Genomic DNA, 55,294 nt, shown 5'->3' on the forward strand with positions numbered 1-55,294 from the left:
TGCGGCGGATGACGGCGTTGGACACGGATGGAACCTTCCGACGGGGACAAAGAACGGTCGCGGCATGCCCAGGGCATGCGTGAGCCACTCACGCGGTGGAGAGGGGTTCGTCCGCGGCGGGTGAAACACCCGTGCCGCCCGGCGACTCATCCAGTTCTACCGACGACGTGGCGCCCTGGCAAAGACCCCGCCTACTAGCCCACCTCGCAGCCGGGGCCGAGCGGCCACCCGCTGTCGCGATCAACGTCCGCGCAGGTGGGGGCGGGGGTGAGGAGGCCGGCGGGGGTGCTTCGCGGTCCACTACCGTCGTTCGTATGTGACCTGGGTCCTGTGGGGCGCCTCACCGCCCAGCGCCCCGAATGTCACCCTCCGGCACCGTTCGTACCCCTTTCGAGGGCAGGTGCGCGGCCTGTGACGGGCCCGAATCGAAGGAGACGGGCGCGTCGAAAGCGGCTTTCCGAGTCGCACGCCGCAGCGCCTTCAGCAGCGTGGACCCCAGCGTCAGCGTCAGGACGACCGTCAGCGCCGCCCGGCCCAGGTCCCAGCCCACCGAGGTCGCCAGACAGTACGCGACGAACCGCGCCAGATTCGCGGGGACAGGATCGCCCGGGTGGAACGAGATGCCCTGGCCCATGCCCTGCAGGAGCACCCAGCCCTGCAGGTTCATGACCGTGCCGTACGCGAACGAGCCCACGAAGCCGTACGCCGCCAGCATCAGCAGCTCCGCCCGGCCGCGTAGCCTCCCCCAAGCTCTCGGCTTCGCTCCGGCAGGGGGGACTCCCATCGGCCCCGGCAGCAGCCCGGCCCCCAGCGAGAACCAGCCCATGGCCAGCATCTGGAACGGCATCCACGGCCCGACCCCGCCCGTCAGCAGCGCGGAGGCGAACATCGTCACCGAGCCCAGCACGAAACCGAAACCGGGACCGAGGACGCGGCCGCTGAGCACCATCAGGAAGAACATCGGCTCCAGCCCCGCCGTACCCGCGCCCAGCGGCCGCAGCGCCGCCCCGACGGCGGCGAGCACACCGAGCATCGCCACCGCCTTGGCGTCCATGCCGTTGTCGGCGATCGTCGCGACGACCACGGCCACCAGGAGGGGGAGGAGCGCGGCGAACAGCCAGGGGGCGTCCTGGGAATGGGCGAGCCCCGACTGCTGGTCGGCGAGGAGCGGCCAGCCGAAGGCCGCGATGCCGATGAGAGTGACGAGGGCCAGGGCGGCGGCGGCCCGGGGACCGATGCGGACGGGGTGGGCGGGGCGGACGGGGCGGGCGGGGCGGTTCACCGGGTGTCCGTCGCGTCGAGGGCCGCGGCGACCTGACTCACCGTGAGCCAGTGGCCCGGGGCCAGGATCTTCGCCACCTGCGGAGCGAAGGCCGGCGAGGACACGACGACCTCGGCGGTCGGGCCGTCCGCGACGACCTCCCCGCCGGCCAGGATCACCACACGGTCGGCCAGCTCGGCGGCGAGCTCCACATCGTGGGTGGCGAGGACGATGGCGTGGCCGTCGGCGGCCAGGCCGCGGAGGATCTCGATCAGACGGGCCTTGGCGGCGTAGTCCAGGCCGCGGGTGGGCTCGTCGAGGAGCAGCAGGGCCGGGCGGCCGGTGAGGACCAGCGCCAGGGCCAGGGCCAGGCGCTGGCCCTCGGACAGATCACGGGGGTGGGTGTCGTCGGGGACGTCCGGGAGCAGCGCCGAGACGAGGGCACGGCAGGTACCGGGGGCCGCGGCCGCGTCGGAGTCGGCGGCGGCGCACTCGGCGGCGACGGTGTCGGCGTAGAGGAGGTCGCGGGGCTCCTGCGGGACGAGGCCGACGCGGCGGACCATCTCGGGCGGGCTCGTGCGGTGGGGGGTGCGGCCGCCGACGGTCACCTCGCCGGTGGTGGGCGCGAGCGTGCCGACGAGGGTGGCGAGGAGGGTGGACTTGCCGGCGCCGTTGCGGCCCATGAGGGCGATGGTCTCACCGGGCGCCACGGTGAGGTTGATGTCGCGGAGCACGTCCGTGCGGGTGCGGCGGACGCCTAGGTCTCGGGTGTGGGCCGGGTCCCCTGCCGGTCCCGCTGCGCTCGGGCTCGGCGTGCCCCGGCGCAGGAGCCGCGCGAGCAGTCCGGCCGCGCCGCCGTTGCCGGGGCTCCGCCCCGCGCCCCGCGCCTCAAACGCCGGCGGGGCTGGGTTGTGCGGCGGGGCTGGATGGTGCGGCGAGGCTGGATGGTGCGGCGAGGTGGGAGCTGAGAGACGGGTACGCAGCGGCGCGGCCAGACGGCGGGCGTTGCGGACTGAGAGGGGGAGGGGGGACCAGCCGGCGAGGCGGCCCAGGGAGACCACCGGGGGGTGGACCGGGGAGACGGCCATGATCTCCGCCGGGGGCCCCAGGACGGGCGCCGCCCCGGGGGACGGCAGGAGCAGCACCTGGTCGGCGTACTGGACCACCCGCTCCAGCCGGTGCTCCGCCATCAGGACGGTGGTGCCGAGGTCGTGGACCAGGCGCTGGAGGACCGCCAGGACCTCCTCCGCCGCCGCCGGGTCCAGCGCGGACGTGGGCTCGTCCAGGACCAGGACCCGAGGGTGCGGGGTCAGGACCGAGCCGATCGCGACCCGCTGCTGCTGGCCGCCGGAGAGCGTGGCGATGGGCCGGTCACGGAGTTCGTTGAGGCCGAGGAGGTCCAGGGTCTCCTCCACCCGGCGGCGCATCACCGCAGGTGGCAGGCCCAGGGACTCCATGCCGTAGGCGAGCTCGTCCTCCACCGTGTCCGTCACGAAGTGGGCCAGCGGGTCCTGCCCGACCGTGCCGACCACGTCCGCCAGCTCCCGCGGCTTGTGCGTGCGCGTGTCACGGCCCGCGACCGTGACCCGGCCCCCGAGCCTGCCGCCCGTGAAATGGGGGACCAGCCCGGACACGGCCCCCAGCAGGGTGGACTTGCCGACCCCCGAGGGGCCGACCAGGAGGGTCAGCTCGCCTTCCGGGATCACCAGGTCGACGCCCTGGAGGGAAGGCCCGGCCGCGCCCTCGTAGGTGACCGACACCTGCTCGAAGCGGATCACAGCGACGCCTCCTTGGGCGGTACGGGTGCCACGAACGCGGGCAGCAGGCCGATCAGGATCGCCGCCGCCGGCCACAGCGGCAGCGCGGGCGTCACCAGCGGGACCACGCCCGGGTGCAGCGCGGCCGGGTCGACGGTGCCCGCGCGGATGAGGAGCGCGGCGACGGCCGCGCCCGAACCGGCCACCAGCCAGGCGCGCGGCCCCCAGCGGTCGGGCCGGTAGCGGGTGCGCACCGACCGGCGTCCGCCGAGGCGCAGGCCCGCGAGGGCCAGGGCGGCGCCGATGCCGAGCACGGGGAGCCCGTACGCGGCGCCCTGCGCGGCGAGCAGCCCGTACGTGCCCGCGCACATGCCGAGGAGACCGCCGAGGGTGAGGACGTTGGTGGTGTGCCGGACGGCCGGCGGGACCTTCGCCGTGCGGCCGTAGCCGCGCGCGTCCATCGACGCGGCGATGGCGACGGAACGCTCCAGGGCGCCCTCCAGGACCGGCAGGCCGATCTGGAGGATCGCCTTCACCCCGCCGGTGGGGCGGCCGCGCAGCCGGCGGGCAGTCCGCAGCCGGACCACGTCGGCGACCATGTTCGGCGCGAAGGTCATGGCGACGACGACGGCGACCCCCGCCTCGTAGAGGGCGGCGGGCAGGGACTTCAGCAGCCGCGCCGGGTTCGCGAGGGCGTTCGCGGCGCCCACGCAGACGAGGAGGGCGGCCAGCTTCGCGCCGTCGTAGAACGCGAAGACCAGCTGCTCGGCGGTGACCTTCCCGCCGAACCGGATGCCCTGCGCCCAGGCGGGCAGCGGGATCTCCGGGAGCGTGAACAGGGTGTGCGCGCCGGGTACGGGCGAGCCGAGCAGCATGGAGAAGAGCAGGCGCAGGCCGATGACGACGAGGCCGAGCTTGAGGAACGCCCCGTAGGAACGCGCCCAGGGCGCGTCCGTGCGGCGGGCCGCCACCACGTAGCCGGCGACGCCGACGATCAGCCCGAGGAGCAGGGGGTTGGTGGTGCGGGAGGCGGCGGTGGCGAGCCCGAGGGCCCAGAGCCACCAGGCCCCGGCGTGCAGGGCGGTGGCCCGGCCGGCGAGCGGGGCCTGCCACTTCTTCTTGTACGTCGACCAGTGCGGGGGATCCTGCGCCGCGGGCTGGCTCCGGCGGGCCGGGGTCACGTCGCCGGGTGCGGCGCCGCTCCTGGGGGGACCCAGCTTTTCAAACGCCGGAGGGGCCGGAAGGTGCGGGGCCGGCCCCGGACGCTCGCCCGTCATCGGGTGCGGCGGCGGGATTGCCAGAGGGCGGCCCCGGCCAGCGCGGCCACGGCCGCGATGCCCGCCAGCAGGCCCGCCGACGGGCCGCCGTCGGCCGGGGCCGGGGCCGGGGCCGGGGCGGCGGGCGCCGCCGGGGTGCTCGCCGCCGGGGCGTCCGCCATCGGTTCGCCGCAGCCCTGCCTCGGGTAGCCCGAGATCGCGCACAGCAGGGCCGCACTGTTGTAGCGCAGCGGCTTCGCGACCGACGCCAGCGCCTCGGCCGCCGTGGCCTCCGGGGCCAGCTGCGCGCACACGGTGCGCGGGGCGTCCTGCGGCGGGGCCTCGCCCGGCGGGGCGTCCGCGGGCACGCCGAAGTCGACGACGAGCGCGACCCGCTTGCGGCCCTGCGCCGGGGCGGTGGCACCGCAGACGGCCTCGAAGTCGGCCGCGGCGCGTGGCTGCGCCGCCTGGTCCGCCGCGTCCTTGCTCACCGAGAAGCGGAACCCCTGCACGGAGCCGTCCTTCGGGCGGGCCATCGACGGGCCCTGCGTGGCGTACGACCACCGGCCGTCGCCCGAGCCGTCCCAGAACGACCAGTAGCGGTAGCCGGCCGCCAGCGCCGGAGCGGCGGCCAGCACGGCCAGGACGCTCCCGAGGGCCAGCGCCAGAGCGAGGGCCACGGCGGGCCGGCGGCGGCGCATCAGAGCTGGTTCTTCTTCCGGCGGCCGCTCAGCAGGATGCCGATGCCCACGCCGGCCGCGCCGCCCGCGCCGATGATCCACCAGAGGTTCCGGCCGTCGGACGACTCGTCGTCCTTCACGGGGGTGGCGTCCGTGTCCGCGCCCTGCGGGGCCGGGCCGGTCGCGTTCAGCGCCGCGACGAGGTCGGTGCCGCCGAAGGCCTTCGGGTCGGTGCCCGTGGCGTGCGCGGCGAGGATCAGGGTGCCGAGGGCGGCCGGCTTGCCCTTGGACCACTCGGCGGAGTTGGCCTTGAGCCATTCCAGGGCGCCCGCCGCCGACTGCTTGTGCCCGGCCGCGGCCAAGGCGATCACCGCGTCGGCGGTGTTGCCGGTGTCCGGGGTCGGCTGGTCGGCGCCCGGGGTCACGGCCGTCAGGTGGCCGTCCTTCCTCAGGGCCTCGGCGAGGTAGCCGGCCGCGCCCTGGGCCGCTGCCGCCGGGTCGACGGCGGACGCCGCCGGGCAGGTCGGCGCGGCCGCGGGGGTGTCCGTACCGGAGGGGACGACGGCCGAGCCCGTGCCGAGGCCGGCCAGGGCGGCCGCGGCGGTGGCGTCGCCGTTCGCGAGCAGCTTGCCGTCGACCGGCTGGAACGCGAAGGCGCCCCGGTCGGTGGCCGGCTCGGCGGCGCAGCCCAGCCGGAACGAGAGCAGCGCCTCGTAGGGGGTCTTGCCCGCCTTCGACGTGATCTCGGCCGGCTTCTCGCCGGCCGCGATCAGGGCGCTGATCACGAGGGCGGTCGAGTTGGCGTCGGTGCCGCTGTCCATGGCGCCGCCCGGGTTGGAGCTCCAGCCGCCGTCCTCGCGCTGTACGGACTTCAGCCAGGCGACGGCCTTCTTGACGCTCTCACCGTGGCCGCCGAGCGCGGTCAGCGCCTGCACGGCGGCGGCGGTCGCGTTGGAGTCGATGTACGCGGTCGCGTCGCAGTCCTTGGTGGTGTCCGCGCGGAAGGCGGGGAAGGAACCGTTCGCGCACTGCTGGCCGACCAGCCAGTCCACGGCCTGCACGGCGGGCTTGACGGCGACGGTGTCCTGCGCGAGCAGCGCGAACGACTGCCGCCACACGCCGTCGTAGGCGGGGTCGTCCTTGCCGTAGAGCCCGGAGGGGATGACCGGGGGTGCGGAGGGGGAGGCGGGCGGCGCGGTGTCGGCGAGGGCTGCGGGGGCGACACCCATGCAGAGCACGGCGGAGGCGGCGAGCGCGGCTGCGCTGCGACGGACGTTCATGGGGGAGGGTGCCTCTCCTGCTGGGGAACCGGAGGCGGGCACGCACTGGCACCGGGCTCCGGCTCCGTTTACCTCGACGGTGCCGGCCGCCGGAGGATCCGACGGCGCGAGCCGCGCACTTCCGGTACGGGGCATTCCGGCTCCCCGCCCGGGCGGTGCCGGGGTGGGTCACGGTTGCGGGTCAGCGCCGGATTCGCACCGGCTTCCCCCCGTACGGAAGTGTGGACGACGGCTTCACTCTACCGGCCCGTAGCCTGCGGGCCCCGGGGCGCCGGGGGCCCGGGCCCCTTACCGGCCGGGCCGCGGCCCTCACACGGCCCGGTACGTCACCGGGTCGGTGCCCGGGACGACCTCCGCGCGGCCCTGCTTCACCAGGCGCCGCAGATGGGCTTCCGCCTCGGAGACGGCGATGTTGCGGGAGCCGTACGGGATCTGCTCCCAGGGCCGGTTCCACTCCATGCGCTCCGCCAGCGCCCACGGGGTCAGCGGTTCGGCCAGCAGCGCCCACAGCCCGGACAGCCGTTCCTCGTGGTGGTCCAGCAGTTCCCGTACGCGGGCGGGTGCGTCGGTGAAGGCGTGCTGGTGGGCCGGGAGCACCTCGGCGGGCGCCAGCCGGCCGATGCGTTCGAGGGAGTCGAGGTAGTCGCCGAGGGGGTCGGTGACGCGGGTGTCCTCGGGGGCCTCGTACAGGCCGATGTGCGGGGAGATCCCGGGCAGCAGGTGGTCGCCGGAGAAGAGGCGGCCGTTGCCGGGCAGGTTCGCCGGATGGGCCTCCTCCAGGTGCAGGCAGACGTGGCCCGGGGTGTGGCCGGGGGTCCAGATCGCGCGCAGCCGGCGTCCGGCGAGGGGGAGCAGTTCGGCGGGGACGATCTCCCGGTCGGGCACGGCGGCGCGCAGCCCGGGCAGGGTCCGCATGCGGCCGCTCGCGCGGGCGGCGCGCAGGGGCGCGATGTGCTCCTCGGGGGCTCCGGCGGCGGCGAGCTTGGCGCTCATGTAGTCGAACCAGACGCCGGGCTCGGAGGCGCGGGTGCGGACGACGACCTCGGTGTCGGCGGCGTGCATGGCGATCCAGGCGCCGGACGCCTCGCGGACCTGGCCGGAGAGGCCGTGGTGGTCGGGGTGGTGGTGGGTGATGACCACGCCGTGGACGTCGGCGACGGGGATGCCGAGCGCGGTGAGGCCCGCGACGAGGGTGTCCCAGGACTCGGGGTCGTCCCAGCCGGTGTCGACGAGGACCGGGCCGCGGTCGGTGTCGAGGACGTGGACGAGGGTGTGCCCCAGCGGGTTGTCGGGGATGGGCACCTTGATTCCCCACACGCCTCCGCCGTGATCGGTGACCTGTGACGTGTCCTCCGGCATGAGCCCTCCGCCCGTTGCCGCCCTCTGACGAGAACGTGTTTCAGTAGTAGCCCAAGTCGACCACTTCCGGGCGCTTCTGACTAGTCGTTGGATCTTCCCCGCTGTTCCGTCCTGGCCGTGGACTCCTCGAACTAGAACTGGTATCAGTTCTGGAACGCCAAGCCGCAGGAGGCCTCAGCCATGACCGAGCTCGTGGAACACGGACAACTGTTCATCGGCGGGGAGTGGACGGATCCGCTGGGCACCGACACGATCCGGATCGTCTCCCCCCACACCGAGCAGGTCATCGGCTCCGTCCCGCACGCCTCGAAGAGGGACGTGGACCGTGCCGTCGCCACCGCCCGCAAGGCGTTCGACGAGGGGCCCTGGCCGCGGATGACGCTCGACGAGCGCATCGCCGTCGTCACCCGGATCAAGGACGCCATCGCGGTACGGCACGAGGAGATCGCCCGCTCGATCAGCTCCCAGAACGGGTCCCCGTACTCCTGGAGCGTCCTCGCCCAGGCGCTGGGCCCGATGATGGTCTACGACGCCGCGATCACGGTCGCGCGCGCCTACCCGTACGAGGAGCACCGCCAGGGCGTGCTCGGCCCGATCCTGGTGCGCCGGGAGCCGGTGGGCGTGGTCGCCGCCGTCATCCCGTGGAACGTCCCGCAGTTCGTGGCGGCGGCCAAGCTGGCACCGGCGCTGCTGACGGGCTCCACGGTGATCCTCAAGCCGTCCCCGGAAGCGCCGCTGGACTCCTACATCCTGGCCGACATCGCGCGGGAGGCCGGACTCCCCGAGGGCGTGCTGTCGATCCTGCCCGCCGACCGCGAGGTCAGCGAGTACCTCGTCGGCCACCCCGGCATCGACAAGGTCGCCTTCACCGGCTCGGTCGCCGCGGGCAAGCGCGTCATGGAGGTCGCCGCCCGCAACCTCACCCGGGTCACCCTCGAACTCGGCGGCAAGTCCGCCGCCGTGATCCTGCCCGACGCCGACCTCGACACCACCATCGCCGGGATCGTGCCCGCGGCCTGGATGAACAACGGGCAGGCGTGCGTGGCCCAGACCCGGATCCTCGCCCCGCGCAGCCGGTACGAGGAAGTGGCCGAGGCCCTCGCGGCGGCGGCCGGCGCGCTCGTCGTCGGCGACCCGCTCGACCCGGCGACGCAACTCGGTCCGCTCGTGGCCCAGCGGCAGCAGCAGCGCTCCCTCGACTACATCCGGATCGGCCAGGAGGAGGGCGCGAAGGTCCTGTCGGGCGGCGGCCGCCCGGCGGGCCTGGACCGCGGCTGGTACGTGGAGCCCACCCTCTTCGGGGACGTGGACAACTCCATGCGGATCGCGCGCGAGGAGATCTTCGGCCCGGTCGTCTGCCTGATCCCGTACGGGGACGAGGCGGAGGCGGTACGGGTCGCCAACGACTCGGAGTTCGGCCTGAGCGGCAGCGTCTGGACCGGCGACGTCGAGCACGGCATCGACTTCGGGCGGCAGATCCGCACCGGCACCTTCAACGTGAACACCTTCAGCCTGGACATGCTCGGCCCGTTCGGCGGCTACAAGAACAGCGGCGTGGGCCGGGAGTTCGGCCCGGAGGGGCTGAGCGAGTACCTGGAGCACAAGATGATCCACCTGCCGGCGGGCTACGAGGCGGGTGCCTGATGGGTGACCGCTGGCAGGTCGAGGTGGACCGGGGGGTCTGCATCGGCTCGGGCATGTGCGTGAACCACGCCCCGGACGGCTTCGTCCTGGACTCGGCGCGCCAGTCCCACCCGCGCACCGCCGAGTCGGACGCGAACGAGCCGATCCTGACGGCGGCGGAGGGCTGCCCGGTGGAGGCCATCCTGATCACCCTGGCGGCCACGGGCGAACCGGTGTTCCCGCCGGAGGAGTAGGGCGTCCGGGGCGGTTGGCTGCGCCGCTTGGGCGGGGTTGGGGTGGGGGCCGGTTGTGCCGGGGTCGGGCGCGCGCCGGGGTGTCTCCTCGGGCGCCGAACGTGACGAGGGGTCGGAGAGCGGAGCCTTGTTGTGTTCGGCGCCCTGCGGGGACACCCCGACACACACCCGACCCCGTCCCAACCGGCCCGGCTGCTACCCCAGCCCGAATTCAGCCTCGCCGGCGTTTGAGGCGTGGGGTCTGGGGCGGAGCGCCGGCAGCGGCGCCGCAGGCCGATCCCGGCGGTGCCGCCGCGGGTCGACCCGCAGGGTGGGGGCAGGCCTACTTCGCCATTTCGGCGGCGCTCCGCTCCACGCAGAACTCGTTGCCCTCGGGGTCGGCGAGGGTCACCCAGCCGCTCCCGTCGGGGCGCCGGTGGTCGCCGACGAGGGTGGCGCCCAGGGCGACGATGCGCTCGACCTCCTCGTCGCGCGTGCGGTCCTGCGGCTGGAGGTCCACATGGACCCGGTTCTTCACGGTCTTGGTGTCGGGGACCGTCACGAAGAGCAGGGTCGATCCGGGCGTCTCGACCAGCGCCTGGGGGTCTCCGGGGAAATCGTCGTCGGCGAGCGAGCTGTCCAGGACGGCGGCCCAGAACTGCCCGAGGCGGTAGGCGTCGGAACAGTCGAAGGTGAGGTGTCGCACAAGAGAAGCCATGCGGCGGACTATCGATCATGATCGCGGCCGCTGTCCAGCGGAATTCCTCGGTGCCCCAGCGGCTGCTTCAGGCCTTTTCCGGGGCCGTCAGGTCGATCAGACGGCACACCGTCTCGATGTCGATCTTGACCTGGGCGATCGACGCGCGGCCGGAAAGCCACGTGATCAGAGCCGAGTGCCAGGTGTGCTCGATGACCCGCACCGCCGAGAGCTGTTCCGCCGTCGGCGGGCCCTCCAGGCCCATCGCGTCCAGGATGATCGCCGTGGTCAGCCGGGACACCGTGTCCACCTCGGGGCTCACGCTGCGGTCGGCGAAGGTCAGCGCCCGCACCATCGCGTCGGCCAGCTGCGGTTCCCGCTGGAGTGCGCGGAAGGCCCGCATCAGGGTCTCCGCGACCCGGGCCGCCGGATCGTCCCCGGCCGGCGGGCGCTTGCGCAGCGTGGTGTGCATGTGCTGGAGCTGGTCCTGCATGGTGGCGACCAGCAGGTGCACCTTGGACGGGAAGTAGCGGTAGAGCGTGCCCAGCGCCACCCCGGCCGCCTCCGCGACCTCGCGCATCTGGACGGCGTCGAAACCGCCCCGGCTGGCCAACTGCGCGCTGGCGTGCAGGATGCGGCGGCGGCGCGCCTCCTGGCGCTCCGTCAGGGGAGGCGACGCCGGTGTGGTGACGGCCTTCACTTCCGCTGTCATGTGTCCCGTTCCGTGTCGTTGCGCGGGCTGATTCCGGGCTGGTCCGCAGTCAGCATGGCAGGCGCCGCAGTCGTGGCGCGAATCACCTGCTCCGCCTCTTACGGTGTAGTTTCCGGCCGGTAGATTCAATGCTCTTCGACGGATCAAGTCTGAAACTTGTTCTACATTATCCGAGCGGTTACGCTCCGGCGAAAGTTGCAGGGAGAAGGGGGCCGAGAGTGACCGCTGAGGCCATGGTGACGAGCCCTTTCGCGGGTTCCGCCGCCGACGGCGAACGCCCGCTGCGCATCGCACTCCTCACCTATAAGGGGAACCCGTTCTGCGGCGGCCAGGGCGTCTACGTCCGCCACCTCTCGCGCGAGCTCGTACAGCTGGGGCACTCCGTCGAAGTGATCGGCGCGCAGCCCTACCCGGTGCTCGACACGGGCGCCTCGCTCACCGAGCTCCCGAGCCTGGACCTCTACCGCAGCCCCGACCCCTTCCGCACGCCGGGGCGCGAGGAGTACCGGGACTGGATTGACGCCGTCGAGGTCGCCACCATGTGGACCGGCGGCTTCCCCGAGCCGCTGACCTTCTCGCTGCGCGCCCGCCGCCATCTGGCCGCGCGCGCGGGGGACTTCGACGTCATCCACGACAACCAGACCCTCGGCTACGGGCTCCTCGGCGACCTCGGCGCCCCGCTGGTCACGACGATTCACCACCCCATCACCGTGGACCGCAAGCTCGACCTCGACGCCGCGAAGGGCCGCGTGAAGCGGGCCTCCGTACGCCGCTGGTACGCCTTCACGCGCATGCAGGCCCGCGTGGCCCGCAGGCTCCCCTCCGTCCTCACCGTCTCCGGGTCCTCCCAGCAGGAGATCGCCCAGCACCTGGGCGTCCGGGACGAGCGCATCCACGTCGTGCACATCGGCGCCGACACCGACCTGTGGTCGCCGGACGCCTCCGTCGCCGAGGTCCCCGGCCGCATCGTCACCACCTCCAGCGCCGACGTCCCGCTCAAGGGGCTCGTGTACCTCGTCGAGGCCCTCGCGAAGCTGCGCACCGAGCAGCCCGAGGCCCACCTCGTCGTCGTCGGCAAGCGCGCCGAACGGGGGCCGGTCGCCCGCGCCATCGAGACGTACGGGCTCCAGGACGCCGTCCGCTTCGTCAAGGGCATCACCGACGCCGAACTCGTCGACCTCGTCCGCAGCGCCCAGATCGCCTGCGTCCCCTCCCTCTACGAGGGCTTCTCGCTCCCGGCGGCCGAGGCCATGGCCACCGGCACCCCGCTCGTCGCCACCACCGGCGGCGCGATCCCCGAGGTCGCCGGACCCGACGGCGAGACCTGCCTCGCGGTGCCCCCGGGCGACGCGGGCGCACTGGCCGCCGCGCTGGGCCGGATGCTCGGCGACCCGCAGCTGCGGGCCCGCCTCGGCGCCGCCGGGCGCGAACGCGTCCTGACCCGCTTCACCTGGGCCAAGGCCGCCGAAGGCACCGTCGCGCACTACCGCGCCGCCATCGAGCAGGCCGCCCGTACCCGCCGCGCGCGGTGACCTGCCGCGCCCGGTGACCCTCCGCCGAATCCACACCCCCGCCCCACACCCCCGCGACCGCGAAGGCAGGACCCCGTGCTGACCGTCGATTTCTCCCGGTTCCCGCTCGCCGCAGGCGACCGCGTACTCGATCTGGGCTGCGGCGCAGGCCGGCACGCCTTCGAGTGCTACCGGAGAGGCGCCCAGGTGGTCGCCGTCGACCGCAACGGCGAGGAGATCCGCGAGGTCGCCAAGTGGTTCGCCGCCATGAAGGAGGCCGGCGAGGCCCCGGCGGGGGCCACCGCCACCGCCATGGAGGGCGACGCCCTCGCCCTGCCCTTCCCCGACGACTCCTTCGACGTCGTGATCATCTCCGAGGTCATGGAGCACATCCACGACGACAAGGGCGTGCTCGCCGAGATGGTGCGCGTGCTCAAGCCCGGCGGGCGCATCGCCATAACCGTCCCGCGCTACGGCCCCGAGAAGATCTGCTGGGCGCTCTCCGACGCCTACCACGAGGTCGAGGGCGGCCATATCCGCATCTACAAGGCGGACGAGCTCCTCGGCAAGATGCGGGCCGCCGGCCTCAAGCCGTACGGCACGCACCACGCGCACGGCCTGCACTCCCCGTACTGGTGGCTCAAGTGCGCCTTCGGCGTCGACAACGACAAGGCGCTGCCCGTCAAGGCGTACCACAAGCTCCTGGTCTGGGACATCATGAAGAAGCCGCTGGCCACGCGCCTCGCCGAGCAGGCCCTGAACCCGCTCATCGGCAAGAGCTTCGTGGCGTACGCGACCAAGCCCCACCTCCCCGTCGGCGCGACCCAGTGAGCTCGCCCGGGCGCACCGAACACCTGGTCCTGGACGGCGTACTGACCGCCGAGCAGGCCGCCGCGACGGTGGCGGGCATCCTCGCCGCCCAGCGCGCGGACGGGGCCATCCCGTGGTTCCGCGGGCACCACCTCGACCCGTGGGACCACACCGAGGCCGCGATGGCCCTGGACGCGGCCGGTGAGCACGAGGCCGCCGGGCGGGCGTACGCGTGGCTGGCACGGCACCAGAACCAGGACGGCTCCTGGTACGCGGCCTACGCCGACCGGCCCGACGGCGTGGACACCGCCGAGCCGCAGGACGCGAGCCGCGAGAGCAACTTCACCGCCTACATAGCCGTCGGCGTCTGGCACCACTACCTGTCCACCGGCGACGACACCTTCCTCGACCGCATGTGGCCGGCCGTCTACGCGGCCGTGGAGTGCGTCCTGACGCTCCAGCAGCCGGGCGGCGAGATCGGCTGGAAGCGGGAGGCCGACGGCACCGCCGTCACCGACGCCCTCCTCACCGGCTCCTCCTCCATCCACCAGGCGCTGCGCTGCGCCCTGGCCATCGCCGAGCACCGCGAGGAGCCGCAGCCCGACTGGGAGCTCGCCGCGGGCGCCCTGCGGCACGCGATCCGGCGCCACCCCGAGCGGTTCCTCGACAAGAACCACTACTCGATGGACTGGTACTACCCGGTCCTCGGCGGCGCCCTCACCGGCGCCGAGGCCACGGCGCGCATCGAGGAGCGCTGGGACGAGTTCGTGGTCCCGGACCTCGGCGTGCGCTGCGTCCTGCCGAACCCGTGGGTGACCGGCGGCGAGTCCTGCGAGCTGGCGCTCGCGCTGTGGGCGACGGGGGAGTCGGACCGGGCGCTGGAGATCCTGCGGTCGATCGGCCACCTGCGCGCCGACAACGGCATGTACTGGACGGGCTACGTCTTCCAGGACGAGGCGGTCTGGCCCGTGGAGCAGACCACCTGGACCGCCGGGTCCCTGCTGCTGGCCGTGGCGGCGCTGGGCGGGGACGAGGCCACCACCGAGGTGTTCGGCGGGACCTCGCTCCCGGCCGGGCTGGAGCCGGACTGCTGCCGCTGAGCCGGGGCCGGCGTCAGCGGCGGTAGAGCCAGCCGGCGATGGCGTGGCCGACGAGGAGGTAGACCACGGCGGCCACGCCGTAGCCGAAGACGACCTGGACCCATTCCTTGCTGAAGGTGAACAGGTCGTAGGACCAGCCGGCCAGCCAGCTCGCGGTGTCGTGGACGAACTCCACGAGCTCGTTGCCCCGGTTGGCGTCCAGCAGGTACATCAGGATCCACAGGGCGATGACGAAGGCCAGTACGTCCGCCACCAGTGCGACGGCCCGCCCGGCCTGACTGCTTCCGCGTGCGCTTGCTCGGGTGTGTGTGGGCATGCCCCGCGTGTTGCCGCGTTGGCGGTGGGCAAACCCGAACGGGTCCCGTGAGTGGCGGGGCCGGGGGGCCGGGGTGAGGCTGCGAGGGACGCCTCAGTCCCCGGAGGAAACCGTGCCCGTACTCACGACCGTCCGATTCCGCCGTGCCGTGACGGCGGTGGTCCTCTCCACCGCGCTGATGGCCGGCGCCACCGCCTGCGGCAGCGGCGGGAGCGGCCCGCGCGAGGAGCTGTCCGCCGCGTCGATGGGGGAGCTGGCCGCGCTCGCGGCGGCGGAGCCCGTCGCGGCCGAGGCCGACGAACTGGCCGCGGTGACGCCGTCGCCCAGCACGTCCGCCGAGAAGCAGAAGTTCGCCAAGACGCGTTTCGTGGCCAACGCGGGCCTCGCGGCGGGTGCGACCTACCAGTGGATCGTCAAGCCGTACCGCGCGGGCAAGTTCAAGAAGGGCGCGAAGGGCCGGACCTTCGCGCTCATCAAGGCGGGCCTCGCGGGCGCGTTCGCGTACAACCGGCTGAAGGCGGCGGCCGACAACGCCAAGGGCGACCCGCTGCTGGCCAAGGCGATGGCGCCGCTGACGGCGGGTATCGCGTCCCTCAAGGGCCTCGGCAGCAAACTGCGCAAGGGCGAGGCCGGCGACGCCGACATCAACTCCTTCGACGACGTCATCAGCAGCGTCAAGGAGGCCGGCAAGAGCGCGGGCGCCGAAGTCGTCGACAAGGTTCCGAGCACGTCCCAGCTGAGCGGCGGCTGAACGCGCCCGCCCGGCCCGGCGGCCGGCCGCGGCCTGTTTCAATGGGCGGATGATCGAGTACGTGTTCCTCGCCGCCGGGGCCGCCGGGGCCGCCGGAGCCGCGTGGCTGCTGCGGCGCAAGCACCTCGCGCGGACGGCCGCCGGCCCCGTGCCCGGGATCCCCGGGATGGCGCGCCGGCCCGCCGGCGAGGGGCGCTGGCGGGCGGGGCGCGTGTACGCCGACGGGGGCGCGGCCCGCTGGGTCCCCGAGCGCGGTGAGCCCGTACCACTGCCCGGCGGGCGGGCCACCGGGGTGCGGGTCCCCTCCGTGAAGGAGGGCATCGTCATCAACCCCGGCTCGCGGATCGTCACCTGTACCTACGAGGGCGGCGGCAGCATCGAGATCGCCGTCATGCCACTGGACGTGCGCGAGCTGCTGGAGGCCGTCCCCCGGGCGGACACGGACACCCCTTCGCCCTGACATGCCGGGAGCCCCGGTCACCGCGGTGTGCGCGGTAACCGGGGCTCCGGTGTGCTGCGGGGTGCTGCGGGCTGCGGGTGCTGCCCGAGGGGGCTAGCCGTGGGTGAAGTAGCCGAACAGGTCGGTGATCACGTGGTTGCCGCCGCCCCAGCTGTTCCAGATGCTGACGCGGCCGTCGGCGACGGGGCTGGTGACGTGGTTGGGGACGGTCTCGCCGGGGCGGGTCTGGAGGCTGCTGGCCTCGGGCCGCGTGCCGCCGTGTCCGTAGACGGTGAGGAAACCGGGGCCGGTGGTGTCGGTGGCGGTGACGTTCAGGGCCGCGCCGACGGCGCCCGCGGGCAGTCCGGCGACCGAGGCGGTGGCGCCGGGAGCGAGCTTGCCGGTGGTGCGGGTGTCGGCGAGGCGCTGCGGAACGGCGGGCGTGAAGAGCGCGCTGCCGTTCGCGGCGTAGTAGCCCACCGCGTCCAGGATCAGGTGGGTGGAGCCGGTGTTGGTGTAGAGGGTGATGGTGCCGCCCGGGCCGACGGGGACGATGGCCTGGTTGGACTTGTCCTTGCCGGGTTCGAGGTTGAGGTTCGAGGTGGCGGGACGCTGGGCCGGGTCCGGGTAGGCGATGACGTGGCTGTGCTCCGTCGCGCCGGTGCCGGTCAGGTTGAGGGCCACCGCGGTGGCGTCGGCGGGGATGCCGCCCACACCGGCGACCTTCACCGTGCGGGTCTGTCCGCCGCCCAGGGCGCCGCCCGCCGTGCGGGTGTCGACGGCGCGGGTCGGGGCGAGCGGGGAGAAGCGCTGCCCGGCGTCCGGCTGGTAGTAGCCGACGAAGTCCACGATGAGTGCGGCCTTGCCGGAGTTGAGCTGCGCGGAGACCCTGCCGTCGGCGCCGATGGGCACGGTGACGGTGTTGGACGAGGTGCCGCCCGCCTTGACGTTGACGTTGGAGGTGACCGGGCGGGGCTGGCCGGCGGGCCAGACGCTGAGGTGGGTGTCCTCGGTGGCCCCGGTGACCGTCACGTTGAGGACCGCCGCGGACGCGCCGGCCGTGTGGCTCGGGCCGGAGGCGGGGGAGACGACCGGCAGGGTGATCGGCGTGGCGGTGCCGCCCTGGACGGGGGTGTTGGTGGTGCGGGTGTCCAGTACGCGGGACGGGGCGAGGGCGGTGTAGCCGGCCGGGGTGTACGCGACCTGCACGGTCCGTTCGGCTGTGGAGGTGGCGCCCTTGACGTCCTGGAGGGTCGTCGTCACCTTGTACGTGCCGGGCTGCCTGTAGGCGTGCCGGACCGGTTCGAGAGCGCCGCGGCTCTCCTTCGTGCCGTCACCGAAGTCCACGTCCACGCGCTGGACGGCCGACGGCGTGGTGGAGGCCCGCGGGTCGGCCTCGACGGACAGCGGGGGCACGAACTCCGTCGGGGCGTCCGCCTTCGGCAGGACCGGCTGGGCGGTGAAGGCCGTTGCCAGCGCGTCGGCCGCGGTCACCTTGACCGTCACGTAGGCGGAGACCTGCTGGCGCACCTTGTTGGACGCCGTCACCTTGACCGTGCACGTGCACGGCTTGCCGTAGACGTGTTCGGCGGTGGCGGCCGAGGTGACGACCGGGGCGGTGCCGTCGCCGAAGTCGTACTCGTAGGTGAGCGCGGCGAGCCACTGGCTGTCCGCGATCGCCTTCACCTTCACCGGGGCGCCGACAGGGACCGAGTCCCGTTCGAGTTCCGCACGGACACTGCGCAGGTTGTCCCGCAGCTCGGCGGCGCCGCGGTCCAGGTACCCGCCGTCCTTGCCGGTGTTGGGTACGCGCGGGTCGTCGCCGATCGGCGTCCCGAAGTAGTCGGTGAGCAGTACGCCCGGTGCCGTCGCATCGCCGGAGTCGACCGTCGGGGAGCCGGCCACCGCGCCGACTCCCTTCGGCGACGGGGTGAGGATGTCGTGGGCGCCCTGGCCGGTCCCGGCGTGGAAGGACGCCTGGTCCGGGTAGTTGGCGCCGGCCCACCTGTAGGCCACCCGCTCGGCGGTGAAGGGGCCGGTGATCAGGTTGTAGTCGGCGCGGGTGCCGCCGATCTCGGTCGGCGCCACCTCGATGCCGTAGCGCGCGCCGGGGTCTGCGCAGCCGGCCTCGAAGTCGGTGTGGACCACGTTGTTGAACAGGGACGAGCCGGTGGAGTCGCCGGTGAGCTTGATGCCCGCCTCGCAGTCGCGGCGGATCGTGTTGTTGGTGACGGCCAGGCCCGTCGCGTCCCAGGCGGTGACCGCCGGGTTGACGTAGCCCTGGATCTCGTTGCGGCTCAGGACGACGTCGCGTGCGCTCTCGACCCGGACCGAGGTGTTCAGCTTGCTGTGCTGGAGGCGGACGTCCGCGCTGCCCCCGTCGATCGTGACGGAGTCGGGGTTGCCGCCGGCGGCGATCCCGCGGAGCTCGACGTCGGTGGAGCCGGTGACCCGGACGCCGGCCGGGGCGTCCAGGCCGGTGATCTTCACGTGGGAGGCGCCGCCCACGGTCAGGGTCCTGCCGGGGGCCAGCTTGAACTTCGGGAGGGCCTCCACCCGGTCGGAGACGAGGGTGATCGGCTTGCCCGGCTGCCCGGAACGGTTGATCGTGACGTTCTCGTCGTACTGCTTGCTCGGTCTGATGTACACGAACTGACCCGGCTGCACGATCGTGGTCGCGGCCGAGATCGTGCAGAAGGGCTTGGCGACCGAGCCGGGGCCGCTGTCCGAGCAGCCGGAGCCGGAGGCGTTGTCCACGTAGAGGTTGATCGGGGTGTCGGCGGCAGCCGCGGTGGCGGGCAGGCCGAGGAGGGAGACGAGACCCGCGGTCAGCAGGACGGTCGCGCGAGTGGGACGCACCAGAAGGGTTCCTTCGAGCAGAGGACGACGTGGGTCGCCACGGGTGCGGCGCTCGCGACCGTATGAGGCCGGTTCCCCCCGGCGGCAGTCGGGCGCACGCGAAACCCGTAGCGGCGACGATCATCATCCACTTTCAGCCAGCCGCTGTCACTTCCGATTGTCCCATCGGCGAGGCGCCCCCTAGCTGTTGAGCTCCGCCAGCACCCGCAGGGTGTGCGGGTCAGGGGCCGTCACGAGGAGGTCGGTGACCGGGCCCTTGCGCCACAGCTCCAGGCGTTCGGCGATCCGCTCGCGGGGGCCGACCAGGGAGATCTCGTCGGCGAAGGCGTCGGGGACGGCCAGGACCGCCTCCTCCTTGCGGCCGGCGAGGAACAGCTCCTGGATGCGGCGGGCCTCCTCCTCGTAGCCCATCCGGGCCATCAGGTCGGCGTGGAAGTTGCGGGCCGCGTGGCCCATGCCGCCGATGTAGAAGCCGAGCATCGCCTTGACCGGAAGCAGCCCCTCGGCGACGTCGTCGCAGACCTTGGCGCGGGCCATCGGCGCGATCATGAAGCCCTCGGGGAGGTCCGTCAGCGCGGCCTGGTAGACGTCGGTGCGGGCCGGCGACCAGTACAGGGGCAGCCAGCCGTCCGCGATCCGCGTGGTCTGGGCGATGTTCTTCGGTCCCTCCGCGCCCAGCAGGAGCGGCAGGCCGGCGCGGAGCGGGTGGGTGATGGGCTTCAGGGGCTTGCCGATGCCGGTGCCGTCCGCGCCTCGGTACGGGTGGCTGTGGAAGCGGCCGTCCAGCGCGACCGGGCCCTCGCGGCGCAGCACCTGGCGGATGACGTCGACGTACTCGCGGGTCGCGGTGAGGGGACTCGCGGGGAAGGGGCGGCCGTACCAGCCCTCGACCACCTGCGGGCCGGACAGGCCGAGGCCCAGCATCATCCGGCCGCCGGAGAGGTGGTCCAGGGTGAGGGCGTGCATGGCGGTGGCGGTCGGGGTGCGGGCGGCCATCTGCGCGATGGCCGTGCCCAGGCGGATCCGCGAGGTGTGCGCGGCGATCCAGGTCAGCGGGGTGAAGGCGTCCGAGCCCCACGCCTCGGCGGTCCACACCGAGTCGTAGCCGAGGCTTTCGGCCTCGGTGGCCAGGTCGAGGTGGGCGGGCTGGGGGCCGCGGCCCCAGTAGCCGAGTGCGAGTCCGAGGCGCATGAACGTCCCTCCGCGGTGCCGACAGCCATACCTGACGATCCGTCAGGCGCGTGGTGACTGTAAGGCAACGGCCCCCCGCCCGGAAGGGCGGGGGGCCGTCGTGTGCGCGGGAGCGGGGCTCAGCCGCGCTGGATGCCCGAGGTGTCGTTCAGGATGCCGCGGCGGCCGTCCTGGGTCTGCGCGACCAGGGTGGCCGGGCCGCGCTGCTCGACGGCCAGGTACCAGGTGCCCGGGGCGAGTTCGGCGATCGGGGTGGGGGTGCCGTCCTCGGCGAAGAGGGGGCGGGCCACCGGGACCGCGAACCAGAACGGGGTGAAGTCCGCCGCCGGGGCGGGCGCCGGAGCCGCCTGGTGGGCGTCCTGCGGCGCCGGCGTCGGGGTGCCGCCGTACGGCGGGACCGGCTGCGGGGTGGAACCGTAGGGCTGCTGCCCGCCCGGGTAGCCGTACCCGGCGCCCGGCTGGGGCTGGCCCGCGTACGGCGCCACCGCGGCCGGCTTCGGCTCCGGCACCAGCTGGCCCGCGAGGGCCGGGATCTTCGCACCGGCCACGGCCACGCCGGCCAGCGCCAGGGTGGCGAGGAAGGCGAGGACGGCGCCGGCGCCCAGGTCGAGCTGGCTCGGGCAGGTGATCAGGGCCCACAGCGCGGACCAGGCGGCCGAGACGGCGAGCACGGTGCCCCACGCCGTCAGCGGGAAGCCCAGTACCTTGCGGCTCTCCGGCTGGAATCGGGCCGCGATGAGCAGGCCGGCGGCGATGAAGCCGAGCAGGAAGACGCTGGGAAGCGCCAGACGATAGGCGTCGGTGTCCCAGGCGCTCGGGAGGTCGCCACCCGTCGTGGAGTAGAAATCGAGGAACGAGGCGATGAACAGCAGCGCCGCTGCTCCGATCACCACGCCGTCGCCTCGAGTGAGGGAGCGGATGTTCACGTCTTAGGTGTCCTTCTCGGTCTCGGTCGTCTCGTGGTGCCGCGGTCGCAGATCGTGCCTGCAGCAGGTCGGGCGGCACCATGGTACGGACGTTCCCCGCGGCCGAGAGGATCGGGGCGGCGAGCAGCCCCGACGGGACTGCCGAGTGGGACTACCCGCCGAGGAAGCCGACGATGCCGTCCGCGATGCCCTGCGCCGCCTTCTGCCGCCATTCCGGACTCGTCAGCTGCGCCGCGTCCTTGGCATCACGCATGTTGCCGCATTCGATGAACACCTTGGGCCGAGTTGACAGGTTCAGTCCGCCGAGATCGTCGCGGACGACCAAGCCGGTCCCGCTGCCGAGGTAGTTGGCGGGGGCCGAGCCGGTGGTGCGGGCGAAGTTCCCGGCGATCCGCTCGCCGAGCTCGCGGGAGGGTCCGACGATCTTCGAGGTGTCCGCGGCGCCGCCCTTGACCTTGGCGGGGAGGATGACGTGGAAGCCGCGGCTGCCCGCGGAGACCCCGTCGGCGTGGACCGAGACGACGGCGTCGGCGTTCGCCTCGTTGCCGATGCGGGCCCGCTCGGTGATGCAGGGGCCCCAGGCCCGGTCCTGCTGGTGGGTGAGGACCACCTTCGCGCCCTGGGCCTCCAGGGCCGCCCGCAGGCGCAGGGACACGTCGTAGGTGAACTCCGCCTCCATGTAACCGGAGTTGGTGGTGGTGCCGGTGGTGTCGCACTCCTTGCGGCCCGTGCCGATGTCGACCTGCTGGTCGATCTCGTCGGTGTGCTTGAAGTTGCCCGTGTTGTGGCCGGGGTCGACCACCACCGTCTTGCCGGAGAGGGGGCCCTTGGCGGGCGCGGGGGCGGGTACGGGGGCCGCCGCGGGCGTACTCGCGGCCGCGGTCGGGCTGCCGCTCGGGGTGGACCCGGACTTCGCGTCCCGCTGACCGGGCGACCCGGCCGTGTGCGAGGCCGGCAGCGGCCGGGGCTGCTGCCCCTCGGAGCCGGAGCCGGCCAGCACCTGGGCCAGCACCCAGCCCGCCAGAGCGGCCGGGGCGAGCGCGGCGACCCCGACGACGAGCGTGGAGCGTCGGGTGAACCAGGGCCGGTCCGGGCTGACCGAGGAACCGGACTCGGGGGGCGGGGCACTGTCGTCTTTGCGCACGCGGTGATGCTAGACCGCCGCGCTGCCGCCCGGCCGGAACTGGGCCATCCGGGGGCGTGGTGCGCTTATATGAGCGACCGCTTCCTTCCCCGGTCGGTAGCTTCCGGTTCACCTGCAAGTCACCGGGAGGTTGTGTTCATGTCCGAAATCAGCACGGCCGGTGCGGAGCCTGAGGCCGGAGGCCGGGGGCTGCTGTTCCGGGGGAGGGACGTCGAGGAGCTCAGCGACCTGATCCGCGTGCGGTTCGCACGGCATCGGTTATCGGTGCTCGCCGACCATCCGCTCGATGGCCGATTCAGGTGCCTGCACGCGGGGACGGTCGCGATGTACGAGCTGGGGTACGGCTCGGAAGTGGACGTCACTCCCGAAGCGCCGCTCGACTTCTACAACGTCCATGTCCCGCTCGCGGGCGGCGGCGCCGTGACCGTGAACGGAAAGCCGCTCTCCTCCCCGCTCAGCATCGCGGGACCGGAACAGAAGCTGGCCATGCGCTGGAGCCACGACAGCGTCAACCAGACTTTGATCATCCCGCGCCAGAGCATCGACCACGCCCTTGCCGTTCGGCTCGGTGACCTGCCACAGAAGCCCGTGGACTTCGTTCCGGTCCTCGACGACCGGACGGACCCGGTGAAGGCGTGGCTGGGCGTGGTGCGGCATTTCGCCGAATTCGCCGACTCCGCCCTCGCCGCCCGGTCGCCGCTGGCGCTGGGGCACTTCGAGAAACTCCTCGTCGACGGCCTGCTGGACGCGCAGCCCCACGTGCTCAGCGAATCGGTGGCCGGCCGCGACTGCACCGCCCTGCCCAGCGCCGTGCGCCGCGCCGCCGCCTTCTGCGCCGAACACGCCGGCGAGCCCATATCGGTGGCCGACATGGCGCAAGCCGCCCGGGTCGGTGTGCGGAGTCTGAGGGAGGGCTTCCGCACGCACATGGGCACCACTCCGCTGGCCTACCTGCGCGCCGTGCGGCTGGACCTCGCACGCCGCGATCTGCTCGCACTCGCCGACGGCCACGCATCGAAGACCGTCACCGATGTGGCCCTGCACTGGGGGTTCACCCATTTGAGCCGATTCGCCGGACACTATCGCAAAGCCTACGGGGAAACTCCTGCGCAGACGTTGCGCAGTGTCCGGCGAGCCGGGCGACCGCAGGGCGGCGGGGCTCCACGCTATCCCGAAACGCACCCGCGCCCCGCCGGAAGTGGATAGCTGCACGTCTTGCGGCAGGGCCATGCTGAGGTCCTGTCGGCCCGGACCACACGCCGACAGTGCACGCGACGCATCCCCTGCCGGCGGCATCCACAGGTGCCCGGCGGGATGCCCGGGGGCCGCTGAAAGCGGCCGTTTCCAGACCGGATTTCACATCAGCAAACGGGGAGAACCACTTCATGCAGCTCAAGCGAACTCTTGCCGTCGGTGCGTCCGCCTTCGCCCTGTCCCTGTGCCTCTCGCCGGCGTCGGCGACGGCACTGGAGGCGGAGACCGGCGCCGGCGCCTCCACGCCGCTCCTGGCCCAGTTCATAGAGGGCGGCGGGACGGCGGACTTCGCCCTCCAGGCCGAGCCCGCGATCGGCTACATCATCAACCAGAGTGGCAAGTGCCTCGAGATCTCGAACTCGTCCACCGCCAACGGCGCGCGGGCCCAGCAGTGGGACTGCAAGAACCAGCCCGGCGCGAAGTGGGGCATGGCCGACGCGGGTGGCGGCAACTACTACCTCTACAACGCCCACAGCGGCAAGTGCCTGGAGATCGAGAACTCGTCCACCGCCAACGGCGCGCGGGCCCAGCAGTGGGACTGCAAGGGCCAGGCCGGCTCGAAGTGGAGGTTCTACGTGGTCGCCGGCCAGGCCGCGAAGGTCGTCAACGCCAAGAGCGGCAAGTGCCTGGAGATCGAGAACTCCTCCAAGTCCAACGGTGCGCGGGCCCAGCAGTGGGACTGCAACGGCCAGCTCGGGGCGTACTGGCACTAGGCACCCGCGCCCGACCCGAGAAGCATGACCTCCGTGCGGTCCGGACCGCACGGAGGTTCCTTCATGTCCGACCGGAGCCGGAGCGGAGCCGGTGCCTAGATGCCGGACCCGGTGCGGCGCAGCACGCGCAGCGAGTCGGTGACCGAGATCTCCTCGAAGGCGCCGGAGGCCAGGGCCCGCAGGTAGATCCGGTACGGGGCCTGCCCGCCGTCGGCCGGATCCGGGAACACGTCGTGGATGACCAGCGTGCCGCCCTCCGCGACGTGCGGGGCCCAGCCCTCGTAGTCGCCGCCGGCGTGCTCGTCGGTGTGACCGCCGTCGATGAAGACGAAACCGAGCTTGCCGCCCCAGGCCGCGGCGACCTGCGGGGACCGGCCCACGATCGCGATCACGTGGTCCTCCAGACCGGCCTTGTGCAGGGTCCGGCGGAAGGTGGGCAGCGTGTCCATCAGGCCGACCTCCGGGTCCACGACCGTCGGGTCGTGGTACTCCCAGCCCGGCTGCTGCTCCTCACTGCCTCGGTGGTGGTCGACGGTGATCGCCGCCACGCCGGCCTCGCGGGCGGCGTCCGCCAGCAGGATCGTGGACCGGCCGCAGTACGTCCCGACCTCCAGCAGCGGCAGCCCGAGCCCGGCCGCGGCCGCGGCCGCCTCGTACAGCGCGAGCCCCTCCCGTACGGGCATGAACCCCTTGGCGGCCTCGAAGGCGGCGAGGGTCTCCGGCTTGGGGTGGGCGGCCATGGGTTCCTCCTGAGCTGCGACTGGTCGGCCCATGCTGCCCTACCGTCGGGTAGGGGTCCATGCCGGGGCCCGGGGCGGGCGTACCGGCTGGGCCTGGCGGGGGACGGCGCGCGGTGCGCCCCGTTTCGCTCCGCAGGCTTTACTTCCTATTTGCGTACTTTGACCGCCATGAACAAGCTCGGAATCCTCGCAGGCACAGCCGCGGCCCTCGCGACGATCGTCGTCGCGATCCCCGCCACCGACGCCCACGCGCAGTCGATCGTCCTGTGCAGTCAGACGGCCCTCAGGACCGCCATCACCCAGGCGAACGCCGCCCCCGGCCCCAACACCCTCTTCCTCGCCCCCGGCTGCACGTACAACCTGACCGCATCCGACAACCCCGGCAACGGCCTGCCGATCGTCACCAGCGACATCACCATCGTCGGCAGCCTCCTCGGCACCCAGAACGTCATCAGGCGCCAGTCGGCGACCGCCTTTCGCATCTTCGAGGTCCAAGGGCCGAACGGACGCCTGACCCTCAACAGCCTCACCGTCCGCGACGGCCGCTCGGACAGCAGCGGCGGCGGGGGAATCCAAAACAACGGCGGCGCGCTCACGCTCAACTCCGTCGAAGTGACCAGGAACCTCTCGGACTTCAGTGGAGCCGGCGGAGGCGTCTACAGCAGTGGGGCGCTGACCATCCGCAACAGCACCGTGAGTTTCAACCGATCCACCAACAACGGTGGCGGCCTCTTCTCGGTCGGCACCGCGACGCTCTCGAACGCCACCATCACCGGCAATACGGCCAGGGACAGCGGCGGCGGGATGGACGTGAGGGGCAGTCTCAACCTCACCAACAGTCGCGTGACCGACAACGCCAGCGACGACGCCGGCGGCATCCTGTCCTTCGCCCTGACGGGCACCATCACCGACACCCTCATCCGAGGCAACACCATCGCGGGCGACAACTTCGTGGGCGGCGGCATCCTGAATGAGAGCGGCAGCACGCTCACCCTCGAACGGGCCACCGTCTTCGCCAACAGGGCTCTCGGGAGCGGCAGCCAAGGCGGCGGCATCGCCAACGCCGGTGCCGGCAACACGGTGAACCTCAGGAACAGTTCGGTCTCCTACAACTACGCCAGGTCCGCCCCGGGCGGCATCCTCAACAACGGCGGCACCGTCTCCCTCACCGCAACCCCCGTCGAGGAGAACCACCCGACCAACTGCACTCCGAGCGTGCCGGCGGTGACCGGCTGCACGAACTGACCGAAGACGGGCCGATTGCGTGATTCAGGCCACCTGTCCGCAGCCGGGCGATTACGCTCGGCTACGGAACCACAACTGGCTTGGGGGTGACCGTCCATGGTCAGCACGCGCGATCTCGATCCCAGCGCCTCACCGTTGGACTACTACGGCTACGAACTGCGTCGGCTGCGAGAGGCCGCAGGGCTGAAGCAGGCGCAGCTGGGCGACGTCATCTACTGCACGGGCTCGCTGATTGGGCAGGTGGAGACCACGCGAAGGGTTCCGACCCGGGACTTCTCGGAACGGGTCGACGCGGCGCTGGGCACGGACGGGCATTTCTCCCGGCTGGTGGGGCTGGTCCTGCGGAGCGTGCTGCCGACGTGGTTCCAGGCGTACGCGGAGATGGAGGCTCGGGCTGCTTATCTCTCGACGTACCAAGCGCAGTTGGTGGACGGACTCCTGCAGACGGAAGCGTATGCGCGCGCGGTGCTGGGGGTGTGGAGTGAGGAAAACCTCGACGCGAGGGTCGCTGCCCGAATGGAGCGTCAGCGCATCCTGGACCGCGAGAATCCGCCACTGATGTGGGTGGTGCTGAACGAGGCCGTACTGCACCAGGAGATCGGTGGCCGAGAGGTCATGCGGAATCAACTCGCCCACTTGTTGGCCCTGCGGAGGCGCGAGTGGGTGCAGGTGCAGATTCTGCCTTTCGAGGCGGGTGCCCATGCGGGGCAGCCGGGCTCGTTCAGTCTCCTGCGGTTCGACGACGACCCGGACATTGTCTATACCGAGGACTTCGTGCAGGGCCATATGACGGCCAATCCGCAGGCTCTCAGGGAAGGTTCACTCCGTTACGATCACCTGCAGGCCGCCGCACTCTCCTTGGAGGAATCGGCGGTGCGGATCGCCCGCGTAATGGAGGAACGCTATGGAGATCATCCAGAACCTGACGGGCGCACGGTGGCGTAAGTCTTCGTACAGCTCCGACACCGGCGGTCAGTGCGTCGAGTGCGCCCCCCTCGGCACCGCCGCCTGGCGCAAGGCCTCGTACAGCGGCGACACCGGCGGGCAGTGCGTAGAGATCGCCGCACAGCCCTGTCTCGTCGCCGTTCGGGATTCCAAGAACCCCGACGGGCTCGTCTTCACCGTCCACCCCGCGGCTTTCGCCACCTTCGTGAGGGCCGTCTCTGTATGATCCGCTCCCGACTGGGGGCAGGGGATCCGGGGGAGCAGAGGCTATGGAGCAGGTAGGGCCGGGGGGCCCGACGCACGTGGGGCCGTTCGAGGTCGTCGGTGTGCTCGGGCAGGGCGGGATGGGTCGGGTGCTGCTGGGCGCCGGGCCGGACGGGCGGCTCGTCGCCGTCAAGCAGGTGCTCGCGCACTTCGCGGACGACGAGGGCTTCCGGGCCCGGTTCCGGCGGGAGGTCGCCGCCTCGCGCAAGGTGTCCGGGGCCTACACGGCCGCGGTGATCGACGCCGATCCGGACGCGCCGACGCCCTGGCTCGCCTCCGTCTTCGTGGCCGGACCCTCGCTGGGGGCCGTGGTCAAGGCGGTCGGGGTGCTGCCGGAGGACGTCGTACGCCGCCTCGCGGCCGGACTGACCTCGGCCCTGGCCGAGATCCACCGGGCCGGGCTCGTCCACCGGGACCTCAAGCCCGACAACGTGCTCCTCGCCGAGGACGGGGTACGCGTCATCGACCTCGGCATCGCACGGGTCACCGAGGGCGAGGCCGAGGGCGACACCGGGCTGACGCGTACGGGGTGGGTCGTCGGTTCGCCCGCGTACATGTCGCCCGAGCAGGCCGAGGGCAAGCCGCTCACGCCGGCCAGCGACATCTTCTCGCTCGGTTCCGTCCTGGCCATGGCGGTGACGGGCCGCAGTCCCTTCGCCGGCTCCTCCACCCTCCGGACGCTGTACGACGTGGTGCACGGCGAGCCGGACCTGAACGAGGTCCCGGCGGGGTTGCGCGACCTCGTCGCGCGCTGCCTGGCCAAGGACCCGGAGGCCAGGCCGTCCCCGGCGCAGCTGCGCGAGCTGATCGGGCCGGTGACCCCGGCGGGGCGGCAGTGGCCCTCCGCCGTGTACGGGATGCTCGCCGCGCAGCGGGCGCGGATCGACGGGCTGCTCGGCGGCGGCCCGGCCGCCGAACCGGAGCCGTCGCCGCCCGCCCCGGAACCCACGCACGTGCCCGCACCCGTACCCGTACCTGCCCCCGTACCGAAGGTTCCGCCCGTTCCGCCCCGTCCGACGGAACCGCCCACCGAGCCGAGCTCGCGGCCGCGGAGCCCGTGGCGCGACAGGCGCCGGATCACGGCCCTGGCGGCCGCCGCCGTGCTGCTGGTGGCCGGCACCGGGGTGGTGGTGTACGTACGGGACCGGATGAACGCCCCCGCCGCGTATGCGGGTCTGCCCACCTGCGCGAAGGCCGCCGACACCCTGCCGTTGGATCTGCGGGACTCCTCGCTCGACACCCGCTCCAAGGAGGCCTGGGGCGTGCGTACGGGCTGCACCTGGAACGGGCTCGACAGGACCACCTCGCCCCGCGCCCTGGTCCGTTGGGAACTCAGCCTCGGCGGGGACGCGACGCACAACACGGACGCCCAGCGGGCCCGCTTCCGGGTGGACGCGGCCGAAAAGACCGCGGCTCCGAACCTGACCTTCGGGACGGAGGCCTACTGGGGGAGCCCCAGCCTCGACTGGACGTGCGCCCTCGCCGTGCGCGAGGGCAACCTCTCCGTCTGGGTGGGCCTGTACGCGAGCCCGTACAAGACGTCGGAGTGCCAGGACAAGGCGAAGGCGGTCGCCCGCGCCGCGCTGAAGGCCGCCCCGCGACGCTGACCCGCGCCGACCGGCCCACCCCTGCGCTCTACCCGGCCGGCGGGCGCAGGCGGCAGCCGTTGCTCGTGCCGCAGCCGAGCCGGCCGCACCCCCGGCACACCCACCACGCTTCGGACCGTGGCGCCGGCCCGGTCCCGCCCCAGCGGTTGCGGCGGAGCATGACGGTGAACGGCGTCAACGCGCGCCCGCAGCGCGGGCAGTCGGGGGCGGCCATGTGGACCTTCCTCTCCCGGGCGGACCCTCTCTGTATGATCCGCTCCCGACCGGTGGAGGGGGACCAAAGGTATGGAGCGCATCGGGGCCGAAGGCCCCACGCGGGTAGGGCCGTTCAGGGTGGCCGGGATCCTCGGGCAGGGCGGGATGGGGCGGGTGCTGCTGGGCGCCGGGCCGGACGGGCGGCTCGTGGCCGTGAAGCAGGTGCTCGCGCAGTTCGCCGACGACGACGGGTTCCGCGCGCGGTTCCGGCGGGAGGTCGACGCCTCGCGGAAGGCGCCCGGTGTCTACACGGCCGCGGTCATCGACGCCGACGCGGACGCGCCGACGCCGTGGCTGGCCTCGGTGTTCGTGGCCGGGCCCTCGCTGGGAGCCGCGGTGCAGGCCGCGGGGGTGCTGCCGGAGGAGACCGTACGCCGTATCGCGGCGGGGCTGGCGACGGCTCTGCTGGAGATCCACCGGGTGGGCCTCATCCACCGGGACCTCAAGCCGGACAACGTGCTGCTCGCCGAGGACGGCGTGCGGGTGATCGATTTCGGGATCGCGCGGGCGGCGGAGCGCACGGGGGACACCGATCTGACGCGGACCGGCATGGTGATCGGGTCGCCCGCGTTCATGTCGCCCGAACAGGCCGAGGGCAGGGAACTGACCCCGTCCAGCGACGTGTTCTCGCTCGGCTCGGTGCTGGTCATGGCCGTGACGGGCAGCAGTCCGTTCGTGGGCCCGTCGACCCTGGGGACGCTCTTCAACCTGGTCCACGGCGATCCCGACCTGACGGGAGTCCCGCAGGGGCTGCGGCCGCTGGTCGAGCGGTGCCTGGCCAAGGACCCGGCCGCCCGGCCGTCTCCGGCGCAGCTCCTTGATCTCCTCGGCCCGGTCGCCGCGGCCGGCCGGCAGTGGCCGCCCGTGGTGTACCGGATGCTCGCCGCGCAGCGGGTGGACATCGAGCGGCTGCTGGGGGACCCGGACCGTACCGCGGTGGCCGTGCCGGGGCCGCCGGCCGTGGTGCCCGTACCCACGGCCGTACCGCCGGCCAAAGCCGCGCCCGTACCGCTGACCAAGGCCGTGTCCGTCGAGGAGTGGATCGTGCCGGCCCACGAGCCGGCCGCGACGTGGGCCGGGTACGCGCGGGAGCGCCGGAGCAGGGGAAGGCTCGCGGCGCTCGTCGCCGCCGGTGTGCTCGGGGTGGCCGGCATCGGAGCCGGGGCGTACGCGCTGCGACCGACGGGCGGCGGAGCCGAGCTGTCCGGCCGATCGGAGGAGCTGGGCAAGTACGCGAGGCTGGAGCCCTGTGCGGAGGCGGTGGGCAAGCTGGGGCTGCCGCGGCGCGACCAGGACAGCGACCGTCATTCCGAGCACGCCCTCGGGGCACAGACGACGTGCGCCTGGTACGACGCCAAGACGATCGGGGCGTCGCCGAGCGCCGTGGTCCAGTGGGACGTGCAGCTCAGCGACGGGGGAGCTCGTAACGCCACCGCGACCCAGCGGGAGATCTTCCGCAGGGAGGGGGCCAACAGGATCTGGGAGTCCGATCTCGGGTTCGCAGACGACGGCTACCGGGGCAATCCCGGAGCCGCCGGGGTCTGCGCCTTGGTCGTCCGCGACGGCAACCTGGTCGTCCGGGTGAGCCTCGGCGGCTCGATGCATCCCGCGGCCACCTGCCATGAGGACGCGAAGAAGATCACGAAGGCCGCGCTGGAGGCCGTGCCCCGTGTCCTGTCGGACTGAACCTTGTGGCACTGGCACTGGCACTGGCCCTGACGACCTGCGACATCGGGTTCCAGCCATGGCCCGTTATACAGACGCCCAGGGGCAGCCTAAAGTGGACAGTGGTAGGCAAGTGACACCCGGAGTCAACTTAAGGTGTTTCGGGTCGGTGAGGCCGGTGCCCCGTCCCCATGGTGTGCGTCATGGTCCAGGAACGAGGAGGCACACATGCCTCAACTTCCCTTTGCGTTTGAACCCGCGCCGGAAGCTCTCGCTGCAGCTCGTATGTATGCCGACGACTTGTTGCTGCTTCCCAACGTCTTCGGTGTCGGCGCCGCCCAGAAGGTCGTGAATGGTCAGCGCACGGACACAACCGGTGTTGTCGTGTACGTCACCAGCAAGCAGTCTTCTGCCAGCCTCGCCACGTTGGACCGTATCCCCCGGGAACTGAACGTGGGGGGCGACAGGGTCGTAACCGATGTCGTCCAAGCCGTTCAGCCGAGGCCGTGCGACGTCAGTGACGGGAAGGTGCGCCCTCTGGTGGGTGGCTGCCAGATCGGTTCCGGCAACTCGGCAGGCACCGCCGGTGGTGTGTTCTACGACCGGCGCTATCCCTGGGCCCCGGTCCTCCTCACCAACAACCACGTCCTCACTGATCCGAACACCCCCTACTCGCTCCCGATCTCGACGGCTGTCACGCAGCCTGCGGGAGGGGAACACATCGGATTCATCCAACGCATCGTGCCGTGGTGGCCCGCACCGTTCGGCGCCCCCTACGCCTTCGAGTACGTAGTGGACGCCGGGATCGTTGGATATCTGGACGGCATCAAGACGAAACCCAGCATCCTTGACATCGCTGGAAAGCACCCCTTCGCGGCCCTTCCTCCCTACCGCAACCTGAGAGTCGTCCGTCGCGGATTCCGTACCCAACTCAAAGCCGGCACGGTGGAATGCACCGGCCTCACGCTTGTCTGGGACTCCAACCATGCCGACAAGACGTTCAAGGCCGGAGTCGGCGGCACCCTGTTCGCGATCCGCTCGGATCCCCGCGAGGTTACCGCGATGGCCGGTGACAGCGGGTCACTGGTCGTGGATGCTGCAGGCGAGGCCACCCGCGGCCTGGTGTGCCTCACAGACGGACAGGATGGGGGACTCACCTACGCCTGCGACATTCTTGACGTCATGAAGGAGATGGAGATCGATACCGCCTGCAATGGCGGCATCAGGCGTATGGTGATCTTCTCCATACTGAAAAGGTTCCCCACCCTCTCCATGGCCGACCGCGAACGGCTGATCTACGAGAATTTCCGCAAATTCGCCGGCTTCCGTGCCGACTACTTGAGCCCGAACGGCGAGGGCACGCTGTCCAGCGTGCTCGGTGCTCTGTTCGCAGGGGAACCCGGGCAGGCGATCGCCGAATCCATGCTCACCGACGATGAGTTTGCCGGGCTGCTGCCCCGTGCGATCGGAACATGGCTCATCGAACCGACGGTCTTCGACATGCTGGAGTACGTGCTGCCGGACCACTTCGTGCCCGACCTGCTGGCAGCGTTCACGCGGCTCGACCGCATCCAGCCGGGCGCGATCGACACCCGCTGGCTGGCGGACGCCTTCCAGGACGGGGACGGGCGGTCGATGCGGGAAGTGCTCGATCGCAGGGTGAAGGCGCCGGAACCGGCGGGTCCCGCCGGCCGGCACGCGTAACCCGGCTTCCACGGGTGGTGGACTTCGCGGGGTTCGGTCAGGGGGCGTGTGCCCCACTGAGCGGCTGTGCGGCAAGAACACCTCGATCTGACCTTCCGTCAGATTGGAACGTGTTCTAGTCTGCCGCGCATGGGCATCGGAATCACGCAAGAGCAGCGCGAGCTGGCCGAGGCGGTGCGCGGATGGGTCGCGCGGGCCGTGCCTCCCGAAGAGGTGCGCAAGCTGCTCGACACCCCGCCGCAGACCGGGGCGCGGCCCGCCTACTGGGACGCGATGACCGAGCAGGGGCTGCTGGAACCGCACCTGGACGGCGGGACCCTGCTCGACCTGGCCGTCGTCGTCGAGGAGGCGGCCCGGGCCGCGCTGCCCGGGGCGTACCTGCCGAGCGCGCTGGCCTCCGTACTGCTGACGCGGGCCGGTGCCGAGCCCCTCGCCGGGCGGGTCGGGGCGGTCGCACTGGGGCCCGGCACCCTGACCGCCGTGGCCGTCGAGGGCGGCGGGTACCTGCTCGACGGCCTCGCGCCGCCCGTGCTCGGCGCCGGCGAGGCCGACCTCGTGCTGCTCGCGGCCGAAGCCGCGCACGGCACCCGCTGGTTCGCCGTCGACGCCGCCGCGCTGGACATCCGTACGCACGAGAGCGCCGACCCGACCCGCCCCACCGCCGAGGTCCGGGCGCGCGGGGTCACCACCACCCCCGACCGGCTGCTGGAGCTGGACGCGGCCCTGGTGCGCGACCTGGCCTGCACCCTCTTCGCCGCCGACGCCTGCGGCACCGCCGCCCGGAGCCTGCACACCGCCGCCGAACACGCCAAGGTGCGCGAGCAGTTCGGCCGGCCCATCGGGCAGTTCCAGGGCGTCAAGCACCTGTGCGCCGACATGCTGGTCCGGCTGGAACAGGCCCGGGCACTGGCCTGGGACGCCGCGCAGGCCATGGACGAACCCGCCGACGTGCGCTCGCTCGTCGCCGCCCTCGCCGCCGGGAGCGCCCTGGACGCCGCGTACTCCTGCGCCAAGGACTGCATCCAGATCCTCGGCGGCATCGGCTTCACCTGGGAGCACGACGCCCACATCCACCTGCGACGGGCGCTCGTCGCCCGCCAGCTGCTCGGGTCCGGCGACGGACACCGCCTGCGGGCCGTACGGCTCGCCGCGGGCGGCGCGCGGCGCGAACTGCGCCTGGAACTCCCGGCGGAGGCCGAGGCGTACCGGACGAAGGCCCGGACCGCCATCGAGGACGCGCGCGGGCTCGACCCGGCCGCCGCCCGCCGGATCCTCGCCCCCACCGGCTACGCGGCCCCGTACCTGCCGCCCCCGTACGGGCTCGGCGCCGGCCCCGTCGAACAGCTCGTCGTCCAGCAGGAACTGGCCGCGGCGAGGGTCAAGGTCGCCGACCTCGGGATCGCCACCTGGGTGGTGCCCTCCCTGCTCGCCTACGGCACGCAGGCGCAGCGGGACGCCTACGTCCTGCCGACCCTGCGCGGGGACGTCACCTGGTGCCAGCTCTTCTCCGAGCCGGGGGCGGGCTCCGACCTGGCCTCGCTGCGGACGAAGGCCGAGCGGACCGGGGACGGCACCTGGAGGGTCAACGGACAGAAGGTGTGGACGAGTTCCGCGCACAGCGCCGACTTCGGGATCCTGCTGGCCCGCACCGACCCGGACGCACCCAAGCACCAGGGGCTCGGCTACTTCGTCGTCGACATGAAGAACACCCCCGGCATCGACATCCGGCCGCTGAAGGAGATCACCGGCGAGGCCCTCTTCAACGAGGTCTACTTCGACGACGTGGAACTCCCGGCGGACGCCCTGGTCGGCGCGGCCGACGGCGGCTGGAAGGTCGCCCGCAACACCCTCGGCAACGAACGGGTCCACATGGCCGACCAGATGACCTTCGACACCGGCCTGGAAGCGCTCCTCGCCCACGCCGCCGACCTCGACGGGACGTACAGGGCGCGGATCGGCGCCCTCGCCGCCGAGGCGCACGCCCTGGCCTGCATCGGGCTGCGCACCACCCTCCAGCAGGTCTCCGGGCTGGAGCCGGGCGCGGGCGCATCCGTACGCAAACTCGTCCAGACCCCGCACCAGCAGCGGACGGCCGAGCTCGCGCTCGAACTGCTGGGCCCGGCGGGCGCCGTACGGGAGGGCGCGGGGGAGCGGGCGGTGCACGGCATGCTCATGTCTCGCTGCCTGACCATCGCCGGGGGCACCACGCAGGTCCAGCTCAACGTCGTCGCCGAGCGGATCCTCGGCCTCCCCAGGGACTAAGGGACCAAGGGACTAAGGGACTAGGAGTCATCGGGCATGAAGTCGCGAAAGTCGTACATCGTGGGCGTCGGCATGACGAAGTTCGAGAAGCCGGAGTCGCGGGACTGGCAGTACTGGGACATGGCGAAGGAGGCCGGGACCGCGGCGCTCGCCGACGCGGGCGTGGACTACGGGCTGGTCGAACAGGTCCCGGTGGGCTACTGCTTCCAGGCCTCCACCGCCGGCCAGCGGGCCGCGTACGAGCTGGGACTGAGCGGGGTCCCCGTCTACAACGTCAACAACAACTGCGCCACCGGCTCGACGGCGCTGATGATGGCGCGGCAGTTCGTGGAGGGCGGACTGAACGACTGCGTGCTGGCGCTGGGCTTCGAGAAGATGAAGCGCGGAGCGCTGGGCGGCGGGGCGGACGGCGGCGACTTCACGACCTCGCCGGTGGCCCGCCACTACGGGATCATGGCCGCGGGCCACGGCTTCGAGATGTCCCCGCCGACCGCGCAGATCTTCGGGAACGCGGCGCGGGAACACATGGAGCGGTACGGGACCACGGCCGCGCAGCTCGCGGCGGTGGGCGCGAAGAACCACCGGCACTCGGCGAACAACCCGAACGCGCAGTTCCAGGACGTGTACTCGGTGGAGGAGATCCTGGCGGCGAAGGAGATCCACGCACCGCTGACGAAGCTCCAGTGCTCGCCGACCTCGGACGGGGCCGCGGCGGCGCTGGTGGTGTCGGAACGGTTCGTGGTGGCGCACGGGCTGCACGACAAGGCGGTGGAGATCGTCGCCCAGGCGATGACCACGGACACGGAGGAGTCGTTCGCGTCGGGCTCGTGCATCGACGTGGTCGGCAAGCCGATGACCGTGGCGGCGGCGCGGCGGGTGTACGAGGACTCGGGGCTCGGCATCGAGGACGTGGACGTGGTGGAACTGCACGACTGCTTCTCGATCAACGAGCTGCTGACGTACGAGGCGCTGGGCATGTGCGGGGACGGGGCCGCCGGGAAGCTGGTGGAGTCGGGCGCGACCACGTACGGCGGGCGGTGGGTGGTCAACCCCTCCGGGGGCCTGATCTCCAAGGGGCATCCGCTCGGCGCGACGGGGCTGGCGCAGGCGGCGGAGCTGGTGTGGCAGCTGCGGGGGGAGGCCGGCCCGCGGCAGGTCGACGGTGCGCGGGTGGGCCTTGCCCACAACATCGGGCTGGGCGGTGCGGCGGTGGTGACGTTGCTCCGGAAGTGACGGCGCGCCGCCGCTGCCGGGGGCTCTGCCCCCGGCCCCCCGCGCCTCAAGCGCCGGCGAGGCTGAAAGAGCGGGGGCTCGGGGGCGGAGCCCCCGCAGCGGCGCCGCACCCGCGCAGCCGCGCGACCGTCACAGCCGGAAGACGCCGCGCCAGGTCCACCCCGCGGCGAGGACCGCTTCGCGGAGGGGGGTCTTCACCGCCGCCGAGCTGAAGCCGGACTCCGGGACCATGCGGCGGCGGCCGTCCGGGCCCCTTTCGAACGTCCACCGCTTGGAGAAGGAGTTGACGGGACCGCGGATGTGCTTCAGGTTCCCGCCGTCGAGCGACCGCTCGCCCGGCTCCAGGCGTTCCCACCGTTCGTCCAGCGTGCGCACCTCGCGGGCCCGTGCGTCCAGGCGCAGCAGGGTGTGGCCCCGCACGGGGTGCGGGCCGCCCCGCGGGAGCCGCCACACCGCCACCAGCTGGGCGCCTTCCTTCGCGGTGCCCTCGCGCAGGACGAACGGCGCGTCCGGGCCGTCGAGCGCCAGCAGCGCGGCCCGGACCTCCGCGGCGGAGCGGGGCGCTGTGCCGGGGGCGGGGCGCCGGGTGCCGGTCAGCTTGTCGAAGAGGCCCATCGGGCCAGCCTACGAAGTCCCGGCTCCCGGCGGCACGGCGCACCTGCCCGCCGGCTACCCGGCCCCCTGCCGGGCCGGCTTCAGTTCGCACCGGCCGTCCGTGCACTCCCGGCGGAGCCGGCCCCGCGAGACGGTCTCGGCCAGGCCGATCGCCCAGCACATCGGGCAGCCGCGCAGGGCGACCAGGCCGACCGGGGCGAGGAGCAGGGCGGCCGGGCCGAAGACCGGGAGCAGGGCGAAGGCCGCGATCAGCGAACCGAAGCCCACCGCGCCGCGCGCCAGGTGCCGGGGCACGGACGCGCTCGCGAAACCGGAGCCGGACGTGCCGGCGGTTGCGTCAGTGGAGGGCACGGGTGTCTCCCAGGGAGTGCTGAACGGCCGCGCGGGCCCGGTGGAGCCGCGACTTCATCGCGGCTGTGCTGAGACCGAGGGACTCCGCGGCCATCCGCCCGCTGTAGCCCTGGACGTCCCGCATGATCAGTACGCGCCGCTGGTCCGCCGGCAGGGCGGCGATGGCCTCCGCCACCCGCCCGGCCTCCAGCCGCTGCAGCACCTCGTCCTCGGCCGACATCACGGCGGTCTCCGGCAGCGGCGCCCGCTCCCGCGGCATCAGCCGGGCCCGGCGCAGGCACTCGTTGCGGACGATGCGGAACATCCACGAGGCCAGGGCGCCGGACGCGCGCAGCATGCCGATCCTCCGGTAGAGGATGATCAGCGCCTCCTGGGCCGCGTCCTCGGCGTCCTCGCGCGACGCGCACAGCGAGTGCGCGAAGCGCCGTACGTTCGGGTGCGATCCGGTGACCAGGGCGGTCAGCGAGTCGAGGTCACCGCCCTGCGCGGCGACGATCAGCGCCTCACCGGGCCAGTCCGTGCGGTCAGCCACGGGTCCGGCCCCGTCCGCGGCGACGCAGTACGAGGACGCACGTGCAGAGCAGGACGAGCGCACCGGCACCCACGAGAACAGCGGTCACGACAACCTCCAGGTCATGTGCCGACCTTGGCACCGGCACGTACACACAAGAGGCGCGACCCCCGGATAAGGATTCACCCCAGGGCCGGGTCGACCACCGTCTCGCCCATCGAGGCGCGGCGGATCGAGTCCGCCAGGTCCTCGATCGGGCCGTCGCGCAGGATCAGGCCCGCCGCCCCGGCGGCGAGCGCGGAGGCGGCCAGGCCGGGGTGCGCCGAGCCCGTCAGGACGAGGATCCGGCACTCCGGGTCCTCCGCCAGCAGGGCCGTCACGGCCCTGACCTCCTCGACCAGCGCCACCGCCGGCCGGGCCGTCAGGTCCCGCACGACCTCGATGTCCGGCACGAGGCCGAGCTGGAGCGCCAGGGCCGGGTTGTGCGGATCCAGCAGGACCCGTAGGGCGCGGACCTGGCGGTGTTCCACGGGCATTTCGTCCACCTGGAAAGCTTATCTGACGCGAAGTCAGGAGTCTTCCCGGCTGGTCTTCCCAACTGTGGGGGCGTGCGTTATACATTCCCTCACCGGCCGGTCCTAGAACGCGTTCTAGAACCGGCCCCCGTATACGACCTCGGTGCGGCCGACGGTGCGGACGGCCGCACCGAGGTCTTCCAGGGCAGCGACACGCCAACGACAGGGAGCCGCATCCTCATGCCGATCGATGCCGCCAGGGCCCTCGCCGCCGACCCCCGCAAGGGGGACATCGGCTGGGACCACAAGGACATCCAGCTCTATCACCTCGGCCTCGGCGCGGGCCTGCCGGCCACCGACCCGGACGAACTGCGCTACACCCTCGAATCCAAGCTCCACGTCCTCCCCAGCTTCGCGACCGTCGCCGGCGCCGGCATGGCCATGATGGGCGGCCTCGCCGCCCCCGGCATCGACGTCAACCTCGCCCACGTCCTGCACGGCGGCCAGTCCATCGAGCTGCACCGGCCCATCCCCGTCAAGGGCAACGCCACCTCCTGCGCCAAGGTCGCCGCCCTCTACGACAAGGGCAAGGCGGCCGTCATCGTGCTGCGCACCGAGGTCGCGGACGCCGACGGGCCGCTGTGGACCAGCGACGCGCAGATCTTCGTACGGGGAGAGGGCGGCTTCGGCGGCGAGCGCGGCCCCTCCGCCAAGGAGGAGCTGCCGCAGCGCGCCCCCGATCGGGTCGAGGAGCGGCACATCCGCGAGGACCAGGCGCTCCTCTACCGCCTCTCCGGCGACTGGAACCCCCTGCACGCCGACCCCGAGTTCGCCAAGCTGGCCGGCTTCGACCAGCCCATCCTGCACGGCCTGTGCTCGTACGGGATGACCCTCAAGGCCGTCGTCGACACGGCGCTCGGCGGGGACGTCTCCCGCGTCCGCGCCTACCGCACGCGCTTCGCCGGGATCGTCTTCCCGGGCGAGACGCTCCGCATCCGGATGTGGCAGGAGCCCGGCCGCGTCCTGGTGTCGGTGACCGCCGTCGAACGGGACGACGCGCCGGTCCTCGCCGACACCGTCGTCGAACACTCGTAGTCGTACGCCCTTAAGGAGCCGCACCGTGCGCGCAGCACTGCAGAGCGAGATCGGCCAGGACAAGCTCGAAGTCGTCGAGGACATGGAGGCCGTGGGCTTCGGCCCCGGCAAGGTCAGGATCCGCATCAAGGCCACCGGCCTGTGCCACTCCGACCTCTCCGCGATGAGCGGCGTACTGCCCCAGCCCGCCCCCTTCATCCCCGGCCACGAGGGCTCCGGCGTGATCGTGGACGTCGGCGACGGGGTCACCAGCCACAAGATCGGCGACCGCGTCCTCGTCTGCTGGCTGCCGCCGTGCGGGCACTGTCCCTCCTGCAAGCGCGGCCAGGGCCACCTGTGCCTGGAGGCCTTCGGGAACGTCGCCACCCCCAACTTCAAGCGGGCGGCCACCGACATCTTCGGCTTCGCCGGCACCGGCACCTTCTCCGAGGAGATGGTCGTACCGGCCGCCTGCGCCATCCCGATCCCCGAGGACCTGCCCTTCGACATCGCGGCGCTGATCGGCTGCGGCGTCACCACCGGGCTCGGCGCGGCCATCAACACCGCCAAGGTGGAGGCCGGCTCCTCGGTCGCCGTCATCGGCTGCGGCGGCGTCGGCATATCCGTCATCCAGGGCGCCAAGGTCCAGGGCGCCGCCCAGATCGTCGCCGTGGACCCGGTCCAGTCCCGGCGCGAGGCGGCACTGCGGTTCGGCGCCACCGAGGCGGTCTCCCCCGAGGAGTTCGCCGACGCCAAGAACCGGATCACGGCCGGCGAGGGCTTCGACTACGTCTTCGAGGTCGTCGGCAAGTCCGCGACCGCGCAGAAGGCGTACGAGATGACGCGCCGCGGCGGCTCCGTCGTCATCGTCGGCGCGGGCGCCCTCGACGACAACTTCCAGATCAACATGTTCTCGCTGTTCTTCGACGAGAAGAAGATCCTGCCGTCGATGTACGGCGGCGGCGACGTGCTCCGCTCCTACGAGCGCACCATCGCGCTCTGGCGGGCCGGCCGCATCGACCTGGAGAACCTGATCACCCACCGGGTGAGCCTCGCCGAGATCAACGAGGCACTCGACCAGATGCGCACGGGCGTCGCCCTGCGCACCTGCATCGAACTCTGACCCCTTCTCTGACCCGTTCTCTGACCCGTTCTGCCGATTCCGAGGGGAAACGTACGGATGTCACTGCCACTTGAGGGACTCTCCGCCATCGTCACGGGCGCGGGCCGCGGGCTCGGCCGGGCCGAGGCGATCGAGCTCGCCCGGCTCGGCGCGAGCGTGGTCGTCAACGACTTCGGCCAGCCCGGCCGCGACGGCTCGGGGGAGGCCTCGGCCGCCCCGGCGGAGGAGGTGGCCGCGGAGATCCGCGCGGCGGGCGGCCGGGCGGTCGCGCATCTGGGCGACGTGGCCGACTTCGAGCAGGCGCGCGAGCTGGTCGAGCTGGCCGTGAGCAGCTTCGGGAAGCTCGACATCCTGGTCAACAACGCGGGCATCCTGCGTGACCGGATGGTCTTCTCGATGTCGGAGGAGGAGTGGGACTCGGTGATCCGGGTCCACCTCAAGGGCCACTTCAACACCACCCACTTCGCCTCCGTGCACTGGCGCGAGCGCTCGAAGGCGGTGGGCGGCCCGGTCTACGGCCGGATCGTCAACACCTCCTCCGAGGCCTTCCTCGGCGGCTCGGCCGGCCAGCCCAACTACGCGGCGGCCAAGGGCGGCATCGTGGGCCTGACCACCTCGACCGCCCTGGCCCTCGCCAAGTACGGGGTGACGGCCAACGCCATCTGCCCGCGCGCCCGCACCCGGATGACCGAGGACGTCTTCGCCGGCTTCGAGGTCCCGGAGGACGGCAAGCTGGACGCCCTGGCCCCCGAGCACGTCTCCCCGCTCGTCGGCTACCTGGCCTCGCCCGCCTCCGCCAAGGCCAACGGCCAGCTGTTCGTCGTACACGGCGGCATCGTCGTCGTCATGGAACGGCCGAAGGTGGCCGCCAAGTTCGACACGGGCAAGGAGGCCTTCTCCTACGAGGAGCTCGACGAGGTCCTGACCCCGCACTACGACTCCCGCCCGGCGAACGAGACCTTCGCCGCGACGGAGGTCCTGGGCCTCAAGCACGCCTGACCCGCCTGACCGGCCTGACCCGCCTGCCGGGACCGCCGCCGCGCCCCGCCCCCTACCGCCCCGACAGCGGAGCCTGCTGGAGGGGCACCGGGCGGGGCGGGGCCGGCGGCGGATCCAGCCGGACCGGCGGGGGAGGGGAGACCGGCAGGGTCAGGCCGAGGATCCCGCACGGCACGTCCGGCGTCGCGTACGGGAGGTGCAGGCGGCCCTGCGGACTCCACAGCCCGGCACCGCCGAGCCAGCCGGCCGGGGCGGCCAGCCGGAACACGTGCCGGTCGGCGGGACGCCACAGGGCGATGTCCCCCTCGGGCAGCCGCAACGCCACCCCGCAGGTCTCCGGCATCAGGGCCTGGCCCGGCTGCACGGCGAAGGGGAGCGCCTCCCCGAGCCGCAGACACTCCGGGAAGCGGACCGGACGCGAGCTGCCCAGCACCCCCCAGCCCAGGCGCGGGTCGCCCGGGGCGTCGGAGCGGATCAGCAGCAGCCCGCTGTCCGGATCCGCCAGCAGCAGCCGGTCGTCACTGTCCTCGGCGATCTGCAGCAGCGGGGAGACCTCGCCGCGCCCCAGGTCCACGGCGACGGCCTTGGTCGTGCCCTCCAGCTCCCGGTCCAGAGCCAGCAGCCGGCCCACCCGGTCCAGCCACACGCCGCCGGAGCACCGCCCCGGGATCCGGGCGACCGGCTGCGGCCCGAAGGAACACCCGGCCACCTGCCACACCGTGGTCACCCCGTCCGCGGTGGCCAGCGCGAAGGCGTCGGAACCGTCCGGGGACGGTGGGAGCAGCCGCACCCGTACGCCCTCCTCCGCGTCCACCGCGCCCAGCTGGAGCTCCCCGGTGCGCGGCCCGGCCGCCGCGCCCGTCGGGTACAGCAGCGCGAAGGCGTGCCGCTCCGCGACCCGCCGGTGGATCAGCACCCGCCCGTCGGTCAGCGGCAGCACCTCACTGTCGGCCTCCTCGGGCTGCGCGAGCGGCAGCGGAACCGCGTACGGCTCGGGCCCGGCCAGGGTCCAGCGCTCCACGAAGCGCGCCTCTCCCTCCCCGGCCAGCCGGGCGGCGTACGACCCGTCCGCCGCGATGGTGAACGGGGCCATGGTCGTCATTTCGATGGCACAGACAGACATCCGTGCGTCACCTCCGGAGGGGAAGCTAGTTTTCGGGCTTCCTGCCGAACAACACGACCAAGGCGGCTTCACACATACGGGTGTCCGGGTGGCGATTCGTTTGTGGTGGACGAGGCGATTGTGCTGTGCGATATCGGGGCGTTTAGGGTGAGGCGAAGTGAGGTATTCCTTACCGGATGCCCGGATCGGCCCTCTGTCCCCACCCCCAGGATTCGTCACATGTCCTTGCGACGCCGCGGAACCGCCGCCGTCGCCCAGGGCGGCGAGGAGTTCGGCGAGGCCGCCGCGAAGACCGCCGCGTTCGGGACCACCGCCGCGCCCGGCCGGTTTCCGCGCACCGTCGCCCACGCCATGCGCGCCAAGCCTCAACCTGGAAGCGATCAACGCGCTCAAGACCCGACCTGATCCTCTCCTCGGCAGCCGGCTGCGCGCCGCCGACCAGTACCCCGCGCTCACGAAGATCGCCCCGACCGTGGTCTCCAATCCGCCCCGGCTTCCCGTGGAAGGAGAACCACCTCCTGAACGCGGCCGCGCTCGACAAGAGCGCCGGGGCCGGGACCAAGCTCGCCGCCTACCAGGCCAAGGCGGAGCAGCTCGGCCACGACCTCGGCGAGAAGAAGCCGACCGTCACGATGCTGCGCTACATGCCCGGCAAGACCCGCCTGTACGCCGGGGCCTCCTTCATCGGCACCATCCTCAAGGACACCGGCCTGCCGCGCCCGCAGAACCAGCAGGTCGAGGACCTCGCCGTCGAGCTCAGCCCGGAGCGCATGGACGAGGCCGCCGCCGACTCGATCTTCACCGGCGTCTACGGGGCCAAGGACAAGACCAAGCGCGACTCGGCCGAGGCCACCCGCTGTGGAAGGGCCTGGAGCCCGTGCAGCAGGGCCGGGCCAAGGACGTCCCGGACGAGACCTGGCACCTGGGCCTCGGCGTGACCGCCGCCGACAAGGTCCTCGACGACCTGCGCGGCTTCCTGGTCCCGTAGTCCGGGCGGGTCGTGGTGACGGGGACGGTAGCCTTGGCCCGTGCCCCGTCTCTCTGAAGTCATCGCCGCGCTGGACGCTCTCTGGCCCCCCTCGCGGGCCGAGCAGTGGGATGCCGTCGGAACCGTCTGCGGCGACCCCGAAGCCGAGGTCAGCCGGGTCCTGTTCGCCGTGGACCCCGTCCAGGAGATCGCCGACGAGGCGGTGAAGCTGGGCGCCGACCTGATCGTCACCCACCACCCCCTCTACCTGCGGGGCACCACCACCGTCGAGGCCGGCACCTTCAAGGGCCGCGTCGTACACACGCTGATCAAGAACGACATCGCGCTGCACGTCGCCCACACCAACGCCGACACCGCCGACCCGGGCGTCTCCGACGCCCTCGCCGGCGCGCTCGACCTGCGGATCACCGGCCCGCTGGTGCCCGACCCGACCGACCCCGAGGGCCGCCGGGGCCTCGGCCGGCTCTGCGAACTGGACCACCCCGAGACCCTGCGCGAGTTCGCGGCCCGCGCCGCCGCCTGGCTGCCGCAGACCGCGCAGGGCATCCGCTTCGCCGGCGACCCGGACGCCCTCATCCGCACCCTCGCCGTCAGCGGAGGCTCCGGCGACAGCCTCTTCGAGCAGGTCAGGGCCGCGGGCGTGGACGCCTTCCTGACCGCCGACCTGCGCCACCACCCGGTGTCCGAGGCCCGCGAGCAGAGCCCGCTCGCCCTCGTCGACGCCGCCCACTGGGCCACCGAGTGGCCCTGGTGCGAGCAGGCCGCCGCGCAGCTCGACGCGATCTCCGAGCGCAAGGGCTGGGGTCTGCGCACCCATGTCTCGCGCACGGTCACCGACCCCTGGACGGCGCACGCGCCGTCCGTCGCACACCCTTCTATCCCTGGAGCCCCCAACTGAACGCCGAGCCCGCCGACCAGATCCGACTTCTCGACGTCCAGGCGCTGGACGTCCGGCTGTCTCAGCTCACCCACAAGCGCAAGTCGCTGCCCGAGCACGCCGAACTCGACTCGCTCACCAAGGACCTGACGCAGCAGCGCGACCTGCTCGTCGCCGCCCAGACCCAGGCGAGCGACACCGCGCGCGAGCAGACCAAGGCCGAGCAGGACGTCGACCAGGTGCGCCAGCGCGCCGTCCGCGACCAGCAGCGGCTGGACTCCGGCGTCGGCATCTCGGCCCGGGACCTGGCGAACCTTCAGAGCGAGGTCGTCTCCCTCGCCAAGCGCCAGGGTGATCTGGAGGACGTGGTCCTGGAGGTCATGGAGCGCCTGGAGGCCGCGACGGAGCGCGTCACCGAGCTCACCGAGCGCGTCTCCGCCCTGGAGGCCAAGGTGGCGGACGCCACCGGGCGCCGGGACGCGGCCACCGCCGAGATCGACGCCGAGGCCGCGAAGGTCACCAAGGACCGCGAGGTCATCGTCACGTCCATGCCGACGGACCTGATGGCCCTGTACGAGAAGATCCGCGTCAAGCAGGGCGGGGTCGGCGCCGCGCGCCTGTACCAGCGCCGCTGCGAGGGCTGCCGGCTGGAGCTCGACATGGCCGAGGTGAACGAGATCAAGGCCGCGGCCCGCGACCAGGTCGTACGTCACGAGAACTGCGGCCGCATCCTGGTCCGTACGGCGGACTCGGGCATCTGATGCCGATGCTCGCCGGGTTCGTCGTGGAGGCGGACGGCGGGTCCCGGGGCAACCCGGGACCCGCCGGCTACGGCGCGGTCGTCCTCGATCCGGCGACGGGCGAGACGCTGGCCGAGCGTGCGGAGTACATCGGCGTCGCGACGAACAACGTGGCGGAGTACAAGGGCCTGATCGCCGGGCTCAAGGCGGCCCGCGAGCTCGCGGCGGACGCGCGGGTCCTGGTGCGGATGGACTCCAAGCTCGTCGTCGAGCAGATGTCGGGCCGCTGGAAGATCAAGCACCCGGACATGAAGCCCCTGGCGGCGGAGGCGGCGAAGATCCTTCCGCGCGCCCAGGTGACGTACGAGTGGATCCCGCGCGAGAAGAACAAGCACGCGGACCGGCTCGCCAACGAGGCGATGGACGCGGGCAAGCGCGGCAAGCAGTGGGAGCCGTCCGACTCCACGGCCGCGCTGGACGCCTCGGCGGCGCGGAGCCTGGCGGGGCCTGTTCCGTCCGGCCCGCCCGGGGACGCCGCGGCGGGCGCCGCAGCCGTCCGGGCCGCCCTCGCCGCCGGAGGCGTCACGTCTTCACGCGATGCGGCCGGGCCGGCTCCGGCTGCCGCCGACACGCTCTTCGTCCCGGACGGGACGCGCGTCGCCGACCGGGCTCCTGCGGCCGACGCGCCCGCCCGGGGCCAGGGCTGGGGCCCGGACATGGGTGCGCCGGCCACCTTCGTGCTGCTGCGGCACGGGGAGACCGCGCTCACCCCGCAGAAGCGCTTCTCCGGCAGCGGGGGGTCCGACCCCGAGCTGTCCCCGGCCGGCCGCCGCCAGGCCGCCGCCGTGGCCGAGGCGCTCGCCGCGCGCGGCACAGTCCAGACGGTCATCAGCTCGCCGCTGCGCCGCTGTCGCGAGACCGCGCAGGCGGTCGGCGACCGCCTCGGCCTGACCGTGACGGTCGAGGAGGGGCTGCGCGAGGTGGACTTCGGTGCCTGGGAGGGCCTGACCTTCGCCGAGGTGCAGGAGCGTTTCCCGGACGACCTCCAGGCCTGGCTGGACTCCCCGAGGGCGGCGCCCACGGGCGGCGGCGAGAGCTTCACGGCCGCCACCCGGCGGATCGCGGCCACGCGTGACCGGCTGCTGGCCGTGCACGCGGGCCGTACGGTCCTGCTCGTCACCCACGTGACCCCGGTCAAGATCCTGGTCCGCCTCGCCCTGGGGGCCCCGCCGGAAGCGCTGTTCCGCATGGAACTGTCGGCGGCCTCGCTCTCGGCCGTCGCCTACTACGCCGACGGCAACGCCTCGGTCCGTCTGTTGAACGACACGTCGCACTTGCGGTAGCCCCCGCGGGTTGGCTGCGCCGCTTGGGCGGGGTGGGGGCCGGTTGTGCCGGGGTCGGGCGCGGGTTGGCTGCGCCGCTTGGGCCGGCGTGCGGGGGGGCCGGTTGTGCCGGGGTCGGGCGCGCGCCGGGGTGTCTCCTCGGGCGCCGAACGTGTCGGGGGGTCGGAGAGATCGGCCTTGTTGTGTTCGGCGCCCTGCGGGGACACCCCGACACACACCCGACCCCGTCCCAACCGGCCCGGCTGTGACTCCAACCCCTCGGCACCATCCAGCTCGCCGCACCAAATTCAGCCTCCGCCGCACGATCCAGCCCCTCCGGCGTTTGAGGAGCGGGGTGCGGGGCGGAGCCCCGGTCTTTGAGCCGCACTGTTCGGCCTTGCCGCACCACTTCGGCCTCCGCCGCACGAATTCAGCCCCTCCGGCGTTTGAGGAGCGGGGTGCGGGGCGGAGCCCCGGTCTTTGAGCCGCACTGTTCGGCCTTGCCGCACCACTTCGGCCGCCGCACAAATTCAGCCCCTCCGGCGTTTGAGGAGCGGGGTGCGGGGCGGAGCCCCGGTCATTGAGCCGCACCATCGGCCTTGCCGCACCACTTCGGCCTCCGCCGCGGCGCGGGATGCGGGGCGGAGCCCCGGTTTTTGAGTCGCGCCATCCGGCTTCGGCGCACCGGCGCGGGGGCCGCCCCGGACCGGAGAAAGCGGTTCGGGGCGGAAGGGGCAGACGAGCCGGCCTGTACGCCGGGTTCTGTCACCCGGTGACCTCGCGGTCGCCGGGGAGACGGCCATCCATCTAGGACCGGTGTTGCCACCGGCCTCGTGCGGTCTACCCGCGAACTCGGGCGGGCAGCCCTCGATCGTTCGCGCAGACCCGTCCAAGGACGGATCCTCTTGACCTTGCTCCGGGTGGGGTTTACCTAGCCGCCTGAGTCACCTCAGGCGCTGGTGGTCTCTTACACCACCGTTTCACCCTTACCGGGGACCGAAGTCCCCGGCGGTCTGTTTTCTGTGGCACTGTCCCGCGGGTCACCCCGGGTGGGCGTTACCCACCACCCTGCCCTGTGGAGCCCGGACGTTCCTCGGCGGGATCCGAGGATCCCGACGCGGCCGCCCGGCCGACTCGTCTGCCGTGGTGGACATGTTACCCGGGGCGATGGCCACGCTTGACCTTGACGCAACGGCAGGGTTTCTACTGGGCTCATGCGGATCGGAGAGATCGCCGCGGTCGTCGGGGTCACCACCCGGGCGATCCGGCACTACCACCATGTCGGGCTGCTCCCGGAGCCGGAGCGGCGCCCCAACGGATACCGGGCCTACAGCGTCCGTGACGCCGTCCTGCTCGCCCGCGTACGCCGCCTCACCGAGCTCGGGCTGAGTCTCGACGAGGTGCGCGACGTGCTCGCGGACGACGCCGGGCGCGAACTGGCCGACGTACTCGAAGAGCTCGACGCCGACCTGGCCCGGCAGGAGGCCGAGATCGCGGAGCGCCGGCGGCGGCTCGCGGTGCTGCTCGCCGCCGGGCCGGGGGAGGGCGAGCCCCTGTCGCCCGCGCTCGCCGAACTGCTGGCGAAGGCGCCCGCGACCGACTCCCCGACCGCGGCCAAGGACCGCGAGCACCTGATCCTCCTCGACGCGGCGGGCACGGGCGGCCAGGAGGTCTACGCCGCCCTCGGGCCGCTCGCCGCGGACCCCGCCGTGCTCGCCCTGTACGAGAGCCTCGACGAGCTCGCCGACGCGCCCGTCGACGACCCGCGGATCGGCCCCCTCGCGGAGCGGCTCGTGGCGGCCGTCCCCGACGAGGTGTTCGCCGCGATCCCCGCCGACGGGACGGTCGTGGCCGGGTTCAAGGAGGCGCTGCTCGCCGAGTACGCGCCCGCGCAGGCGGAGGTCGTCCGCCGCGTCATGGAGGCGTTCATCGAGAGGGGGCGGGGATGACCCGCATACGGGCGGCGCGGATCGCCGTCAGCGCCGTGGTGCCGGCGGAGCTGGCGCTCGTGGTGTGTCTGGCGGCCGGGATGCGCGTGGCGGGCTGGGCGCTCGCCGCTACCGAGGTGGTCCTCGTCGCCGTGCTGACGCTGGAGGCCTGGGTGCTGCACGGCCTCTACGCCGCCGGGCGGGCCCGCGGCGCGGGGCGCGGGGAGGCCTTGCGGGAGGCCGTGCGCGCCGTGGTCCCGGTCCAGGTCCGGCGGCTGCTGCGGCACGAGCTGCGCGCCCTCGCCGCCCTCGGGAGGTGGACCGTGCGCAGGCGGCACGGGGTGCGCCCGGGCGACCTCGCCGTCGCGTACACGGGACCGCAGACGGCCATGATGTACGGGATGCTCTTCGTCTCGGTGGTCGAGACGGTTGCCCTGGCCTTCCTCATCCCCTGGCCGGCCGTCCACCGGGTGGTCCTCGTGCTCGACGTGTACGGGATCCTGATCGTGCTCGCCCTGCACGCCGCCTGCGTCACCCGGCCGCACGTGGTCCGCCCGGACGGGTCCCTGCTGATCCGCTACGGAGCCCTCTTCGACCTCGCCGTACCGCCGGACGCGGTGGCCTCGGTACGGGTGGAACGCCGCTACCCCGAGGGCCGGCTGGTCACGCTGTCGCAGGACGGGGTGCTCGACCTGATCGTCGGCAGCCAGACCACGGTGACCCTGGAGCTGAACCGGCCGCTGCGCTTCACCCGCCCGCTCGGTGCCACGGCCGAGGCGCGGACCGTCCGCTTCCACGCCGACGACCCGCGCGCGCTGGTCACCGCCCTGCGCCGGCAGCCGGCCACGTCTTAGACGGGCGCGAAGAGGATTTTCGCCGTGCCGAGGCCGGCCTCCGTCAGCCGGACCCGGATGCGGTCGCCCAGCGGCAGTGCCAGCGTGGCGGACTCGCAGCGTCCGACGACCGCCGGGTCCTCCAGGTGGACCGTGCCGACCAGCGGCTCGTGGTCGTTGACGTCGATGACCGTGGCCTCGAAGGTCTCGCCGACGCGGTCCTTGAGCACGGCCGCCTCGACGAGGTCCACGGACTCCCGCTCGATCGTGTTCGCCAGCCGGGTGCCCTCCGCCATCTCCCGGGGGAGCGTGTCCAGGGCCGCCACGGCCCACTGCGGGGGCTCGGCCCCGGCGGCCGCCGCCACGCACAGCTCGCCGGCGTACCGGTCGGCGAGCCGGCGCAGCGGCGCGGTGCAGTGGGCGTACGGGGCCGCCACCGCGGAGTGGATCGCCGGGTCGGGGGTCTCGCCGCCGGTGAAGACGGTGTAGCCCGCGCCGCGCAGCAGGGCCGTGCACTCCTGGAGGAAGGCGGCGTGGGCGGGGCGGTGCGGATCGAGGGAGCGCACGAGTTCGGCGTACGGGACGTGGTGCGGCCAGTCGATCCGCAGGGCCTTCGCCGCCCGGCGGAGTCTGCCGACGGCGCCGTCGGGGGCGCTGGGCAGCGTACGCAGGATGCCCGTGCCGGTGGCCAGCATCAGATCGGCCGCGGCCATGCCGGTCATCAGGGAGATCTGCGCGTTCCAGCCGTCCGCGGGGAGCGGGGCGCGGTAGGCCAGGGAGTACGTGCCGTCGTGCTCGAGGACCTCCTGCTCGGGCACGTTGAGCGAGATGCCGCCGCGCTCCTGTTCCAGGGCCTCGCGGAGCCGGCCGACGTCCTCCAGCAGGGCGAGCGGCTCCTCGGCCGTGCCGGTGTCGATGGCCTTCTGGACGCCGTCGTAGTCGAGTTTGGCGCGGCTGCGGACGAGGGCGCGCCGCACGTCGGCGGTCTCCACCCGGCCGTCGGGATCCAGGTCGAAGCGCCACAGCAGTGCGGGGCGGGTGCGGTCGGGCAGCAGGCTGGCCGCGTCCTGCGAGAGCACGGCCGGGTGCAGCGGGACCCGCTCGTCGGGGAAGTAGAGGGTGGTGACGCGGCGGTGGGCCTCCGCGTCGAGCGGGCCGCCGGGGGTGACGAAGGCGGCGACGTCGGCGATGGCGTAGTGGACGCGGTAGCCGCCGGCGGGGCGCTTCGCCAGGCGCATGGCCTGGTCGAGGTCGACGGAGGACGGCGGGTCGATGGTGAAGAGGGGGATGTCGGTGCTGTCCACATCCGGGAGGCGGGGGTGCGCGGCCGCGAGGTCGGCCTCGGCGAGGACCGCCGCCGGGAAGTGCGCGGGCACTCCCAGCTCCGTCCGCAGTTCACGCAGCGCGGCCCGCAGAGCAGCCCCGTCTGCGCCGGTCATGTGCATCTGACGGCGTGGCATGGACCGAGCCTATGGGCGGGCGGCCGGGACGGCACGGCGAGCCGTCTACCCTGGCCGGGGGGCCGCATCCCCTGCGCCGTGTCGTATTGAAGGAGAACCACCGTGCTCGTGCTGCTGCCGCCGTCCGAAGGAAAGGCCGCCGGCGGCTCCGGCGCACCGCTGAAGCCGGAGTCGCTGTCGCTGTCGGGTCTGTCCCCGGCCCGTGCGGCGGTGCTGGAGGAACTGGTCGAGCTGTGCGCGGGCGACGAGCTCAAGGCGCGCGAGGTGCTGGGGCTGAGCGAGGGCCTGCGGGGCGAGGTCGCGAAGAACGTGGAGCTGCGCTCGGCGGTGGCCCGGCCGGCGGGGGAGATCTACACGGGCGTGCTGTACGACGCGCTGGGCCTGGCCGACCTGCCCGCGGCGGCGCGGGGCCGGGCGCAGGACGCGCTGCTCGTGTTCTCGGGGCTGTGGGGTGCGGTGCGGATCACCGACCGGATCCCCTCGTACCGCTGCTCTATGGGCGTGAAGCTGCCGGGGCTGGGCGCGCTCGGCGCGTACTGGCGGGGGCCGATGGCCTCCGTCATGCCGGAGGCCGCGGGCGAGGGGCTGGTCCTGGACCTGCGGTCCTCGGCGTACGCGGCCGCGTGGAAGCCGAAGGGTGAGGTGGCGGGGCGGACGGCGACCGTGCGGGTGCTGCACTCGCAGGTGGTGGACGGGGTGGAGAAGCGGTCGGTGGTGAGCCACTTCAACAAGGCGACGAAGGGCCGCCTGGTGCGTGACCTGCTGCTCGCGGGGGCCGCCCCCGGGACGCCCGCCGAGCTGGTCACGGCCCTGCGGGACCTGGGCTACGTGGTCGAGGCCGAGGCCCCCGCGAAGCCGGGCAAGGCCTGGTCCCTCGACGTGGTGGTCACGCAGATCCACCACTGACGCGCCGCCGCGCCCCGAACGCCGCCGTCAGCCTCGCCGGCGTTTGAGGCGCGGGGTCTGGGGCGGAGCTCCAGGAGGCTCGGGCGGAGCCCGGGCTAGTGGCCCAGGGGCCAGGCGACGGCGGCCGGGGTCAGGTTCGCGGTACCCGCGTAAGAGGCGCAGGCGTCCGTCAGCGTTTCCAGGAGGGTCAGCGGGTCCGGGAGCGGGTGCTCCATGCCGCGCAGCCACGTCACCGCGAGGTCACCGGGGAGGGCCGCCGGCGGGACCAGGACGTAGCTGCCGCGGCAGTGCCAGCGCAGGCCCGGGTGCTCGTCCATCGTCTCGGGGTGGCAGTCCAGTTCGCACGGCCACCACTCGTCCTCGTCCTCGGGGGTGCCGCGGGTGGCGGTGAAGAAGAGCATGCGGGCCTGCTCGCCGGTGCCGCCGGACTCGGCGACGGGGCCGACCTCGATCCCGGCCTCCAGCAGGCGGGCCAGTGCGGCGGCGCCGGCTTCCAGCGGGACGTCGAGCACGTCGTGGACCATGCCGGTCGCGGTGATGAAGTTGGCCTGGGGCTGGTCGCGCGCCCAGCGTTCGACCTGCGCGCGGTCGGTGGTCGACTGGGTCTGCCAGGCGAAGGAGATGGGGTGCCGTGCGGGCGTCGGACAGCCGATCCGGTCGCACGAACACCGGTAGCCGGCGGGATGGGCGGCGGGGGCGAGCGGCAGACCGGCGGCGGCGACGGCCAGGAGGAGCGCCTCGCGCTCGCGTGCGGGGTCCTCGGCGGTGAGTTTCCGGCGCCGGCGCAGCCACTGGGAAATCCTGCTCTGCTCGCCGCGTTTGACGCGGCCGGACTCAGACCCCATCTATCCCCTCACCTCACCGTATCCCCGGCGGACCTTCACATCGTCCCACCATCCTGCGCCCCGGGTGACCGCTCTTGACGACCGGGGGCCGGGCATGAGTGACCGGCAAACCCCCACACATCGGCTGGATCGGGGTAATTCCTCTCGGGTGGTCGCCGGCCGCGGGCGGCTAGCGGGCGGTGACGTTGGCCACCCCGCCCAGCACCCGGTCCACCAGCGCGTCCGTGTAAGCGTGCGTCAGGGGCGCGGTGCGCAGCAGCCAGCGGTACGTCAGCGGCCCGAGCAGCATCTCCACCGTCAGCCGCAGATCGGTGTCCGGCGCGAGCTGGCCGGCCTCGCGGGCCGTGCGCAGCCGGGCCTCGTAGAGGGCGAGCTGCGGCTCCAGCAGCTGCTCGGTGAAGCGGGCGCCGAGTTCGGGGTCGGTGGCCCCGGCCGCCGTCAGGGCGCGCGCGGGGGCCTCGTACTTCTCGTCGTTGAACTCGTCGACCGTGGCCCGCAGTACGTACTTCAGGTCGGCGGCGAGGTCCCCGGTGTCGGGGAAGCCGGTCCACTGGCCCTCCGTCTCCGCGTCGCCGGCGAGGGCGAGCGAGGCGTCGAGGAGGACGGCGGCCTTCGAGGGCCACCAGCGGTAGATGGTCTGCTTGCCGACGCCCGCGCGGGCGGCGATGGCCTCGATGGTCAGCTTGTTGTAGCCGACCTCCCCGACCAGGGCGAGCGCGGCGTCGAGGATCGCGCGCCGGGAGCGGTCGCTGCGGCGGGTGGCGTCAGGGGTCTTGGTCATGACTCGAACCTATCAATGCGAGACGTCTCGTCTTCCTATGGTTGCGTAAACCACCCGGTCAGTTCACTGTGTCGTCCAGCGGGAGGAGAGACGATTCTCTTCCGTACTCGTCCCGAGTCGTGAAAGTCGTGAGGAGCCTTCTTTGCGCAGAGACGCCACACCCCGGCGCTACCTGATGTGCCCACCCGCACACTTCAAGGTCACGTACTCCATCAATCCGTGGATGGATCCCACGAAACCGGTGGACCTGCCCCTCGCACAAGCCCAGTGGGAAGACCTGAGGGACCGCTACCGCGCCCTCGGCCACACCGTCGAGACCCTCGTACCCGACCCCGGGCTGCCCGACATGGTGTTCGCGGCGAACGGGGCCCTGGTCGTCGACGGCCGGGTACTCGGCGCCCGGTTCGCCTACCCGGAACGGGCCGCCGAGGCCGAGATCCACCTCGACTGGTTCCGCGGCCACGGCTACCCGGACGTCCACGAGCCGTCCCACGTCAACGAGGGCGAGGGCGACTTCGCGGTCACGGCCACCTACATCCTGGCCGGCCGGGGCTTCCGCTCCAGCCCGCTCTCGCACGACGAGGCCCAGGAGTTCTTCGGCCGGCCCGTCATCGGCCTCGACCTGGTGGACCCGCGCTACTACCACCTGGACACGGCGCTCAGCGTCCTCGACGGCGACGAGATCATGTACTACCCCGACGCCTTCTCGCCCGGCAGTCAGGGCGTGCTCAGGCGCCTCTTCCCGGACGCCCTGATCGCGGACGGCCGGGACGCGACCGCCCTCGGCCTGAACGCGGTGTCCGACGGCCGGCACGTCCTGCTCCCGCAGGCCGCCACGGGCCTGCTGGCGCCGCTGCGGGACCGCGGGTTCGAGCCGATCCCGATGGACCTGGGCGAACTGCTCAAGGGCGGCGGCAGCGTGAAGTGCTGCACGCAGGAGCTGCGGCCCTAGGTCACTCCCCCTCCTCGGAGGGCGGAGGCCAGGCCTGGCCCCAGTCGGCGTCCCGCGCCGCCTTGTAGAGGTCGCCGTGGCGCTTGGTCACGTTGACCCGGGTCAGGCCCTCTCCTTCGGGGCCGCACAGCTCCAGCAGGACGAGCCCCTTCCGGATCTGCGGCTTGCGCGTGATCCGGGAGGCGGCCGGCTCCACCGGGAAGCGGGTCGCGGCGACGTAGCTGAACTTCTCGTCCTCGTACGGGAGCGAGCCGCCCTTGACCTTCCGGTGCAGGGAGGACCGGCTGACCCGCGCCGAGAAGTGGCACCAGTCCTGGCCGACCTCGATCGGACAGGTCCCGTCGTGCGGGCACGGGGCGGCGACCCGCAGCCCGGCCGCGATCAGCTGGTCGCGGGCCTCGCGGATGCGGAGGTAGCCCTCCGGCGTGCCCGGCTCGATCAGCACCACCGCCCGCCCGGCCCGCGCCGCCTCGGCGACCACCGCGGTACGGGCCTGCGGGGTCAGCTCGCCCAGCACGTACGAGACCGTCACCAGGTCGGCGTCGGGGAGGGACAGGCCGGAGCCGATCACGGCCCGCCGCCAGTCCGCGGCCCGGAGCACCGGCGAGGCCGAGGCCCGCGCCAGCTCCTGGCCGAGCTTCAGCGCCGGCTCCGCCCAGTCCAGCACCGTGGTCTGCCGCGGGCCGTCCCAGGTGGCGTCCACCGCCCAGGTCGCGGCGCCCGTACCGCCGCCCACGTCCACGTGCGAGCCCGGTGCCCAGCCCGGCGCCGCATCGGCCAGGCCGTCCAGGGCCGCCCGTACCGCCTCGAAGGTGGCGGGCATCCGGTACGCCGCGTACGCCGCCACGTCGGAGCGGTCGCGCAGGACGGGTGCGTCGGTCGGGGTCTGCCCCCGGTAGCTGGCGATGAGCCGCTCGACGGCGGCCGCGGCCTGCTTGGGCGGGAGGCCGTCGAGCAGCTCGCCGAGCGTGCGGCGGAGGGTGTCGGCGGTGGTGGGGGCGGAGGCGTTCACCTGCGAAGTTTATGTCGCAGGGTGCAGTGGCTCCGCCGGCCGGGCTGCGCCCGGCCCCGGGGCTTCGCCCCGGACCCCGCGCCTCAAACGCCGGCGGGGCCGGATGGTGCGGCGGGGCTGGATTTCCAGGGGCGGCAGAGGCCCAGGAAGGCGGTCAGGGACAGGAGGGCGCACACCAGTTGGACCACGGCCATCGGGACGGCCGTGTCCTCGCCCGCGATGCCCACCAGCGGCGAGGCGATCGCGCCGATCAGGAACGAGGAGGTGCCGAGCAGCGCCGAGGCCGAGCCCGCCGCGTGCGGGGTGCGCATCAGGGCCTGGGCGTTGGTGTTCGGCAGGACCACGCCCATCGCCGACATCAGGACGAACAGCGCGGCGGCGATCGGGGTCAGCCCGACCTCCCCGAACACCCCCGTCGACATCAGCAGCAGGGCCACCGCGGCGGCCGTGATGGTCGCGAGGCCGATCGCCAGGACCTTGTCCAGGCTGACCCGGCCGACCAGCAGCTTGCCGTTGACCTGGCCGACGAGGATCAGGCCGACGGAGT

General features: G+C 72.9%; 50 protein-coding genes, 1 other RNA gene, 2 pseudogenes and 1 riboswitch (1 of these 54 cut by a window edge). Of the genes and pseudogenes, 28 read left to right on the forward strand and 25 right to left on the reverse strand.

From position 1 onward, the window contains the following. Positions 1-340 precede the first annotated feature (340 nt). The 6 genes from ACZ4VT_RS20905 to ACZ4VT_RS20930 all read right to left on the reverse strand — a co-directional run bounded on the left by ACZ4VT_RS20905 (position 341) and on the right by ACZ4VT_RS20930 (position 7,593). The gene (locus ACZ4VT_RS20905; RefSeq protein WP_467951589.1) at positions 341-1,282 is read right to left on the reverse strand and encodes an ECF transporter S component; all 942 of its coding nucleotides are present in this window, start codon (positions 1,280-1,282) and stop codon (positions 341-343) included. Continuing rightward, positions 1,279-3,039 (reverse strand): ABC transporter ATP-binding protein, encoded by a 1,761-nt coding sequence (locus tag ACZ4VT_RS20910; protein WP_467951591.1) that lies wholly within the window; start codon positions 3,037-3,039, stop codon positions 1,279-1,281. Before ACZ4VT_RS20910 ends, ACZ4VT_RS20905 begins: the two co-directional genes overlap by 4 nt. Beyond that, positions 3,036-4,199, reverse strand: a complete 1,164-nt coding sequence (locus ACZ4VT_RS20915) for an energy-coupling factor transporter transmembrane component T (RefSeq protein WP_467951593.1) — start codon at positions 4,197-4,199, stop codon at positions 3,036-3,038. The genes ACZ4VT_RS20910 and ACZ4VT_RS20915 overlap by 4 nt, the downstream gene beginning before the upstream one ends. A gap of 92 nt (positions 4,200-4,291) precedes the next feature. Next, a complete protein-coding gene (locus ACZ4VT_RS20920; RefSeq protein ID WP_467951594.1) occupies positions 4,292-4,975 on the reverse strand; it encodes an SCO2322 family protein in 684 nt (227 codons plus the stop codon). Next, positions 4,975-6,234 carry a prenyltransferase/squalene oxidase repeat-containing protein gene (locus ACZ4VT_RS20925; protein WP_467951596.1) on the reverse strand — a complete coding sequence of 420 codons (1,260 nt, stop codon included), beginning with the start codon at positions 6,232-6,234 and terminating at the stop codon, positions 4,975-4,977. The genes ACZ4VT_RS20920 and ACZ4VT_RS20925 overlap by 1 nt, the downstream gene beginning before the upstream one ends. Before the next feature lie 138 nt (positions 6,235-6,372). After that, a riboswitch (cobalamin riboswitch) is annotated at positions 6,373-6,441 on the reverse strand. 102 nt (positions 6,442-6,543) lie between these two features. After that, entirely contained in the window at positions 6,544-7,593 is a 1,050-nt protein-coding gene (locus tag ACZ4VT_RS20930) for an MBL fold metallo-hydrolase (protein ID WP_467951598.1), read from the reverse strand. Positions 7,594-7,773: 180 nt separating this feature from the next. Between ACZ4VT_RS20930 and ACZ4VT_RS20935 the strand changes: the two genes are divergently transcribed. Then, entirely contained in the window at positions 7,774-9,237 is a 1,464-nt protein-coding gene (locus tag ACZ4VT_RS20935) for an aldehyde dehydrogenase (protein WP_467951599.1), read from the forward strand. Then, positions 9,237-9,470 (forward strand): ferredoxin, encoded by a 234-nt coding sequence (locus ACZ4VT_RS20940; protein ID WP_314254867.1) that lies wholly within the window; start codon positions 9,237-9,239, stop codon positions 9,468-9,470. The genes ACZ4VT_RS20935 and ACZ4VT_RS20940 overlap by 1 nt, the downstream gene beginning before the upstream one ends. A 322-nt stretch (positions 9,471-9,792) precedes the next feature. Here the strand turns inward: ACZ4VT_RS20940 and ACZ4VT_RS20945 are convergent, their stop codons facing one another. Next, entirely contained in the window at positions 9,793-10,167 is a 375-nt protein-coding gene (locus ACZ4VT_RS20945; protein WP_467951601.1) for a VOC family protein, read from the reverse strand. A 67-nt stretch (positions 10,168-10,234) separates the two neighbouring features. Further along, complete coding sequence (locus ACZ4VT_RS20950) at positions 10,235-10,858, reverse strand: TetR family transcriptional regulator (protein ID WP_030722921.1); 624 nt, start codon at positions 10,856-10,858, stop codon at positions 10,235-10,237. 218 nt (positions 10,859-11,076) lie between these two features. Between ACZ4VT_RS20950 and ACZ4VT_RS20955 the strand changes: the two genes are divergently transcribed. From ACZ4VT_RS20955 to ACZ4VT_RS20965, 3 genes are all read left to right on the forward strand, one after another. Continuing rightward, a complete protein-coding gene (locus tag ACZ4VT_RS20955) occupies positions 11,077-12,390 on the forward strand; it encodes a glycosyltransferase family 4 protein (protein ID WP_467951602.1) in 1,314 nt (437 codons plus the stop codon). 75 nt (positions 12,391-12,465) lie between these two features. Then, on the forward strand, positions 12,466-13,200 hold the full coding sequence (locus tag ACZ4VT_RS20960; protein WP_030722916.1) for a class I SAM-dependent methyltransferase: 735 nt from the start codon (positions 12,466-12,468) through the stop codon (positions 13,198-13,200). Beyond that, complete coding sequence (locus ACZ4VT_RS20965) at positions 13,197-14,279, forward strand: prenyltransferase/squalene oxidase repeat-containing protein (protein ID WP_467951604.1); 1,083 nt, start codon at positions 13,197-13,199, stop codon at positions 14,277-14,279. The genes ACZ4VT_RS20960 and ACZ4VT_RS20965 overlap by 4 nt, the downstream gene beginning before the upstream one ends. 13 nt (positions 14,280-14,292) lie before the next feature. On the opposite strand, the gene ACZ4VT_RS20970 is transcribed toward ACZ4VT_RS20965, so the two are convergent. Continuing rightward, positions 14,293-14,595 carry a hypothetical protein gene (locus ACZ4VT_RS20970; RefSeq protein ID WP_467951606.1) on the reverse strand — a complete coding sequence of 101 codons (303 nt, stop codon included), beginning with the start codon at positions 14,593-14,595 and terminating at the stop codon, positions 14,293-14,295. Positions 14,596-14,773: 178 nt separating this feature from the next. On the opposite strand from ACZ4VT_RS20970, the gene ACZ4VT_RS20975 reads away from it, so the two are divergent. Beyond that, complete coding sequence (locus ACZ4VT_RS20975; RefSeq protein WP_467951764.1) at positions 14,774-15,346, forward strand: hypothetical protein; 573 nt, start codon at positions 14,774-14,776, stop codon at positions 15,344-15,346. 49 nt (positions 15,347-15,395) lie between these two features. After that, positions 15,396-15,806, forward strand: coding sequence for a hypothetical protein (locus ACZ4VT_RS20980; RefSeq protein WP_467951607.1), 411 nt, complete (start codon positions 15,396-15,398; stop codon positions 15,804-15,806). Between the two features lie 93 nt (positions 15,807-15,899). On the opposite strand, the gene ACZ4VT_RS20985 is transcribed toward ACZ4VT_RS20980, so the two are convergent. The 4 genes from ACZ4VT_RS20985 to ACZ4VT_RS21000 all read right to left on the reverse strand — a co-directional run bounded on the left by ACZ4VT_RS20985 (position 15,900) and on the right by ACZ4VT_RS21000 (position 21,905). Beyond that, positions 15,900-18,644, reverse strand: a complete 2,745-nt coding sequence (locus ACZ4VT_RS20985; protein ID WP_467951609.1) for a PKD domain-containing protein — start codon at positions 18,642-18,644, stop codon at positions 15,900-15,902. Between the two features lie 180 nt (positions 18,645-18,824). Then, entirely contained in the window at positions 18,825-19,835 is a 1,011-nt protein-coding gene (locus ACZ4VT_RS20990; RefSeq protein ID WP_467951610.1) for an LLM class F420-dependent oxidoreductase, read from the reverse strand. A 119-nt stretch (positions 19,836-19,954) separates the two neighbouring features. Continuing rightward, positions 19,955-20,761 carry a hypothetical protein gene (locus tag ACZ4VT_RS20995; RefSeq protein ID WP_467951612.1) on the reverse strand — a complete coding sequence of 269 codons (807 nt, stop codon included), beginning with the start codon at positions 20,759-20,761 and terminating at the stop codon, positions 19,955-19,957. Positions 20,762-20,912: 151 nt separating this feature from the next. Then, positions 20,913-21,905 (reverse strand): N-acetylmuramoyl-L-alanine amidase, encoded by a 993-nt coding sequence (locus ACZ4VT_RS21000; protein ID WP_467951613.1) that lies wholly within the window; start codon positions 21,903-21,905, stop codon positions 20,913-20,915. A gap of 138 nt (positions 21,906-22,043) precedes the next feature. Between ACZ4VT_RS21000 and ACZ4VT_RS21005 the strand changes: the two genes are divergently transcribed. Then, the gene (locus tag ACZ4VT_RS21005; protein WP_467951615.1) at positions 22,044-23,111 is read left to right on the forward strand and encodes an AraC family transcriptional regulator; all 1,068 of its coding nucleotides are present in this window, start codon (positions 22,044-22,046) and stop codon (positions 23,109-23,111) included. 179 nt (positions 23,112-23,290) lie between these two features. Next, entirely contained in the window at positions 23,291-23,872 is a 582-nt protein-coding gene (locus ACZ4VT_RS21010; protein ID WP_467951617.1) for an RICIN domain-containing protein, read from the forward strand. Between the two features lie 95 nt (positions 23,873-23,967). Here ACZ4VT_RS21010 and ACZ4VT_RS21015 read toward each other — a convergent pair whose 3' ends face one another. Further along, on the reverse strand, positions 23,968-24,612 hold the full coding sequence (locus ACZ4VT_RS21015) for a class I SAM-dependent methyltransferase (protein ID WP_467951619.1): 645 nt from the start codon (positions 24,610-24,612) through the stop codon (positions 23,968-23,970). Between the two features lie 168 nt (positions 24,613-24,780). Here ACZ4VT_RS21015 and ACZ4VT_RS21020 point away from each other — a divergent pair, with 168 nt between their 5' ends. From ACZ4VT_RS21020 to ACZ4VT_RS21055, 8 genes are all read left to right on the forward strand, one after another. After that, on the forward strand, positions 24,781-25,857 hold the full coding sequence (locus tag ACZ4VT_RS21020; RefSeq protein ID WP_467951620.1) for a hypothetical protein: 1,077 nt from the start codon (positions 24,781-24,783) through the stop codon (positions 25,855-25,857). Positions 25,858-25,953: 96 nt separating this feature from the next. Next, entirely contained in the window at positions 25,954-26,802 is an 849-nt protein-coding gene (locus tag ACZ4VT_RS21025) for a helix-turn-helix domain-containing protein (RefSeq protein WP_467951622.1), read from the forward strand. Next, positions 26,762-27,028, forward strand: a complete 267-nt coding sequence (locus ACZ4VT_RS21030) for a DUF397 domain-containing protein (protein WP_467951624.1) — start codon at positions 26,762-26,764, stop codon at positions 27,026-27,028. Before ACZ4VT_RS21025 ends, ACZ4VT_RS21030 begins: the two co-directional genes overlap by 41 nt. A gap of 43 nt (positions 27,029-27,071) precedes the next feature. Further along, positions 27,072-28,673, forward strand: a complete 1,602-nt coding sequence (locus ACZ4VT_RS21035) for a serine/threonine-protein kinase (RefSeq protein WP_467951625.1) — start codon at positions 27,072-27,074, stop codon at positions 28,671-28,673. A gap of 285 nt (positions 28,674-28,958) precedes the next feature. Beyond that, positions 28,959-30,614 (forward strand): serine/threonine-protein kinase, encoded by a 1,656-nt coding sequence (locus ACZ4VT_RS21040; protein WP_467951627.1) that lies wholly within the window; start codon positions 28,959-28,961, stop codon positions 30,612-30,614. A 207-nt stretch (positions 30,615-30,821) separates the two neighbouring features. Next, entirely contained in the window at positions 30,822-32,297 is a 1,476-nt protein-coding gene (locus ACZ4VT_RS21045) for a hypothetical protein (RefSeq protein WP_467951629.1), read from the forward strand. Between the two features lie 129 nt (positions 32,298-32,426). Next, the gene (locus tag ACZ4VT_RS21050) at positions 32,427-34,559 is read left to right on the forward strand and encodes an acyl-CoA dehydrogenase (RefSeq protein WP_467951631.1); all 2,133 of its coding nucleotides are present in this window, start codon (positions 32,427-32,429) and stop codon (positions 34,557-34,559) included. A 36-nt stretch (positions 34,560-34,595) separates the two neighbouring features. Further along, positions 34,596-35,792 carry a lipid-transfer protein gene (locus ACZ4VT_RS21055; protein ID WP_467951632.1) on the forward strand — a complete coding sequence of 399 codons (1,197 nt, stop codon included), beginning with the start codon at positions 34,596-34,598 and terminating at the stop codon, positions 35,790-35,792. 129 nt (positions 35,793-35,921) lie between these two features. On the opposite strand, the gene ACZ4VT_RS21060 is transcribed toward ACZ4VT_RS21055, so the two are convergent. The 4 genes from ACZ4VT_RS21060 to ACZ4VT_RS21075 all read right to left on the reverse strand — a co-directional run bounded on the left by ACZ4VT_RS21060 (position 35,922) and on the right by ACZ4VT_RS21075 (position 37,805). Further along, on the reverse strand, positions 35,922-36,407 hold the full coding sequence (locus ACZ4VT_RS21060; RefSeq protein WP_467951633.1) for a hypothetical protein: 486 nt from the start codon (positions 36,405-36,407) through the stop codon (positions 35,922-35,924). 54 nt (positions 36,408-36,461) lie between these two features. Further along, positions 36,462-36,758, reverse strand: a complete 297-nt coding sequence (locus ACZ4VT_RS21065) for a hypothetical protein (RefSeq protein ID WP_467951635.1) — start codon at positions 36,756-36,758, stop codon at positions 36,462-36,464. Then, positions 36,745-37,290, reverse strand: a complete 546-nt coding sequence (locus ACZ4VT_RS21070) for an RNA polymerase sigma factor (protein ID WP_362814720.1) — start codon at positions 37,288-37,290, stop codon at positions 36,745-36,747. Before ACZ4VT_RS21070 ends, ACZ4VT_RS21065 begins: the two co-directional genes overlap by 14 nt. A 161-nt stretch (positions 37,291-37,451) precedes the next feature. Beyond that, positions 37,452-37,805, reverse strand: coding sequence for a response regulator (locus ACZ4VT_RS21075; RefSeq protein WP_467951766.1), 354 nt, complete (start codon positions 37,803-37,805; stop codon positions 37,452-37,454). 219 nt (positions 37,806-38,024) lie between these two features. Here ACZ4VT_RS21075 and ACZ4VT_RS21080 point away from each other — a divergent pair, with 219 nt between their 5' ends. The 3 genes from ACZ4VT_RS21080 to ACZ4VT_RS21090 are packed head-to-tail and all read left to right on the forward strand — an operon-like array spanning position 38,025 to position 40,980. After that, positions 38,025-38,879: a MaoC/PaaZ C-terminal domain-containing protein gene (locus ACZ4VT_RS21080; RefSeq protein ID WP_467951637.1), complete on the forward strand. Its 855-nt coding sequence runs from the start codon at positions 38,025-38,027 to the stop codon at positions 38,877-38,879. Between the two features lie 25 nt (positions 38,880-38,904). Continuing rightward, the gene (locus ACZ4VT_RS21085) at positions 38,905-39,981 is read left to right on the forward strand and encodes a Zn-dependent alcohol dehydrogenase (protein WP_467951638.1); all 1,077 of its coding nucleotides are present in this window, start codon (positions 38,905-38,907) and stop codon (positions 39,979-39,981) included. A gap of 57 nt (positions 39,982-40,038) precedes the next feature. Continuing rightward, on the forward strand, positions 40,039-40,980 hold the full coding sequence (locus ACZ4VT_RS21090) for a 3-oxoacyl-ACP reductase (protein WP_467951640.1): 942 nt from the start codon (positions 40,039-40,041) through the stop codon (positions 40,978-40,980). Positions 40,981-41,032: 52 nt separating this feature from the next. Here the strand turns inward: ACZ4VT_RS21090 and ACZ4VT_RS21095 are convergent, their stop codons facing one another. Continuing rightward, positions 41,033-42,103, reverse strand: coding sequence for a hypothetical protein (locus tag ACZ4VT_RS21095; protein ID WP_467951642.1), 1,071 nt, complete (start codon positions 42,101-42,103; stop codon positions 41,033-41,035). A gap of 237 nt (positions 42,104-42,340) precedes the next feature. Between ACZ4VT_RS21095 and ACZ4VT_RS21100 the strand changes: the two are divergent. From ACZ4VT_RS21100 to ACZ4VT_RS21115, 4 genes and pseudogenes are all read left to right on the forward strand, one after another. Next, positions 42,341-43,091 (forward strand): annotated as a pseudogene (locus ACZ4VT_RS21100) (ABC transporter substrate-binding protein); the annotation flags it as partial. A 40-nt stretch (positions 43,092-43,131) separates the two neighbouring features. Then, entirely contained in the window at positions 43,132-43,989 is an 858-nt protein-coding gene (locus ACZ4VT_RS21105) for a Nif3-like dinuclear metal center hexameric protein (RefSeq protein WP_467951644.1), read from the forward strand. Continuing rightward, positions 43,986-44,729: a zinc ribbon domain-containing protein gene (locus tag ACZ4VT_RS21110; protein WP_467951767.1), complete on the forward strand. Its 744-nt coding sequence runs from the start codon at positions 43,986-43,988 to the stop codon at positions 44,727-44,729. Before ACZ4VT_RS21105 ends, ACZ4VT_RS21110 begins: the two co-directional genes overlap by 4 nt. A 5-nt stretch (positions 44,730-44,734) precedes the next feature. Further along, the gene (locus ACZ4VT_RS21115; RefSeq protein ID WP_467951768.1) at positions 44,735-46,051 is read left to right on the forward strand and encodes a bifunctional RNase H/acid phosphatase; all 1,317 of its coding nucleotides are present in this window, start codon (positions 44,735-44,737) and stop codon (positions 46,049-46,051) included. A gap of 714 nt (positions 46,052-46,765) precedes the next feature. Here the strand turns inward: ACZ4VT_RS21115 and rnpB are convergent. Continuing rightward, positions 46,766-47,167, reverse strand: an RNA gene (gene rnpB / locus ACZ4VT_RS21120) — RNase P RNA component class A. Between the two features lie 77 nt (positions 47,168-47,244). On the opposite strand from rnpB, the gene ACZ4VT_RS21125 reads away from it, so the two are divergent. Next, positions 47,245-47,979, forward strand: coding sequence for a MerR family transcriptional regulator (locus ACZ4VT_RS21125; RefSeq protein ID WP_467951646.1), 735 nt, complete (start codon positions 47,245-47,247; stop codon positions 47,977-47,979). After that, positions 47,976-48,812: a hypothetical protein gene (locus tag ACZ4VT_RS21130; RefSeq protein WP_467951648.1), complete on the forward strand. Its 837-nt coding sequence runs from the start codon at positions 47,976-47,978 to the stop codon at positions 48,810-48,812. Before ACZ4VT_RS21125 ends, ACZ4VT_RS21130 begins: the two co-directional genes overlap by 4 nt. Here the strand turns inward: ACZ4VT_RS21130 and ACZ4VT_RS21135 are convergent. Continuing rightward, entirely contained in the window at positions 48,809-50,251 is a 1,443-nt protein-coding gene (locus ACZ4VT_RS21135) for an RNB domain-containing ribonuclease (RefSeq protein WP_467951649.1), read from the reverse strand. The genes ACZ4VT_RS21130 and ACZ4VT_RS21135 overlap by 4 nt on opposite strands. 102 nt (positions 50,252-50,353) lie before the next feature. Between ACZ4VT_RS21135 and yaaA the strand changes: the two genes are divergently transcribed. Next, entirely contained in the window at positions 50,354-51,157 is an 804-nt protein-coding gene (yaaA, locus tag ACZ4VT_RS21140) for a peroxide stress protein YaaA (protein WP_467951650.1), read from the forward strand. A 95-nt stretch (positions 51,158-51,252) separates the two neighbouring features. On the opposite strand, the gene ACZ4VT_RS21145 is transcribed toward yaaA, so the two are convergent. Further along, entirely contained in the window at positions 51,253-52,002 is a 750-nt protein-coding gene (locus tag ACZ4VT_RS21145) for a bifunctional DNA primase/polymerase (RefSeq protein WP_467951651.1), read from the reverse strand. Between the two features lie 169 nt (positions 52,003-52,171). Then, entirely contained in the window at positions 52,172-52,783 is a 612-nt protein-coding gene (locus ACZ4VT_RS21150) for a TetR/AcrR family transcriptional regulator (protein ID WP_467951653.1), read from the reverse strand. Between the two features lie 103 nt (positions 52,784-52,886). Here ACZ4VT_RS21150 and ddaH point away from each other — a divergent pair. Next, positions 52,887-53,735: pseudogene (gene ddaH / locus ACZ4VT_RS21155) on the forward strand (dimethylargininase); the annotation flags it as partial. Position 53,736: 1 nt separating this feature from the next. On the opposite strand, the gene ACZ4VT_RS21160 reads toward ddaH, so the two are convergent. Both ACZ4VT_RS21160 and ACZ4VT_RS21165 read right to left on the reverse strand, forming a co-directional pair. Further along, positions 53,737-54,747, reverse strand: a complete 1,011-nt coding sequence (locus tag ACZ4VT_RS21160; protein ID WP_467951655.1) for a small ribosomal subunit Rsm22 family protein — start codon at positions 54,745-54,747, stop codon at positions 53,737-53,739. Between the two features lie 83 nt (positions 54,748-54,830). Next, positions 54,831-55,294, reverse strand: partial view of a Bcr/CflA family multidrug efflux MFS transporter gene (locus ACZ4VT_RS21165; RefSeq protein WP_467951657.1) — the end only. The gene runs 853 nt beyond the window's last position; 464 of the gene's 1,317 nt are visible here — the last part of the coding sequence; the start codon falls outside the window, past its right edge; it ends in the stop codon at positions 54,831-54,833.

The sequence above is a fragment of the Streptomyces sp. NPDC029164 genome (assembly GCF_055563995.1).

Coding starts and splice junctions, on each gene's coding strand:
- ACZ4VT_RS20920 (WP_467951594.1), bottom strand. CDS start 4,975: ATGCGCCGCCGCCGGCCCGCCGTGGCCCTCGCTCTGGCGCTGGCCCTC.
- ACZ4VT_RS20925 (WP_467951596.1), bottom strand. CDS start 6,234: ATGAACGTCCGTCGCAGCGCAGCCGCGCTCGCCGCCTCCGCCGTGCTC.
- ACZ4VT_RS20930 (WP_467951598.1), bottom strand. CDS start 7,593: ATGCCGGAGGACACGTCACAGGTCACCGATCACGGCGGAGGCGTGTGG.
- ACZ4VT_RS20935 (WP_467951599.1), top strand. CDS start 7,774: ATGACCGAGCTCGTGGAACACGGACAACTGTTCATCGGCGGGGAGTGG.
- ACZ4VT_RS20940 (WP_314254867.1), top strand. CDS start 9,237: ATGGGTGACCGCTGGCAGGTCGAGGTGGACCGGGGGGTCTGCATCGGC.
- ACZ4VT_RS20945 (WP_467951601.1), bottom strand. CDS start 10,167: ATGGCTTCTCTTGTGCGACACCTCACCTTCGACTGTTCCGACGCCTAC.
- ACZ4VT_RS20950 (WP_030722921.1), bottom strand. CDS start 10,858: ATGACAGCGGAAGTGAAGGCCGTCACCACACCGGCGTCGCCTCCCCTG.
- ACZ4VT_RS20970 (WP_467951606.1), bottom strand. CDS start 14,595: ATGCCCACACACACCCGAGCAAGCGCACGCGGAAGCAGTCAGGCCGGG.
- ACZ4VT_RS20975 (WP_467951764.1), top strand. CDS start 14,774: ATGGCCGGCGCCACCGCCTGCGGCAGCGGCGGGAGCGGCCCGCGCGAG.
- ACZ4VT_RS20980 (WP_467951607.1), top strand. CDS start 15,396: ATGATCGAGTACGTGTTCCTCGCCGCCGGGGCCGCCGGGGCCGCCGGA.
- ACZ4VT_RS20990 (WP_467951610.1), bottom strand. CDS start 19,835: ATGCGCCTCGGACTCGCACTCGGCTACTGGGGCCGCGGCCCCCAGCCC.
- ACZ4VT_RS21005 (WP_467951615.1), top strand. CDS start 22,044: ATGTCCGAAATCAGCACGGCCGGTGCGGAGCCTGAGGCCGGAGGCCGG.
- ACZ4VT_RS21010 (WP_467951617.1), top strand. CDS start 23,291: ATGCAGCTCAAGCGAACTCTTGCCGTCGGTGCGTCCGCCTTCGCCCTG.
- ACZ4VT_RS21015 (WP_467951619.1), bottom strand. CDS start 24,612: ATGGCCGCCCACCCCAAGCCGGAGACCCTCGCCGCCTTCGAGGCCGCC.
- ACZ4VT_RS21020 (WP_467951620.1), top strand. CDS start 24,781: ATGAACAAGCTCGGAATCCTCGCAGGCACAGCCGCGGCCCTCGCGACG.
- ACZ4VT_RS21025 (WP_467951622.1), top strand. CDS start 25,954: ATGGTCAGCACGCGCGATCTCGATCCCAGCGCCTCACCGTTGGACTAC.
- ACZ4VT_RS21030 (WP_467951624.1), top strand. CDS start 26,762: ATGGAGATCATCCAGAACCTGACGGGCGCACGGTGGCGTAAGTCTTCG.
- ACZ4VT_RS21035 (WP_467951625.1), top strand. CDS start 27,072: ATGGAGCAGGTAGGGCCGGGGGGCCCGACGCACGTGGGGCCGTTCGAG.
- ACZ4VT_RS21040 (WP_467951627.1), top strand. CDS start 28,959: ATGGAGCGCATCGGGGCCGAAGGCCCCACGCGGGTAGGGCCGTTCAGG.
- ACZ4VT_RS21045 (WP_467951629.1), top strand. CDS start 30,822: ATGCCTCAACTTCCCTTTGCGTTTGAACCCGCGCCGGAAGCTCTCGCT.
- ACZ4VT_RS21050 (WP_467951631.1), top strand. CDS start 32,427: ATGGGCATCGGAATCACGCAAGAGCAGCGCGAGCTGGCCGAGGCGGTG.
- ACZ4VT_RS21055 (WP_467951632.1), top strand. CDS start 34,596: ATGAAGTCGCGAAAGTCGTACATCGTGGGCGTCGGCATGACGAAGTTC.
- ACZ4VT_RS21060 (WP_467951633.1), bottom strand. CDS start 36,407: ATGGGCCTCTTCGACAAGCTGACCGGCACCCGGCGCCCCGCCCCCGGC.
- ACZ4VT_RS21075 (WP_467951766.1), bottom strand. CDS start 37,805: ATGCCCGTGGAACACCGCCAGGTCCGCGCCCTACGGGTCCTGCTGGAT.
- ACZ4VT_RS21080 (WP_467951637.1), top strand. CDS start 38,025: ATGCCGATCGATGCCGCCAGGGCCCTCGCCGCCGACCCCCGCAAGGGG.
- ACZ4VT_RS21090 (WP_467951640.1), top strand. CDS start 40,039: ATGTCACTGCCACTTGAGGGACTCTCCGCCATCGTCACGGGCGCGGGC.
- ACZ4VT_RS21095 (WP_467951642.1), bottom strand. CDS start 42,103: ATGTCTGTCTGTGCCATCGAAATGACGACCATGGCCCCGTTCACCATC.
- ACZ4VT_RS21115 (WP_467951768.1), top strand. CDS start 44,735: ATGCTCGCCGGGTTCGTCGTGGAGGCGGACGGCGGGTCCCGGGGCAAC.
- ACZ4VT_RS21125 (WP_467951646.1), top strand. CDS start 47,245: ATGCGGATCGGAGAGATCGCCGCGGTCGTCGGGGTCACCACCCGGGCG.
- ACZ4VT_RS21130 (WP_467951648.1), top strand. CDS start 47,976: ATGACCCGCATACGGGCGGCGCGGATCGCCGTCAGCGCCGTGGTGCCG.
- ACZ4VT_RS21135 (WP_467951649.1), bottom strand. CDS start 50,251: ATGCCACGCCGTCAGATGCACATGACCGGCGCAGACGGGGCTGCTCTG.
- ACZ4VT_RS21145 (WP_467951651.1), bottom strand. CDS start 52,002: ATGGGGTCTGAGTCCGGCCGCGTCAAACGCGGCGAGCAGAGCAGGATT.
- ACZ4VT_RS21150 (WP_467951653.1), bottom strand. CDS start 52,783: ATGACCAAGACCCCTGACGCCACCCGCCGCAGCGACCGCTCCCGGCGC.